Source organism: Acinetobacter sp. V116_7 (assembly GCF_056735735.1).
This window is the reverse complement of the sequence record NZ_JBWZIF010000014.1, coordinates 1-57,671: the sequence shown is the minus strand read 5'-3', so window position 1 is coordinate 57,671 and position 57,671 is coordinate 1. Positions and strand designations below refer to the sequence as shown.

The 57,671-nt window shown below is 38.4% G+C and carries 57 protein-coding genes and 2 tRNA genes (1 of these 59 running past the window's edge); 35 read left to right on the top strand and 24 right to left on the bottom strand.

The window, feature by feature from the left end; genetic code table 11:
- A protein-coding gene (locus AC1PJP_RS04870) for a ferredoxin--NADP reductase (RefSeq protein ID WP_005307052.1) crosses the window boundary here: on the bottom strand, positions 1-777 show its 5' portion. The gene continues 3 nt to the left of window position 1, outside the view; the window shows 777 of its 780 coding nt (coding positions 1-777); it begins with the start codon at positions 775-777; its stop codon lies beyond the left edge, outside the window.
- Positions 778-878: 101 nt separating this feature from the next.
- Here AC1PJP_RS04870 and tsaA point away from each other — a divergent pair, with 101 nt between their 5' ends.
- Positions 879-1,601 (top strand): tRNA (N6-threonylcarbamoyladenosine(37)-N6)-methyltransferase TrmO, encoded by a 723-nt coding sequence (gene tsaA, locus AC1PJP_RS04865; RefSeq protein ID WP_479766600.1) that lies wholly within the window; start codon positions 879-881, stop codon positions 1,599-1,601.
- An 18-nt stretch (positions 1,602-1,619) separates the two neighbouring features.
- On the opposite strand, the gene AC1PJP_RS04860 is transcribed toward tsaA, so the two are convergent.
- The gene (locus AC1PJP_RS04860; protein WP_479766599.1) at positions 1,620-2,891 is read right to left on the bottom strand and encodes an MgtC/SapB family protein; all 1,272 of its coding nucleotides are present in this window, start codon (positions 2,889-2,891) and stop codon (positions 1,620-1,622) included.
- A gap of 289 nt (positions 2,892-3,180) precedes the next feature.
- Between AC1PJP_RS04860 and tfpB the strand changes: the two genes are divergently transcribed.
- The 4 genes from tfpB (at position 3,181) to AC1PJP_RS04840 (ending at position 7,480) form a co-directional block, all read left to right on the top strand.
- Positions 3,181-4,938 carry a type IV pilus assembly ATPase TfpB gene (tfpB, locus tag AC1PJP_RS04855; protein ID WP_479766598.1) on the top strand — a complete coding sequence of 586 codons (1,758 nt, stop codon included), beginning with the start codon at positions 3,181-3,183 and terminating at the stop codon, positions 4,936-4,938.
- A 75-nt stretch (positions 4,939-5,013) separates the two neighbouring features.
- The gene (locus AC1PJP_RS04850) at positions 5,014-5,373 is read left to right on the top strand and encodes a NirD/YgiW/YdeI family stress tolerance protein (protein WP_005307042.1); all 360 of its coding nucleotides are present in this window, start codon (positions 5,014-5,016) and stop codon (positions 5,371-5,373) included.
- A 107-nt stretch (positions 5,374-5,480) separates the two neighbouring features.
- Positions 5,481-6,143 (top strand): response regulator transcription factor, encoded by a 663-nt coding sequence (locus AC1PJP_RS04845; protein ID WP_005307039.1) that lies wholly within the window; start codon positions 5,481-5,483, stop codon positions 6,141-6,143.
- Entirely contained in the window at positions 6,140-7,480 is a 1,341-nt protein-coding gene (locus AC1PJP_RS04840; protein ID WP_479766597.1) for an ATP-binding protein, read from the top strand. The genes AC1PJP_RS04845 and AC1PJP_RS04840 overlap by 4 nt, the downstream gene beginning before the upstream one ends.
- Positions 7,481-7,552: 72 nt before the next feature.
- Here the strand turns inward: AC1PJP_RS04840 and hemP are convergent, their stop codons facing one another.
- Entirely contained in the window at positions 7,553-7,723 is a 171-nt protein-coding gene (gene hemP / locus AC1PJP_RS04835; RefSeq protein WP_004643472.1) for a hemin uptake protein HemP, read from the bottom strand.
- A 136-nt stretch (positions 7,724-7,859) separates the two neighbouring features.
- Here hemP and AC1PJP_RS04830 point away from each other — a divergent pair, with 136 nt between their 5' ends.
- Positions 7,860-8,762 (top strand): NUDIX domain-containing protein, encoded by a 903-nt coding sequence (locus AC1PJP_RS04830; RefSeq protein WP_479766596.1) that lies wholly within the window; start codon positions 7,860-7,862, stop codon positions 8,760-8,762.
- A 22-nt stretch (positions 8,763-8,784) separates the two neighbouring features.
- Here the strand turns inward: AC1PJP_RS04830 and AC1PJP_RS04825 are convergent, their stop codons facing one another.
- Both AC1PJP_RS04825 and mrcB read right to left on the bottom strand, forming a co-directional pair.
- Positions 8,785-9,333, bottom strand: a complete 549-nt coding sequence (locus tag AC1PJP_RS04825; protein WP_479766595.1) for a tetratricopeptide repeat protein — start codon at positions 9,331-9,333, stop codon at positions 8,785-8,787.
- Between the two features lie 21 nt (positions 9,334-9,354).
- Entirely contained in the window at positions 9,355-11,751 is a 2,397-nt protein-coding gene (mrcB, locus tag AC1PJP_RS04820) for a penicillin-binding protein 1B (protein ID WP_479766594.1), read from the bottom strand.
- Positions 11,752-11,936: 185 nt separating this feature from the next.
- On the opposite strand from mrcB, the gene AC1PJP_RS04815 reads away from it, so the two are divergent.
- Positions 11,937-12,845 (top strand): NAD(+) kinase, encoded by a 909-nt coding sequence (locus tag AC1PJP_RS04815; RefSeq protein ID WP_004791221.1) that lies wholly within the window; start codon positions 11,937-11,939, stop codon positions 12,843-12,845.
- The gene (locus AC1PJP_RS04810) at positions 12,842-13,114 is read left to right on the top strand and encodes a YeaC family protein (protein ID WP_004791223.1); all 273 of its coding nucleotides are present in this window, start codon (positions 12,842-12,844) and stop codon (positions 13,112-13,114) included. Before AC1PJP_RS04815 ends, AC1PJP_RS04810 begins: the two co-directional genes overlap by 4 nt.
- Before the next feature lie 198 nt (positions 13,115-13,312).
- On the opposite strand, the gene AC1PJP_RS04805 is transcribed toward AC1PJP_RS04810, so the two are convergent.
- Positions 13,313-14,329, bottom strand: a complete 1,017-nt coding sequence (locus AC1PJP_RS04805; protein WP_479766593.1) for a glycosyl transferase family protein — start codon at positions 14,327-14,329, stop codon at positions 13,313-13,315.
- Between the two features lie 505 nt (positions 14,330-14,834).
- On the opposite strand from AC1PJP_RS04805, the gene AC1PJP_RS04800 reads away from it, so the two are divergent.
- Together AC1PJP_RS04800 and AC1PJP_RS04795 are read left to right on the top strand one after the other, a co-directional pair.
- The gene (locus AC1PJP_RS04800; RefSeq protein ID WP_005307027.1) at positions 14,835-16,193 is read left to right on the top strand and encodes a dicarboxylate/amino acid:cation symporter; all 1,359 of its coding nucleotides are present in this window, start codon (positions 14,835-14,837) and stop codon (positions 16,191-16,193) included.
- A gap of 163 nt (positions 16,194-16,356) precedes the next feature.
- Positions 16,357-17,502 (top strand): acyl-CoA dehydrogenase family protein, encoded by a 1,146-nt coding sequence (locus tag AC1PJP_RS04795; protein ID WP_004791229.1) that lies wholly within the window; start codon positions 16,357-16,359, stop codon positions 17,500-17,502.
- Positions 17,503-17,552: 50 nt separating this feature from the next.
- Here AC1PJP_RS04795 and AC1PJP_RS04790 read toward each other — a convergent pair whose 3' ends face one another.
- Positions 17,553-18,179, bottom strand: coding sequence for a hypothetical protein (locus tag AC1PJP_RS04790; protein ID WP_479766592.1), 627 nt, complete (start codon positions 18,177-18,179; stop codon positions 17,553-17,555).
- 108 nt (positions 18,180-18,287) lie between these two features.
- Entirely contained in the window at positions 18,288-19,232 is a 945-nt protein-coding gene (locus AC1PJP_RS04785) for an alpha/beta hydrolase (protein WP_049837096.1), read from the bottom strand.
- A gap of 184 nt (positions 19,233-19,416) precedes the next feature.
- Between AC1PJP_RS04785 and pheA the strand changes: the two genes are divergently transcribed.
- The 4 genes from pheA to AC1PJP_RS04765 all read left to right on the top strand — a co-directional run bounded on the left by pheA (position 19,417) and on the right by AC1PJP_RS04765 (position 25,022).
- On the top strand, positions 19,417-20,526 hold the full coding sequence (gene pheA, locus AC1PJP_RS04780) for a prephenate dehydratase (protein ID WP_003650703.1): 1,110 nt from the start codon (positions 19,417-19,419) through the stop codon (positions 20,524-20,526).
- A 107-nt stretch (positions 20,527-20,633) separates the two neighbouring features.
- Positions 20,634-22,880 carry a bifunctional prephenate dehydrogenase/3-phosphoshikimate 1-carboxyvinyltransferase gene (locus AC1PJP_RS04775; RefSeq protein WP_479766591.1) on the top strand — a complete coding sequence of 749 codons (2,247 nt, stop codon included), beginning with the start codon at positions 20,634-20,636 and terminating at the stop codon, positions 22,878-22,880.
- 127 nt (positions 22,881-23,007) lie between these two features.
- The gene (locus AC1PJP_RS04770) at positions 23,008-23,391 is read left to right on the top strand and encodes a hypothetical protein (RefSeq protein WP_005068294.1); all 384 of its coding nucleotides are present in this window, start codon (positions 23,008-23,010) and stop codon (positions 23,389-23,391) included.
- A gap of 170 nt (positions 23,392-23,561) precedes the next feature.
- Complete coding sequence (locus tag AC1PJP_RS04765; protein WP_479766590.1) at positions 23,562-25,022, top strand: aminoacyl-histidine dipeptidase; 1,461 nt, start codon at positions 23,562-23,564, stop codon at positions 25,020-25,022.
- A gap of 19 nt (positions 25,023-25,041) precedes the next feature.
- Here the strand turns inward: AC1PJP_RS04765 and rtcA are convergent, their stop codons facing one another.
- From rtcA to AC1PJP_RS04740, 5 genes are all read right to left on the bottom strand, one after another.
- Positions 25,042-26,103, bottom strand: a complete 1,062-nt coding sequence (rtcA, locus tag AC1PJP_RS04760; protein WP_416661928.1) for an RNA 3'-terminal phosphate cyclase — start codon at positions 26,101-26,103, stop codon at positions 25,042-25,044.
- A 259-nt stretch (positions 26,104-26,362) separates the two neighbouring features.
- The gene (locus AC1PJP_RS04755) at positions 26,363-26,821 is read right to left on the bottom strand and encodes a DIP1984 family protein (RefSeq protein ID WP_416661927.1); all 459 of its coding nucleotides are present in this window, start codon (positions 26,819-26,821) and stop codon (positions 26,363-26,365) included.
- A 12-nt stretch (positions 26,822-26,833) separates the two neighbouring features.
- The gene (locus AC1PJP_RS04750; protein WP_416661926.1) at positions 26,834-27,217 is read right to left on the bottom strand and encodes a DUF7684 family protein; all 384 of its coding nucleotides are present in this window, start codon (positions 27,215-27,217) and stop codon (positions 26,834-26,836) included.
- 2 nt (positions 27,218-27,219) lie between these two features.
- Positions 27,220-28,488 (bottom strand): RtcB family protein, encoded by a 1,269-nt coding sequence (locus AC1PJP_RS04745; RefSeq protein ID WP_416661925.1) that lies wholly within the window; start codon positions 28,486-28,488, stop codon positions 27,220-27,222.
- Positions 28,489-28,743: 255 nt separating this feature from the next.
- A complete protein-coding gene (locus tag AC1PJP_RS04740; RefSeq protein ID WP_013197243.1) occupies positions 28,744-29,718 on the bottom strand; it encodes a ribonuclease Z in 975 nt (324 codons plus the stop codon).
- Positions 29,719-29,785: 67 nt separating this feature from the next.
- Here AC1PJP_RS04740 and rtcR point away from each other — a divergent pair, with 67 nt between their 5' ends.
- The gene (gene rtcR / locus AC1PJP_RS04735; protein ID WP_416668716.1) at positions 29,786-31,384 is read left to right on the top strand and encodes an RNA repair transcriptional activator RtcR; all 1,599 of its coding nucleotides are present in this window, start codon (positions 29,786-29,788) and stop codon (positions 31,382-31,384) included.
- 58 nt (positions 31,385-31,442) lie between these two features.
- Here the strand turns inward: rtcR and AC1PJP_RS04730 are convergent, their stop codons facing one another.
- The gene (locus tag AC1PJP_RS04730; RefSeq protein WP_151821317.1) at positions 31,443-32,075 is read right to left on the bottom strand and encodes an alpha/beta hydrolase; all 633 of its coding nucleotides are present in this window, start codon (positions 32,073-32,075) and stop codon (positions 31,443-31,445) included.
- 125 nt (positions 32,076-32,200) lie between these two features.
- Here AC1PJP_RS04730 and yaaA point away from each other — a divergent pair, with 125 nt between their 5' ends.
- Positions 32,201-32,980: a peroxide stress protein YaaA gene (gene yaaA / locus AC1PJP_RS04725; RefSeq protein WP_005306994.1), complete on the top strand. Its 780-nt coding sequence runs from the start codon at positions 32,201-32,203 to the stop codon at positions 32,978-32,980.
- Between the two features lie 198 nt (positions 32,981-33,178).
- Here the strand turns inward: yaaA and AC1PJP_RS04720 are convergent, their stop codons facing one another.
- From AC1PJP_RS04720 to AC1PJP_RS04700, 5 genes are all read right to left on the bottom strand, one after another.
- The gene (locus tag AC1PJP_RS04720) at positions 33,179-33,964 is read right to left on the bottom strand and encodes a thiazole synthase (protein WP_001154366.1); all 786 of its coding nucleotides are present in this window, start codon (positions 33,962-33,964) and stop codon (positions 33,179-33,181) included.
- Positions 33,965-33,977: 13 nt separating this feature from the next.
- On the bottom strand, positions 33,978-34,175 hold the full coding sequence (gene thiS / locus AC1PJP_RS04715; RefSeq protein WP_004791249.1) for a sulfur carrier protein ThiS: 198 nt from the start codon (positions 34,173-34,175) through the stop codon (positions 33,978-33,980).
- Between the two features lie 13 nt (positions 34,176-34,188).
- Positions 34,189-34,554 (bottom strand): DUF423 domain-containing protein, encoded by a 366-nt coding sequence (locus AC1PJP_RS04710; RefSeq protein ID WP_004643452.1) that lies wholly within the window; start codon positions 34,552-34,554, stop codon positions 34,189-34,191.
- 112 nt (positions 34,555-34,666) lie between these two features.
- Positions 34,667-35,533: an RNA polymerase sigma factor RpoH gene (rpoH, locus tag AC1PJP_RS04705; RefSeq protein WP_004791254.1), complete on the bottom strand. Its 867-nt coding sequence runs from the start codon at positions 35,531-35,533 to the stop codon at positions 34,667-34,669.
- A gap of 133 nt (positions 35,534-35,666) precedes the next feature.
- Complete coding sequence (locus AC1PJP_RS04700; protein WP_004791256.1) at positions 35,667-35,912, bottom strand: sulfurtransferase TusA family protein; 246 nt, start codon at positions 35,910-35,912, stop codon at positions 35,667-35,669.
- 375 nt (positions 35,913-36,287) lie between these two features.
- On the opposite strand from AC1PJP_RS04700, the gene AC1PJP_RS04695 reads away from it, so the two are divergent.
- Together AC1PJP_RS04695 and rhlB are read left to right on the top strand one after the other, a co-directional pair.
- Positions 36,288-36,500, top strand: coding sequence for a cold-shock protein (locus tag AC1PJP_RS04695; protein ID WP_000126912.1), 213 nt, complete (start codon positions 36,288-36,290; stop codon positions 36,498-36,500).
- 103 nt (positions 36,501-36,603) lie between these two features.
- Positions 36,604-37,755: an ATP-dependent RNA helicase RhlB gene (gene rhlB / locus AC1PJP_RS04690; protein ID WP_004791258.1), complete on the top strand. Its 1,152-nt coding sequence runs from the start codon at positions 36,604-36,606 to the stop codon at positions 37,753-37,755.
- Between the two features lie 38 nt (positions 37,756-37,793).
- Here rhlB and AC1PJP_RS04685 read toward each other — a convergent pair whose 3' ends face one another.
- The gene (locus AC1PJP_RS04685; protein ID WP_003650739.1) at positions 37,794-38,174 is read right to left on the bottom strand and encodes a hypothetical protein; all 381 of its coding nucleotides are present in this window, start codon (positions 38,172-38,174) and stop codon (positions 37,794-37,796) included.
- A 209-nt stretch (positions 38,175-38,383) separates the two neighbouring features.
- Between AC1PJP_RS04685 and AC1PJP_RS04680 the strand changes: the two genes are divergently transcribed.
- The 12 genes from AC1PJP_RS04680 (at position 38,384) to AC1PJP_RS04625 (ending at position 50,742) form a co-directional block, all read left to right on the top strand.
- The gene (locus AC1PJP_RS04680) at positions 38,384-38,959 is read left to right on the top strand and encodes a nitroreductase family protein (protein ID WP_192454138.1); all 576 of its coding nucleotides are present in this window, start codon (positions 38,384-38,386) and stop codon (positions 38,957-38,959) included.
- A 34-nt stretch (positions 38,960-38,993) separates the two neighbouring features.
- Positions 38,994-40,067, top strand: coding sequence for an NAD(P)H-dependent glycerol-3-phosphate dehydrogenase (locus AC1PJP_RS04675; protein ID WP_005306983.1), 1,074 nt, complete (start codon positions 38,994-38,996; stop codon positions 40,065-40,067).
- Between the two features lie 56 nt (positions 40,068-40,123).
- Entirely contained in the window at positions 40,124-40,579 is a 456-nt protein-coding gene (locus AC1PJP_RS04670; RefSeq protein ID WP_004791265.1) for a SixA phosphatase family protein, read from the top strand.
- A gap of 23 nt (positions 40,580-40,602) precedes the next feature.
- Positions 40,603-41,742 (top strand): type II secretion system protein GspL, encoded by a 1,140-nt coding sequence (gene gspL / locus AC1PJP_RS04665; protein WP_479766589.1) that lies wholly within the window; start codon positions 40,603-40,605, stop codon positions 41,740-41,742.
- Entirely contained in the window at positions 41,742-42,221 is a 480-nt protein-coding gene (gene gspM / locus AC1PJP_RS04660) for a type II secretion system protein GspM (protein WP_479766588.1), read from the top strand. Before gspL ends, gspM begins: the two co-directional genes overlap by 1 nt.
- An 89-nt stretch (positions 42,222-42,310) precedes the next feature.
- The gene (locus AC1PJP_RS04655; protein ID WP_004791270.1) at positions 42,311-43,315 is read left to right on the top strand and encodes a quinone-dependent dihydroorotate dehydrogenase; all 1,005 of its coding nucleotides are present in this window, start codon (positions 42,311-42,313) and stop codon (positions 43,313-43,315) included.
- 6 nt (positions 43,316-43,321) lie between these two features.
- The gene (locus AC1PJP_RS04650; protein WP_013197252.1) at positions 43,322-43,909 is read left to right on the top strand and encodes a CvpA family protein; all 588 of its coding nucleotides are present in this window, start codon (positions 43,322-43,324) and stop codon (positions 43,907-43,909) included.
- A 25-nt stretch (positions 43,910-43,934) separates the two neighbouring features.
- Positions 43,935-45,476, top strand: coding sequence for an amidophosphoribosyltransferase (gene purF / locus AC1PJP_RS04645; RefSeq protein ID WP_005306965.1), 1,542 nt, complete (start codon positions 43,935-43,937; stop codon positions 45,474-45,476).
- A gap of 78 nt (positions 45,477-45,554) precedes the next feature.
- Entirely contained in the window at positions 45,555-47,444 is a 1,890-nt protein-coding gene (locus tag AC1PJP_RS04640) for a M48 family metalloprotease (protein ID WP_005306963.1), read from the top strand.
- A gap of 100 nt (positions 47,445-47,544) precedes the next feature.
- Complete coding sequence (locus AC1PJP_RS04635) at positions 47,545-48,195, top strand: hypothetical protein (protein WP_199942756.1); 651 nt, start codon at positions 47,545-47,547, stop codon at positions 48,193-48,195.
- A gap of 11 nt (positions 48,196-48,206) precedes the next feature.
- The gene (locus AC1PJP_RS04630) at positions 48,207-49,172 is read left to right on the top strand and encodes a 2-hydroxyacid dehydrogenase (RefSeq protein WP_479766587.1); all 966 of its coding nucleotides are present in this window, start codon (positions 48,207-48,209) and stop codon (positions 49,170-49,172) included.
- 142 nt (positions 49,173-49,314) lie between these two features.
- Complete coding sequence (locus AC1PJP_RS04625; RefSeq protein ID WP_111854335.1) at positions 49,315-50,742, top strand: M48 family metalloprotease; 1,428 nt, start codon at positions 49,315-49,317, stop codon at positions 50,740-50,742.
- A gap of 91 nt (positions 50,743-50,833) precedes the next feature.
- Here AC1PJP_RS04625 and AC1PJP_RS04620 read toward each other — a convergent pair whose 3' ends face one another.
- Positions 50,834-51,280, bottom strand: coding sequence for a GatB/YqeY domain-containing protein (locus AC1PJP_RS04620; RefSeq protein ID WP_004791284.1), 447 nt, complete (start codon positions 51,278-51,280; stop codon positions 50,834-50,836).
- 25 nt (positions 51,281-51,305) lie between these two features.
- A complete protein-coding gene (gene rpsU, locus AC1PJP_RS04615) occupies positions 51,306-51,521 on the bottom strand; it encodes a 30S ribosomal protein S21 (protein WP_001136722.1) in 216 nt (71 codons plus the stop codon).
- A gap of 145 nt (positions 51,522-51,666) precedes the next feature.
- Between rpsU and tsaD the strand changes: the two genes are divergently transcribed.
- Positions 51,667-52,677, top strand: a complete 1,011-nt coding sequence (gene tsaD / locus AC1PJP_RS04610; RefSeq protein ID WP_005306952.1) for a tRNA (adenosine(37)-N6)-threonylcarbamoyltransferase complex transferase subunit TsaD — start codon at positions 51,667-51,669, stop codon at positions 52,675-52,677.
- 2 nt (positions 52,678-52,679) lie between these two features.
- Here the strand turns inward: tsaD and AC1PJP_RS04605 are convergent, their stop codons facing one another.
- The gene (locus tag AC1PJP_RS04605) at positions 52,680-53,783 is read right to left on the bottom strand and encodes a DUF6670 family protein (RefSeq protein ID WP_479766586.1); all 1,104 of its coding nucleotides are present in this window, start codon (positions 53,781-53,783) and stop codon (positions 52,680-52,682) included.
- A 108-nt stretch (positions 53,784-53,891) separates the two neighbouring features.
- The gene (locus AC1PJP_RS04600) at positions 53,892-54,773 is read right to left on the bottom strand and encodes an ATP-binding protein (RefSeq protein WP_013197257.1); all 882 of its coding nucleotides are present in this window, start codon (positions 54,771-54,773) and stop codon (positions 53,892-53,894) included.
- A 178-nt stretch (positions 54,774-54,951) separates the two neighbouring features.
- On the opposite strand from AC1PJP_RS04600, the gene AC1PJP_RS04595 reads away from it, so the two are divergent.
- The 4 genes from AC1PJP_RS04595 to AC1PJP_RS04580 all read left to right on the top strand — a co-directional run bounded on the left by AC1PJP_RS04595 (position 54,952) and on the right by AC1PJP_RS04580 (position 57,567).
- Positions 54,952-56,460: a DUF3336 domain-containing protein gene (locus AC1PJP_RS04595; RefSeq protein WP_005306944.1), complete on the top strand. Its 1,509-nt coding sequence runs from the start codon at positions 54,952-54,954 to the stop codon at positions 56,458-56,460.
- On the top strand, positions 56,447-57,253 hold the full coding sequence (locus AC1PJP_RS04590; protein WP_479766585.1) for a protein kinase domain-containing protein: 807 nt from the start codon (positions 56,447-56,449) through the stop codon (positions 57,251-57,253). The genes AC1PJP_RS04595 and AC1PJP_RS04590 overlap by 14 nt, the downstream gene beginning before the upstream one ends.
- Positions 57,254-57,355: 102 nt before the next feature.
- Positions 57,356-57,440: transfer RNA gene (locus AC1PJP_RS04585), tRNA-Leu, on the top strand.
- Between the two features lie 53 nt (positions 57,441-57,493).
- A tRNA-Trp gene (locus tag AC1PJP_RS04580) sits at positions 57,494-57,567 on the top strand.
- Positions 57,568-57,671: the final 104 nt, after the last annotated feature.

The following is a 57,671-nucleotide window of genomic DNA, read 5'->3' as shown; positions in this document are numbered from 1 at the left end:
TTTTTCTACGAACGCACGTTCAATCACGTAGTCGCCCATTTCACCCATACGAGGTGATTCAACTAAACCGTGTTGGTCAAGTAACGCAGCAACGTCTTTTAAGAATGCAGGGCTACCGCAAAGCATTGCGCGGTCAGTTTCACGGTTAAAACGTGGTAAACCGATTTTTTCAAACAAAGCACCAGTTTCAATTGCAGTTGTTACACGGCCTTGAGTGTGGAAAGGTTCACGAGTTACTGTAGGGTAGTAAACAAGTTTGTCTTTAATACCTAACTCTTCAAAGAATTCATTTTTTGGAAGTTCATCCAAAATTAAATCTTGGTAAGCCAATTCAGAAATGTAGCGTGTACCATGAACAACAATTACTTTTTCAAAACGTTCGTAAGTTTCTGGGTCACGAATAATTGATAAGAATGGTGCAAGGCCAGTACCAGAAGATAATAGGTACAAGTTTTTACCCGGTAAAAGGTCATCATGAACCAAAGTACCTGTCGGTTTTTTAGAAATTAAGATTTCATCGCCAACTTGTACTTTTTGCAAAATTGAAGTTAAAGGACCATCTTGTACTTTAATTGAGAAAAATTCTAACTCTTCTTCGTAGTTTGCACTTGCAATCGAATACGCACGCATTAACGGTTTGCCATTCACTTCTAGTCCGATCATTACGAACTGACCATTTTTAAAACGTAAGCTAGTATCGCGTGTAGTTTTAAAACTGAAAAGTGTGTCATTCCAGTGGTGAACATGAGTAATGCGTTCGACGTTAAAAGCAGCCATTAAAGGTCTCGATCACGATTAAAAGAAAACAGATAGCTATTCTAATCTAATTTCATTCCCGATAAACTGAATATATTTAATTGTGTTTATAAGAAAAAGTGATGAACAATTCTGTCACCTTCCCAATAATTGGCCACATGTGTTCCCCATATCGCGAAAAATTTGGCATTCCACGCCAGCCTAATTTGGTAAATATTGAGTCTTATATTGATATGGTAGAACCTTATAATGACTTATTGGCATTTGAGGGAATTGAGCAGTTCAGTCATCTCTGGCTAGTTTGGCAGTTTCATGACAATAAAAATCAGGGTAGTGCTGATAAATTCCGTCCACAGGTTCGTCCACCACGTTTAGGCGGTAATGAAAAAATTGGGGTGTTTGCTACACGTAGCATGTATCGACCATCTCCAATTGGGCTTTCAGTTGTAAAACTCAATAAAGTGGAAAAAGCTGGTAGGTCTGTTCGAGTTTATATCACAGGAAGTGATTTATTAAATGGCACTCCAATTTTAGATATCAAACCTTATATTCAATATTCTGATGCAATTATTCATGCAGAAAGTGGTTATGCACATGCAGAACCTGAACGGAAGTCAGTCGTTTGGTCAGAAGCTGCGTTAACAGCGCAAAAATATTTTCTGCAAAATAATGAAATGAATTCACAGTACATTGATGAGCTTGAGCAAGTCTTATCTTTAGATCCTCGGCCTGCCTATCAAGAAGACGCTGAACGAATCTATAAAATGAAATTTTCAGACTTTGATATTCATTTCAAAGTCGATCAATTTATAGTTACGGTCATTGATGTGGTGAAGACTTCTTAACTTGCACAGTAGAAATCTTTAAAACCAATGGATGTTGAGCCAAAGTAAACTAATAAATATAGCCATATGAATGAGTTGGGCGGGAACGAAAGCGAGAGCATAGCGTAGCCCGCCCGAAATTGCCGAGTTCACACTTTTGGCAAGTGCATGAACTGCAAAGCCTCCTAAAAATGCAATTAATAAAGGCGTAATATGGGTGCTATCAGGTTCACCTTGCACAATGACTGCCGCAATAGCTGCATGTATTTCAAATAAAGATGCGAGTAGAGTACCTGCGATTAATCCAGCATCGCCTAAAGAGATACTTAAGCCATAAACACCTGCCTGAATGAGGGTGAGTGTGCCTGCAATAATAATGGCTTCTTTTAAGCTGAACATTCTTGAGTCGAGTTCGGGCGAAGTTGTACTGGGCTCTGCTTTACGTAATAAAATGAAAGCCCAAATTGCTAAAACTGCTAATGCAATAAGTGTAGGAAATATAATCAGCTTAAACCAAGCAAAGCTAATTCCAATCACAATAATTAAGGTTTGAATCAGTGTTGAAACACACGACATTAATGCAGCGCCTGCATTTGTAGTTGCATTGGCCCTGCCAGAGCGTACTTCTAAACCTAAACTGGCAATGGTCGCTGTACTGGAAACAAATCCCGAAGCTAAAGAAGAGAGTAATAAAGCGTTTTTAGATGAGAGTAACCGTTTTGCAATATGGGCGAGTGCTTGTACAAATAAGATCAAAGTGAGTAATTTTAAAATCACATGCGGATTTAAAACTGGACCCCAAAAGGGTTTATTGGGTACTAAAGGCAGTGCTATTAATAGTAAGGCAAGTAGAAAAATACCATCACGCAATTCTGATTCAGTAATCCACTGACTGGCAATGCCATGCATAGATTGTTTTGCCAATAAAATAATGGTCAAGATTACGGCGAGTCCAGCGGCCAATGATATATTCCAAATACAAAGTGCCCCAATAAAGTAAGTCATAATAAAGGCAAGTTCGGTGGTCACACCGGGGTCATTAGGCTGATTTTTAAGAGATACAATACTAATTGCCCCAATGAGAAGGGCTCCTACAATTCCAATTTCAGTGCCGAATAAAAAACAGATAGCGCCTAATAATGAACTAATTGCAAAAGAACGAAATCCGGCAAAAGTTTTGTATTCATGTTTAAGCTTACTTCGTTCACGTTCTAAACCAATTAATAAGCCACAACCGAGCGCCGCAGCAATAACGGTAATGAATTCTTCAAATGAAGTTGTTTGTAATGACATTGTCATTGGAAGCTCCATGTTACTTCCTCTTTGGTTTATTGTTCTAAGTAGTTTTGAATCGTTTTAAAAATCATATATTCACGTTCAGTTTATGCTTTTTATTATAGTGAGCATAGGGTCTTTTTTAGACAAAGCCACAGATACAGTATTTTTATAAATATGAACTATGACGCAAAAAAATATTAAGTTGAGAATTGGTTTAATTATTTGAAGTTAAAGAATATTTAAAAGTCGGGTTTAGCAATTTTCTGGTGAGTTAAATCAAAAAAATCTCTGCTATATTATAAAAATATATTGGGGATAACGCATGAATGCACATGTACAAATAGATACGTATTGGTGTCTAGAACAATTATTACAAGAAGGTCGTATTACAGAACGAGATAAATTACTGGTACAGTCAAGCCACCGTCAAAAAGACCAATTAAAGTGGCACCCATTACAGTGGATTGCGCATTTTAATTTAAAAGATCAGCAGTACACACACGCTCATTTAAGTTTAAACCGCTTGTGTTTATGGTTTGCAGATCGGGTTCAACTTCCTTTATTTGTGATAGATCCTTTAAAGGCAGATGTTAGTGCTTTAACGCAAGTAATGTCACAAGAGTTTGCTATTCGCAATCATATTTTAGCTGTGGAAATTCATGCTGATCGAATCGTGATTGGAACAGATCAACCATTTCAAACAGATTGGCTAAACAATTTAGAGCGAAGTCTAGCGCCTAAAAAAATTGAGCGGGTATTACTTAACCCTGAACAGTTGCAACGCTATTTGCGTGAATATTATCAGGTCAGTCGTGCGGTAAACTCCGCTCAAAAAGATGCAGCTCATGAACGTGACACTAAAAATGTTGAAGCGCTTTTGCAGCTTGGCGATAGTCAGAACCCAGATGCGAATGATCAGCATATTGTGAAATTGGTTGACTGGATTTTACAATTTGCATTTGAGCAGAGTGCCAGTGATATTCACATGGAACCGCGTAAAGACAATGGTAAAGTCAGGTTCCGTATTGATGGTGTGTTACACACCATTTATAACATGCCATCAAATACGCTGACTGCCGTAATTTCCCGAATTAAAATTTTAGGGCGTTTAAATGTAGCGGAAAAACGTAAACCGCAAGATGGTCGATTAAAAACACGGACACCTAAAGGTCAAGAAACAGAACTCCGTTTATCAACCCTACCCACAGCGTTTGGTGAGAAACTGGTCATGCGTATTTTTGATCCAGATGTGTTGGTACGTTCTTTTCATCAACTTGGTTTTGAAGAGAGTTTATTACAACAGTGGCAGCAATTAACAAAAAATAGCCATGGGATTATTTTAGTCACTGGCCCCACAGGTTCAGGTAAAACCACAACGTTATATTCATCTTTAAAGCAGCTTGCAACTGATCAGGTCAATGTCTGTACCATTGAAGACCCGATTGAAATGTTAGAGCCTAGTTTTAACCAAATGCAGGTCAATAACGCAATTGAATTAGGCTTTGCAGATGGTGTTCGAGCACTTATGCGTCAAGACCCAGACATTATAATGATTGGGGAAATTCGTGATCAAGATACCGCGAATATGGCCATTCAGGCGGCACTCACAGGTCACTTGGTGTTATCAACTTTACACACCAATGACGCGCCGTCCAGTTTGACTCGCTTGCATGATTTAGGTGTGCAGCCATTTTTAACAGCAGCAACTATTTTAGGTGTATTGGCACAGCGTTTAGTGCGACAACTTTGTCCGCACTGCAAACAGCAAACCTATATTAATGAGGATGAATGGCAACATTTAACATTTGACTACATTATGGACATGCCAGAAAAAGTTTATCAGGCAGTTGGGTGTGAACAATGTCGTCATACAGGCTATAAAGGGCGAGTTGGTATTTATGAATTTATGCCAGTCAGTCTTGAGCTTAAGCATCTTATTAGTAGCCATATGACCTTAAATGATTTGAGAACGCAAACTAAAAAAGAAGGTATAGAACCCTTAAGAATTGCGGGCGCTCGTAAGGTCATTGATGGTCTTACAACATTAGAAGAGGTATTGCGGGTTGTGCCATTAAATTAACTTTTTCTTAAGATTCACCTCATCTATGCCTGTTGTACTTACGCTATTCCAAGATGTGGTTAAAAAGGTGATCTTATGAAAATGCTTAAAGCGATACTAATGACTACGGGTCTAACTGTTACTGGTGTAGCTATGGCAAATACACCTGTGAATCAGGCAGCAATTGCTCCAGCAACGCTAACAACAGTTAAGCATGCATTAACGGCAAAAGATAATACACCAGTCAAATTACATGGGCAGGTTGTAAAATCTTTAGGCGATGAAAAATATCAATTTCGTGACAAGACGGGTAGCATTACAGTGGATGTAGATGATGAGCTTTGGCAGGGTCGTCCTATTTCAGCAAATACAAATGTCACTCTAATTGGTGAAGTAGACATCGACTATAAACCTTTAAAACGTGTAGAAATTGAGGTCGATCAAGTTCAGTTCTAATTCATTGATCTCTGAATCTACTACTTTTAGCCGCATTTAAATGATGCGGCTTTGCTTTTTTTATAAAGGCTTGGCAAGATTAAAACAGCATATAACAGGAAAAATAGATGAGAATTTTGCTTGCAGAAGATGATCGCTCTCAAGCTGAAAGTATTCAATCATGGTTAGAGTTAGATGGTTATCAGGTCGATTGGGTGGAAAGAGGTGATTATGCCCTTACGGCAATTGAGCAGCATGACTATGACTGTATTTTACTTGATCGGGGACTGCCGCAATTAGCGGGTGAGAAAGTTCTAACAACGATCCGTTATAAACAAAAAAATGTTCCTGTTATTTTTATTACCGCACGTGACAGCATTCATGATCGAGTAGAAGGACTAGATTTAGGCGCAAATGATTATTTGGTTAAGCCTTTTAGTTTAGAAGAACTCTCTGCCCGAATTCGCGCTCAATTGCGTAAACAAACTTTAAGTCAGCAATCGATTTTAACGTGGGGTGATTTGCAACTTGATACACAAGCGAAAGTTGTATTAAGTGCTGGCAAGTCTATCGATTTAACGGCAAAAGAATTCCAAATATTGCGTAAGCTGATGGTTCATCCAGAACATATTATTACCCGTGATCAATTAGAAGAAGCACTCTATGCATGGGGTGAGGAAATTGAAAGTAACGCCATCGAAGTATTTATTTATCAGCTTCGAAAAAAAATCGGAAGTAGCTGCATTAAAACCATACGGGGGCTAGGTTACCGTATGGGAGATTTAAAATGAAAACGAATCGCTCCTCTTTGCAGTCACAACTGGTTAAAACCACCATGTGGAGTAGTGTGGTGGTGGGCTTGGTGGCTTTAAGCTTACTTACCATATTTTCTGTTTATCACAACATGTCAGTTCAAGACGAAATCATGGATGAAATTTCAGATACTTTGCTGGTTTCTGACCTTTCTAAACATTCTATGAAACAGTTTGATCAGCTTAGTGATGAATTTGATATTCAGTATGAGTTATTAAGCTCTGGGCAATTACTTACTCATTCTCATAGTTATCAACATGAACTTTTTGAACAAGGAAAGTTATCTGAAGGTTTTTCATATTTTTGGTTTGATGGTCAATTATGGCGTAGTTTGGCTGCACAACAAGAAGACTCTCAACTAGAAGTTGAAGTCTTTCAGCCAATGAGTACACGTATTGAAGAAGTACTCAAAGCACTTGCAGGCTATAGCGGTCTTATGGTGTTGTTCTGGTTGTTGCAATGGGTCATTGTAAGTTGGCGTACGGAGCAACAATTGGCTGCGCTAAACTTACTTTCTATACGTATTGCCCAAAAAACAGCTTCAAATTTAGAACCAATTCAAGACCCAGATGTCATTACCGAAATTCAACCTGTGATTGATGCTTTAAACCAATTACTTGCAAGATTGCAAAGAGCATTAGTGGCTGAGCAACGTTTTACAGCAGATGCTTCCCATGAGCTACGTTCTCCGTTGTCTGCCATACAAATGCGTCTTCAAGTTTTACAGCGTAAATATCAACATGTTCCAGAACTTCATCAGGACTTTGAGCGCATACAAGAAGACGTTTCAAGAAGTACAAAAGTACTTGAAAACTTACTGCTTCTGGCTCGCTTGGAACCCAATGAAGCAGAGCAGCCACAACTTCCTAAAACAGTTATCGATTTAAATTACTTATTGGCTAGAGTCATTGAAACTGTAACTTTAGATGCGAATGCTAAACAGATGTTGATAGAGACAAATACCTTATCGACTGAAACTAAAACCTTTGCGAATGAAGAATTACTGTTTATTGCTTTTAGAAATTTATTTGATAATGCCATTCGTTATAGTCCGAATTTAGGTTCTATTCATGTTGATATTAGTCAGGACGAACAGCAAATTAAGGTCGCTATAGAAGATACAGGAAATGGTGTAGATGATGAGGTATTGCAACGTTTAGGGCAGCGTTTTTTTCGAGTATTGGGTACTCAGCAGCAAGGTTCAGGATTGGGAATTTCAATTACACGAAAAATTATTGAATTGCATAATGGTGAATTGCGTTTTATGCATGCTGAACAGGGTGGTTTGAGGGTAGAAGTTAATCTTCCATTATAAAAAATAGCATGGTTACCCATGCTATCCATTTTTTGTTTTCCCACGAATATTATTGAAACGCGAGTGTATTTTTTATTTAGTTAAAATTAGACGATTGTTGCGAGTGAGGCGTAAACGATATTCCTCGCCAGCATGCATAATGCGGATTTCACGGCCTAATGCAAAGAGGTTGTTAGAATGTAACATTGGTAAGGCATGAGCTGTTTCATTGTTACGAGTAAATAAGCTAAAAGGTGCGTTCATTTGTTGTGCTCCGTGGTATGTTCTTGAACGATTTAAATGATAATCATTATCGAATAGATCTGTCAATGAGATTTTTAAGATTTTATAAAATGATAAAATTTGCTTACACTTGAGAAAAGTTTTAGAGAGTAAAAAAATGCCCAAACCAATCGTCGATGTCGCTATAGCAATCTTGATCCATCGTGGAAAAATACTAGTTGGATGGCGCGAAGAGCAGCAGCATCAAGGTGGAAAGCATGAGTTTCCAGGGGGGAAAGTTGAGCAAGGTGAAACACCCGAAGAAGCCTGTCGCCGTGAAATCTATGAAGAAGTGGGGATTGGTTTAAAAGATTGGCATCAATTTGATTATATTCATCATGAATATGACGACATTATTGTCAATTTACATTTATTCCATAGTTATGTGCCTGATGAACTATTAACTCTTATTCATCAACCATGGGCATGGTACACACGTGAACAATTACTACACTTAAACTTTCCAAAAGCGAATAAAGACATCATAAAAAGATTGTATTGGCCGCATTTTATTAAAATTAGTCCTACGCTGACACCAGTCGAAAATGAAGACACTTTAGTGTATTGGCGTAGTGAAAAAGATAGTTTTGATCAGGCAGATCTAGAAAAATTAGCTCTCTTAGAAACTAATCAGCTTTCAAAATTAATCGTGAATGTTGATGTTTGGCACAAGCTAAAACCTGAGTTAAAAAATCATATAAAAACAGTGCATCTTAAGCAATCCCAATTAATGAGTTTGCATAAAGGCGACTTGGAAGTGGGAGTGCGTTTTATTGCTGCTTGCCACGATGCGGTTTCTTTACAGCATGCTCAGCAAATTGGCTGTGATGCTGTTTTTGTAAGTCCTGTCAAAGTAACAGAGACCCATCCAGATGCGACCGCATTAGGGTGGGATCGTTTAACTGACTTGATTGAGAAATGCCAGATTCCCGTATTGGCTTTGGGAGGCATGAGTCCTGATGATTTAGTCACAGCACAGCAACACGGTGCGTATGGCTTGGCGGGTATTCGTAATTTTTAATAAGACATAAAAGCATTAAAAGCTAGAGCGCTTTTAATGCTTGTTGTGCTTCTTGAACAGTTTTTGGGTTATTACGTTGTTGCCCAGCTTTTAAAATAGTTAGCCAAAGCTGTTTTTTCATTGCTTGGCTCTGAGCAAAGCTTAAACCACGTCGTGCTAAAGACTCAGCATTAGAATATTGCTGTTTATGATTTGCAGTAAGTGCAAGAAATAAATAAGTCTCAGCTGCTTGCGGTGCTAAACGCTGTGCCTGAAGTGCATAGCGTTCAGCCTCTGACCATTGCTGGTTTTTATAAGCCTGCTGTGTTTTTTGCATTAAAACTTTAAATGCAGGTAACTGGCTGCCATCATCACTAAAATGTTGAGGCTTTTTCTGTTGAGGAACGATCACCTGTAAATTTTTGCGTTGAATTTCCGGATGATCATAAGGTGTAATTTTTACACCCGATTGAGTTTCCGTCTTTTTGACTGGAGGAGTAGGTGTTTTCTCTTTGGAGTCAGAATGATCAGGCAAAGTTGTACAGCCGACCATAAGAATAGCACCAATATAAAAAACACCTTTCTTCAACATATCCTAATTTCCTATTTACGCTTAGTTGTTATAACTACCACTTGAAATCACGTGTGAGTTATTTGACAGATCTTGTTGCATCTGACTTTCACTTTCACGAATATAACTGTCGGTATTATCATCCTGAGAGTCAGGCGTTGTGTTATCACTTTGTGGCGTATATGTTGGATCAACTTGATAATAAGGTGCTCCACATGGCGTAGCACGGTGCGGAACCGTATGTGTTAGCATCGGAATATACATAGCACCATCACAAGCCTGAGCAGATAAATCACCCGTTGCACGATCAATCCACTGCCACTGTACAGTGTCTGGTTGACGTATATTCACAGGAGTTTGACGTAACTGTTTCATCACGTTAGTCCATACTGGCAATGCACCAGATGAACCAGTTAACCCTGTTACTTTATTGTCATCTAAACCTAACCATACTACAGCGACATGGTTACCCGAATAACCAGCAAACCATGAGTCACGTGTATCGTTAGTCGTACCTGATTTACCCGCCAATTTTAAAGCTGGAGATAAGCTGCTATAGGCTGAACGACCAGTACCCGAAGACATGACCTGTTGTAAACCATAGTTCATGATGTAGCCAACAGCCGGATCAATCGTTTGTTGAACATTCAGGCCATAACGGTCAAGTAAACGACCATTCGCATCTACCACAGATCGAATTGCACGAGTTGGATATTTAAAGCCGCCTGTAGCGAAGTTCTCATAGATTCCGAGTACTTCCATTGGTGACATATTGACTGCCCCAAGGAAAATAGAAGGGTAGGCAGGAATCGTTGATTCAACACCAAACTTTCTTAGATTATTGGTAAATGTTGATAAACCAAACTCTTGACCTAAACGTACAGCAGAAAGGTTGTATGAGTTTGCTAATGCTTCGCTCAGACTTACTACACCATGTCCACCACCACTATAGTTTTTAGGTGTCCAGCTTTTACCGCCGTCTACAGGAACACTGATTGGAGCATCTTCAATTTGGCTTGCCCAGTTATAACGTCCAGATTCAATCGCACTTAAATAAATCACAGGTTTCAATAAAGAACCGACTTGGCGTTTTGCATCTAAAGCACGGTTAAAACCAGTAAAGTCTTGTGTAGAGCCAACTGCTGCAACGAGTTCACCATTTTCAGGATGGGCAATTAGTACAGCACCTTGTAGGTTTTTCAAACGTGCTGGGTTGCTGTTGGCTAAGCGTTCTACTGAAGCTTTAAACGCGTTTTGAACTTGAGTTTGAGTAATTGGGTCTAAGGTCGTAAAAATACGTAAGCCCTGATTGGTTAAATCACTTTCTTGATATTCTGTACGCAACTGACGACGCACAATATCTAAAAAGTCTGGGAACTTTGCAGGACCTAAACTTGGTTTACTTAACACATTTAAAGGACGTGCAATTTCATCTTCATATTCGGCTTGAGTTAAATAACCCATCACACGCATGTTATTTAACACAGTGTCGCGACGTTTTTTTGCACCTTCAGGGTTTTTCCAAGGATTATATAAAGAAGGGCCTTGTACCAAACCTACTAGATAAGCTTGTTGTGCAACGCTAAGTTCACGTAATGGTAAACCAAAATAAAATTGTGAAGCCAAACCATAGCCATTAATTGAGTAGCTACCGTTTTGGCCAAGATTTACTTCATTTAAATAGGCTTCTAAAATTTCATCTTTGCTGTAATGTAGTTCGATCAGTAAAGCCATTAAAGCTTCATTAACTTTACGTTTTAGTGTGCGCTCAGGTGTGAGATAGAAGTTTTTAACTAATTGTTGAGTCAGGGTTGAGCCACCTTGACGCTTTCCACCCGTGATATTACTCACTAGTGCACGAGCCGTACCGCGAATTGAAATACCATGATGATGATAAAAATTGCGGTCTTCTGTAGAAATTAAAGCTTCAATGAGTGGTTTAGGGACATTATTCAGTTTAATGAGTACGCGGTCTTCATTGTGTTGAGGATAAATTCCTCCAATGAGTAACGGTTCTAAGCGTGCAACGCCAGTTGAAGAGGGTTTAGTACTTCGAACTTCAACAACTTGATCATTTGCAAAACTTAACTCTAAGACTTGTTCAGGTTCAACACTGTCGCCGTAGTCAAAACCACGTGTGTGAATATACATGTTGCTGCCTTGAGCAACATAACTTCCAGACTTGTCATAATTACTTGAAGTTTTGTAACCCAGTAGCTTCAATTCTTGAGTGAAATTTGCTTGGGAAATAGGTGCGTTGTTATAAATTTCCAGAGGTCGTGCAAACACTTTGGCAGGAATATCCCACCGTTGTCCTTCAAATTTTTCACGGATAATATTATCTAAACGAATCAGATAGATACTAAGAGCAATAAAAGCACCAATGACCAAAATGGAAAAGATTAGTGCAAAGAAACCGATACCACGTTCAAACTTCATAAAAATGAGATAAAACCCTAACAATGCCTGTAATGATGCGATAGCTTGTCATCAATTTGCAATGATAAAACTGTGAATAATTGGAAAACTTAGATTGAATTTTACAGCATCTTGTAGTTATGTTTTTTTAAATTAATCAGGTTAATGTTATTATAGGCAAGTATCGCAGCGGAGCTTACTCATTCGTGCAAATTTCACATAAGTCCTTCAGAAACGTCGGGTTAATCGGTCGACCAGATAAATCATCAGTTGTAGAAACACTATGTTTAATTCATGATCATTTATTGAACCTAGGTTTAAACCCCATTTTTGATCAGGAAACTGCTGAATTAGTGCCTTATGATCATGCACAGGTAGTAAGCCGTCATTTATTAGGTGAAGTTGCTGATTTAGTTATTGTAGTTGGCGGGGACGGTTCTTTACTGCATGCAGCAAGAGCTTTAGTTCGTTACAACACGCCTGTTATTGGTATCAACCGCGGGCGGTTAGGTTTTTTAACTGATATCAAACCTTCAGAAGCCATTTTCAAGCTTGACCAAGTACTTCAAGGGCATTTCCAACTTGATCGTCGTTTCTTGCTTGAAATGGAAGTACGAACAAATGGCGAAGTCATTTATGATGCCATTGCTTTAAATGATGTCGTTTTGCATTCGGGTAAGTCGGTCCACATGATTGACTTTGAACTCAACATTGATGGCCAATATGTTTATCGCCAGCATAGTGACGGTTTAATTGTTTCGACTCCAACTGGATCAACGGCTTATGCATTGTCAGGTGGTGGACCAATTTTACACCCAAGTATGGACGCTATTGCATTAGTTCCAATGCATCCGCATACATTGTCATCACGTCCTATCGTAGTCGGTGGACAAAGCGAAATTAAGATTGTTATTCGCGAAAATCGGGTATTACCGATGGTGAGTGCAGATGGTCAACATAGCATATCGCTCAATGTTGGAGATAGTTTACACATCCGCAAACATCCATTTAAACTAAGTTTATTGCATCCACCAGGTTATGATTTTTATATGGCCTGCCGTACCAAACTTGGTTGGAACCAAGATTTTGAATCTTTCCAAAGAGATGAATCATGAATATTGAACAAATGCTATCTATTTTAAACCCTGAAATTGTAGAGCGTTTAAAAACAGCAGTAGAAATTGGTAAATGGCCAAATGGTGTTGTTTTAACAAAAGAGCAGCGTGAAACTTGTATGCAAGCTGTAATTGCTTGGGAGTTAAAAAACTTACCAGAAGAGCAGCGTAGTGGTTATATTGACCGCGGTACGAAAGAAGAAGGTGAGGTTTGTGAAGATGATCACCACAAACATGAGCCAGAATTTAAACCAATTCGTTTTGTTTAAAACAGCATTTTAGAATAAAAGAATAAATCGTATTAGCATTTGCTATCGCGTCGGCGACATGGATGTCGCCTGTTGAGCAACAGTACAAGAACGTACTGTTTGCTCAACGAAAGATTTTTGTTACTTTTCATCTTTGAAAAGTAAGTATTGCCTATATGTAACCATATCGAAAAGACATAACCTATAAGGCTGTATGAACTAAATTTTATCTTTTAGCCCTGAATTTCTTGTTTCCCACAATACTTTTGCTTTCTGCATTGCCTCTTCAAAACTAGCAACAACGCCCATGGTATATAGCGCAATTCCCATTGTTTCTGTTACTGCCATTTCACCGTATTCATGGTGCTGTTGACCTAACCATACTGCTTTAAAAGTTGCTAAGTCTAACTCTTCTTCAGTTGGACTACGTTCAGGCGTGAGTTTTGGTAATTCGTGTTCATAAAGCTCACCATCTTTAATGCCACAAATGAGTGTTTTTGCATCTGGATTGCGCTCAAATTCACCGCCTTCACCTTTAATCACAGCACTATTTTGATAGCCTAAGCGCAGTGCACTATGTTGATGAGAGGTTCTATACGCTGGATGGAAGATAGCTTGTAAGGTGGCTTTAGCATTAAAAGGATTAATTAAACGGGCTAAAGTATGAATAGGTGAGCGTAGACCCATTACATTTCTTAAAGAAATCAGTTCACTTAAAACTGGTGAAATCACATCTAGTGGTAAGTAGGCAAAATTTTGCTCTGCTAGTTGCGTGCGAACTTCTTGTTCAGAGTGACAAATTTGATAACCCAGATATTCTAAAACTTGCTCGGTATAGACGCGGTTAAGCGTGTGGCCTGATGCACCATGCATAACGATCTTATAGCCATGTTGGGAAAGCGTAAGAGCTGCTAACAAAAACCATGGGTAATGTTTACGTTTACCCGCATAAGATGACCAGTCTAAATCAACGTCTAAAGGTTGAAAATTGAGTTGATCTCTAGTGGCTTGAACAAATCCCGCGAGTTCATCAATAGATTCTTCTTTAACACGAAGTAGCATTAAAAAAGCACCTAACTGAACATCAAGCACTTCACCTTTTAAAATCATGCTAAATGCTTGATAAGCTTCTTCATAGCTTAAAGAGCGTGAACCACTTTTTCCCTTACCTAAAATACGGACATATTGAGCGAATGGGTGTTCAGCATCTTTATAGATATTACGTTTAGTATTCATCGTGGTTCAAAAACAATAAAAATGATGGGATGTAGGCAGCTCAAAATGAAATGTCCACAAGTATTTAATCAATATGACATAAAAAACTGTCGAAAAAATATCAAAAGTGTTTCTTATACTAAAGTCTTAAGGCTGCATGAGTGTTTTTTGCGCGTATTAGCTAAAAATTTAACCGAATCATTATTTAATTCGAGTACACTTTCTCGTGCTTTTTTGAGCATTCATATCATAATTTTCTGTGATTCTCCTATATCTTCAGCTTTTTATTGAAAAAGTAAGAGGTTATTTCTAACTACTCAAAGTGGTTAGAAACTTCAGGTATTCTCCTGTTTTAGAAAACAACTTTTTTTGTTTTCATTGAGGTAGTAGGAAGGTTTTTTGTTTACAAAGAACCGTTTCCCTTTTGCGGTGTTCATGTGAAAGGTTAGGGCTGTGTATTCGTAAAGAATAGACGTTTCATTTTGGTATTTCCAACGGACTTGGAAATATAGATTGAAGTAAAGTTATGGCTAAAAAACCGATTTATAAATCACTTTATTTTCAGGTGATTATTGCGATTATTGCGGGTGTTTTGGTAGGGCATTTTTCCCCAAGCTCAACGCAAATTGTCAATGGTGTTGAACAGCATATCCCAGGTTTAGGTGAGAAACTCAAGCCATTAGGTGATGCCTTTATTCGTTTGATCAAGATGATCATCGCTCCAGTTATTTTCTGTACCGTGGTCAGCGGTATTGCTGGCATGGAAAGCATGAAGTCAGTCGGAAAAACTGGCGGCGTCGCGTTGTTATACTTTGAAGTTGTTTCAACAATTGCACTTCTGATTGGCCTTGTTGTAATTAACATTGCTAAACCGGGTGTAGGGATGAATATTGACCCTACAACTCTAGACACCTCGGGTATTCAAAAATACGTCAGTTCTGGTGAGTCACAATCTACCATTGATTTCTTAATGCACATCATTCCAGATACGGTTGTTGGCGCATTTGCAAATGGTGAAATCTTACAAGTCCTTCTTTTTGCAATTCTCTTTGGTTTTGCTTTACATAAGTTAGGTGATGCAGGACGTCCAGTTTTAAAATTTATTGATCAAGTTGCACATGTGTTCTTTAACATTGTGAACATGATTATGAAACTGGCTCCGATTGGTGCATTCGGTGCAATGGCATTCACCATTGGTAAATATGGCGTTGGTTCACTTGTACAATTAGGGCAATTAATTCTCTGCTTCTATGTTACGTGTCTACTCTTTATCTTCTTGATTTTGGGTACAATCAGCCGTATGAGTGGATTCAGTATCCTCAAAATGATTCGCATGATTCGTGAAGAGTTATTAATTGTACTTGGTACATCTTCTTCTGAATCTGTTTTACCTCGCATGTTGCGTAAACTCGAAATTGCAGGTTGTGAAAAGTCTGTAGTTGGTTTGGTTATTCCAACAGGTTATTCATTTAACCTAGATGGAACGTCAATTTATTTGACTATGGCAGCAATCTTTATTGCTCAGGCAACGAATACTCAGCTTGATATTCAACATCAGATTACTTTGCTATTAGTACTCTTAATCTCATCTAAGGGTGCGGCGGGTGTAACAGGCTCTGGTTTTATTGTTATGGCGGCAACTTTGTCTGCTGTTGGACATATTCCAGTTGCAGGTTTGGCATTGATTTTAGGTATTGACCGTTTCATGTCAGAAGCACGTGCTTTAACTAACCTCGTTGGTAACTCTTTAGCGACAATTGTTGTTGCGAAATGGGTCGGTGCTTTAGATAAAGATAAGCTTAATGATGCTTTAAATAATCCAGATGAAGTCGACAGAAAAATGATGGAACCAAAAAGTCCTCAAGTCGCTGAAGGTCTAGATTAATTCAAAGAAACCTATATAAAAAAGGAAGCTAAAGCTTCCTTTTTTATTGGCTGACTGAAAAGTACAGTTTTAATGAGCAGCTATGCCATGACAGTTGCTAAAAAAATGATTAGCATGCACAGCAATGAGATTCGATAAAACAATAAAGCTGAAGGAAAATATTATGTTGGCATACGATGCAGATTTAGAATTATTCCGTGATAATTTTAAACGTTTTATGAGTGAGCATATTGCGCCTCACTACGACCAATGGGAACGCGAAGGAATCATGCCTCGTTCAGTTTGGAATCAACTGGGTGAAAATGGCTATTTATGTGTTGATGTTCCAGAAGAATATGGTGGTTATGGGGTTCCAACTTACTATTCATTAATGTTAGTTGAAGAATCTGCACGTGCTGGTTTTTGTGCATTATCAACAGCTATTTCTTGCCACTCTGAAATTGCTGCGCCGTATATTTTACATATTGGGACAGAAGAGCAAAAACAATATTGGTTACCGAAAATGGTAACAGGTGAAGTTGTTGGTGCAATTGGTATGACTGAACCTGGAGCAGGCTCGGATTTACAATCAATGCGTACTAGTGCCATTTTGCAAGACGATCACTATTTATTAAATGGTTCAAAAACATTTATTTCAAATGGACAGCATGCGGATCTTGTTGTGCTTGCAGTAAAAACTGATCCTCAAGCACGTGCAAAAGGTGTGTCATTATTATTGGCAGATACACATCTGGAAGGGTTTAAAAAAGGCACAAATTTAGACAAAATCGGCCTGCATTCTCAAGACACATCTGAGCTGTTTTTTGACAATGTGAAAGTACCTAAAAACCAATTACTTGGTCAAGCTGGGCAAGGTTTTGCTTATTTAATGCAAGAGTTACCTCGTGAACGTACTGCAATTGCATCTACTGCAATTGGGGCAATTCGCGGTGCGATTGATTTGGCAACAGCTTATGTAAAAGAGCGTCAAGCATTTGGTCAACCTATTTCACAGTTCCAAAATACACGTTTTGTTTTAGCACAAGCAAAAATTGATGAGCTTGCTACAGCAGCTTTTTATGAAAGAAACGTTGCCTTATATCAAGAAGGCAAACTAGATGTAGAAACAGCTGCAGCATTGAAAAGTTTTAGTAGCGATATGCAAATGAAGGTTGCAGACAACTTACTCCAGCTTTTTGGTGGGTATGGTTATATGACTGAATATCCAATTTCACGTTTCTTTGTAGATGCCCGTATCCAACGTATTTACGGTGGTACAAATGAAATTATGAAAGAAATCGTAGCCCGTGGATTAATTGGCAAAGCCTAATTAAGCAGAGAAAAAACAGCCTGTCTTAGAACAGGCTGTTTTGTTTTTAACTATTTAGTCTTCTGTTGAATGACAGGATAGTCTTGTTGTTTCGGTAATTGCTGTAATGCATGATTCATCTTTCTTAAAAACTCATCTGCTTCATCTTGATGAAATGAATCTTCGGTGTATTCACTACGTTCTTGAAAGACGACACCACAACCAGTTATTTTCATATTTTCAGGATTAAATGACCAGTCATTTGGATTCTTTAAGTTAATGTTTAAATCACTTTCACAACTTTTCCATAAACGTAAAAACTCATTTGATAATTCTGCTTTAAATCCTCGTGCTGGATAGACCGAGAAGCCTTTCATTTCGGGATTAGAAAACTGTATAAACATGTCTACTGGCATACCGCCCCAAATGATTGCTGTATTTTCGGATAATGCAATGCCTGATAAATTTTTCTCTTTTAAAGCATGTGATTGCTCAAATTTCTGTCTGAAATTTTGGGACTGATAGGTGAGCTTGGTTTTAGGTGGGATTGGAATACCACGAACTTGATTACTGACAGTTGTCATATAGTACGGAGAATTATCCCTACCATTGCATCCTGCGATTAAGGGGCAACCGCCACAAGCCGTTAAACTAAAACTTGTAAGACCCAGTAAGCCTAAAACAATAATTTTATTCATTCTATTTTACTGTTGTTATGACATATTGGGTCAGTATAACCAATCTATGCTTTAAGAGGTCTATCTTTAAGAACAACGAAATAATCATCTTTAAATGTAATTATGTTTTTACTTGGCTGGCTGCTGTGATGGCCCATCAAATAAAGATTTACAGCTTTCTAGGTCTTTGCACGAAGCAAACATAAGTGCTTTGGGTAGACTTGCATACAAATTTGTAATGTGTTGTTCAGCAGGGTTATAAAAATGCCAATAAGTAAATTGATCTGAACGTTTATTTTCCAGAGCTTTAAAGAAATCTGTTTCGTTAAATTTATTATCAAGTTGAGTGCGAGGCCCGCCTTGTTCATGTGTACCGACCGTGGTCAAAAGCATCGGAGAGTTGCTTTGTTTTTGACTTTGCCAATGATTTAACTGTTGGAATAACATGCCTTGGTCAAACCAAAGAGAAGGGCTGGCAGCAAAGTAACGCTGAAACGCATCTGGCTTTTGAAAAAAATGATAAAGAACCAATAAGCCGCCAAAAGAATGTCCATATAGGCTCTGTTGTTGACTATTAACTGGAAACTGTTTTGCAATTTCTGGTTTGAGTTCATCATTTAAAAAGTTGATGAATTTGTCAGCACCACCATATTTATATTTACCTTGTGCCTGAAATTCAGCAGAAGGTTTTGGTGTGTAATCATAAGCACGTTTTTGCACATCAAAAGTTTTTTGCTGCGGATAGCCAACCGCGACGATCATGAGCGGGTCTAGGCCTAATTTTGCTGAACCTGCACCAATTGACTGGGCAATATTGGCAGCACTTGGGAATGTTGCATTGCCATCTAATATATAAAGTACTGGATAACCATGTTGGGGTGGGGCAACGGGTGGTTTATAAATTTGAATAAGATAATCATGGCCTGTATTTTTAGATTTAATTTGAAATTGTGCCTGATTATTTTGAAAAACGATTTTTGATTGATTTTGTGTAGAAGTTTGAGCCAAAACAGAGCTGCTTATTAATGAACTCAAAAGGAAACAACAAGGTAAAAAGAAAAATGATTTATGCATAATGGGGAATAATAAAATTTATTACACAAATGATAAATGAAAATCATTATCAAATAAAGCAATTCAAGGAATGTGTGCAAAAAGGTTAATGAAAAAAGCTCTTACAGCGATATTGCCTAACAAATCAAAGCAGACTATTGTTATACTCTCGTTCAAAAGATGATTTTACTGAGGCTGCATTCTAATGATCAACGATGATCAAAACAAAACGACTTCTCTTAGTTTAGAACAAATTCGCGAAGATATTGATAGCGTGGATCAACAGATTCAAGAATTATTAAATCGACGCGCAAGCCTTGCTGAAGCTGTTGCGAAAGCTAAATTTGCTTCCGAAGAGAATCCTTTGTTTTATCGTCCTGAACGTGAAGCGCAGGTCTTACGTAAAGTTATGGAGCGTAACCAAGGTCCTTTGTCTGATGTAACCATGGCACGTTTGTTCCGTGAAATTATGTCTGCTTGCCTTGCTTTAGAAGCGCCGCAAAGTATTGCATTTTTAGGGCCAGAAGGTACTTTTACTCAATCTGCTGTGCTTAAGCATTTTGGTAAAGATGCGGTTGTACGCCCACTTCCAACGATTGATGAAGTTTTTCGTGAAGTGGAAGCAGGTAGTGCGCATTACGGTGTAGTTCCAGTTGAGAACTCATCTGAAGGTGTTGTAAACCATACCTTAGATTGCTTTAAAACATCGAATTTAAATGTGATTGGTGAAGTTGAATTACGTATTCATCATCAATTTCTTGTTTCTGAAAATACACGTAAAGATAGTATTAAGCAGATTTATGCTCATCAGCAAACTTTGGCACAATGTCGCCAGTGGTTAGACGCGCATTATCCTGGTGTTGAACGTGTTGCTTTAAACTCAAATGCAGAAGCTGCCCGCCGTATTCGCAACGAATGGCATTCAGCAGCGATTGCATCTGATATTGCAGCAGGCATGTATAACCTTGAAATCTTACATAGCAATATTGAAGATAATCCGGAAAATACAACTCGTTTCTTGGTGATTGGCCGTGAAAAAATTCCACAAAGCGGCAACGATAAAACATCGTTATTGATTTCAGCACATGACCGTGCGGGTGCTTTATTAGAAATTTTAGCGCCATTTGCAAAACATAATATTAGCTTAACAAGTATTGAAACTCGTCCAGCATTACCTGAAAAGTGGGCATATGTATTCTTTATCGATTTAGAAGGTCATATCGAACAAGAGAATGTTGCTGCTGCGATTAATGATATTCGCCCAATGGTGAAAGAGATTCGTATTTTAGGTTCTTATCCTGCCGCTGTTCTGTAATCACTTATGTTGGAATAATGACATGCATCAAGATAAGCATGTCATTATGCTTAAAAACAAATTGCTCAATGGTTTAAATATCTTTGAGCAAAAGCAAAGTTGAAGTTATGTCACAACCCCTATTTAAAAAAGTTGCATTTATTGGTTTAGGACTCATCGGGTCGAGTTTAGCTCGTGTTATTGTTGCAGAAAAGTTGGCCACAACTATTGTGGCATCTACACGCTCACATAAAACTTTAGAAGATGCAAAATCACTTGGCTTAATACAAGAAGGATTTTCTGATCCTGTTGAAGCCGTGAAAGGGGCAGATTTAGTCGTTTTAGCCTTGCCAGTGCGCGCTACGCAAAAAGTGCTTGAGCAGATTAAACCTTATTTGTCAGAAACCACAATTGTAACTGATGTGGGGAGTACAAAAGGTAATGTCGTTGATGCAGCAAAAGCTGTATTTGGTGAAGATTTACCAGCAGGTTTTGTACCGGGACACCCTATCGCGGGTAGTGAACACACGGGTGTTCATGCAGGTAAGGTTGATCTATTTGCAAATCACAAAGTAATTTTAACGCCGTTACCAACCAGTGCAGAATGGGCTGTTGATAAATTAATTCAACTTTGGTCAGCTGCCAAAGCTGAAGTCATTTGTATGGATGTTGCTAAGCATGATGAAGTGCTGGCGCATACGAGTCATCTACCACATTTAATGGCATTTAATCTGGTCGAGCAACTTGCAAATCGTGAAGATAATCTTGATATTTTCCGCTATGCAGCAGGTGGTTTTCGTGACTTTTCAAGGATTGCGGCTAGTGATCCTCAAATGTGGCATGACATTTTCTTTGCCAATAAAACAGCAATATTAAATGCTGTAGATGGCTTCGAAAAGCAACTTACCGTACTTAGAAAATTGATTGAAAACGAAGATTCTCATGCATTAATGGGTTTACTCGGCCATGCTCAGGCAGCACGTCAGCATTTCAATCATATGTTAGCCAAAAAACCTTTAATGGAGAAAAATAAGGTGACACAGCAATTCAGTATCTTACCGGGAAATAAGGCATTTAAAGGTAAATTTACCGTACCGGGTGACAAATCTGTGTCACATCGCTCCATTATGTTTGGTGCTATTGCCGAAGGCACGACTCATGTCACTGGTTTCCTTGAGGGTGAAGATGCTTTGGCAACTTTGCAAGCTTTCCGTGATATGGGTGTAAGCATTGAAGGCCCTAAAAATGGTGAAGTGACCATTCATGGCGTGGGCATGCATGGCTTAAAAGCGCCAGCAAGTGCATTGTATATGGGTAACTCTGGTACAAGCATGCGTTTGCTTTCAGGCATGTTATCTGCACAAAAGTTTGATTCAGTGATGACAGGTGATGCTTCACTTTCTAAACGTCCAATGGAGCGTATTGCTAAGCCATTACGTTTAATGGGTGCACAAATTCAGACTACCGGTGAGAAAGGTACACCACCTGTCAGCATTACGGGTAGCCAGCAATTAAAAGGCATTCAATACGATTTACCTATGGCATCTGCTCAAGTGAAGTCGGGTATTTTACTTGCTGGTTTGTGGGCTGAAGGTGAAACTTCAGTTACAGAACCAGAGCCAACTCGTGACCATACAGAGCGCATGCTTCGTGCATTTGGCTATGATGTTAAAACCGAAGGCAACAAAATTTCTCTTGTTGGTGGCGGAAAATTAGTAGGTACTGATATTCAGGTTCCATCTGATATTTCATCGGCTGCTTTCTTTATGGTGGGTGCTGCAATTACTGAGGGTTCTGATGTTATTCTGGAAGCTGTAGGAATTAACCCAACACGTACTGGCGTAATTGAAATTTTAAAACAGATGGGTGCTGACCTAACTGTTGAAAATGAACGTATTGCTGGTGGTGAGCCGATTGCTGATATTCATATTAAGGGTTCACGCACGCTTAAAGGCATTCACATGCCTGAAGACCAAGTACCTTTAGCAATTGATGAATTCCCAGCTTTATTTATTGCAGCAGCTTGTGCGGAAGGCCAGACCGTATTAACTGGGGCAGCAGAGCTTCGCGTGAAAGAGTCTGACCGCATTCAAGTGATGGCAGATGGCTTAAAAATCATGGGTATTGACTGCACACCAACTGAAGATGGAATCATTATCGAAGGTAAGGGTAAGTCAGGTGATTGGTCACCAATCTTTGCTGGTGGTGAAATCGAATCACATCATGACCACCGTATTGCTATGAGTTTTAGTATGGCAGGTCTTCGTAATTCTGGTCCGATTACCATTCAGGGTACTGAAACTGTGGCGACAAGTTTCCCAACTTTCACTGAGTTGGCGAATCGTGCAGGCTTAACAATCGAAGTTAGCCAATAACTTTTGACCTAACACATTTTATAATTGCTAACACAATAGCAACGGCAGCAGCGGGCTAAAGGCTTGGCTGCTGTTTGTTTATTGCTTATGCTAAGCGCAGATAATGATAAAAGTGTTAGGACAAAGGATGAAAAAATTACAATTTATTGCCAGTTGCCCACAACATGGGGTGCTTGATCATCCACCAAATGAATGCCATATCACTCAAGAATATGTAGCGGCTTTACTGTTTAAACAATTGGGGCATTATGGCTTTGATGCACAGCACATTGTGCATGAGCATGAAAAGGTAGAAGTCAGTATCGATAATCATCTTTTACCTTTGTCGATTACTTGTCAGAAAACAGACCATGAAGGGCATTTGATGTGTGAAATCTCTGCCAATCCTGATGAAGAACAAGACTGGTTTGAGAAAATCGAAACACAAAGCATTATTCGTCAGCTTGCACAGGCAGTTGAAAATAGTTTGAAAGCTGATCATAGCTTTTCAGCATTTGAATGGAAAAACTAAGCAGGCGACTGTTAAGACTTATTCATGAAGTACGGCTTTTTAGAAAAGTCGTACTATCTCTTTAGATTAAATATAAAAATACAAAATCTTTCCTGAAACTCCTACCTATCTTTAATGCATTGTGTATATTGAAATTATTAAGATATTTACATAATTAGAGTGTGGTTTTCATGACACAAGTTAATATTGCAGCGTTATCTCCTCAAGTGGTTTGGCAGCATTTTCAAACACTTTGCACTATTCCCCGTCCTTCAAAGCATGAACAGCAGCTTCGTGAATTTTTACAAAACTGGGCTGAAAGTCGGAATTTAGAAACATACGTAGATGAAGTCGGTAATTTAATTATCCGTAAGAATGCGACTGCGGGTAAAGAACATGTGTCTGGAGTCATTCTGCAAGGCCATTTAGATATGGTCACACAAGCCAACACTGGCACAGTACACGACTTCTTTAAAGACCCGATTCGCCCGGTTCTTGAAGATGGCTGGTTAATTGCTAAAGACACTACCTTAGGTGCAGACAATGGCATCGGGGTAGCTTTAGCCTTGGCAGTTTTAGACTCAAATGATATTGCTCATGGACCAATTGAAGTTCTTTTAACTGTTGATGAAGAAGCAGGTATGAGTGGTGCACGGCTTTTACAGGCAGGTGTGCTAAAAGGAAAATGGTTATTTAATATTGATACAGAAGAGTGGGGCGAGTTATATCTCGGCTGTGCTGGCAGTATTGATGTTGAAGTTGAGCAACCACTTACTTATGAACCAATTCCTGAAAATCTGAATATTGTAAATATTCAGGTGGCTGGCCTTAAAGGTGGTCACTCTGGTGTAGATATTCATTTAGGACGTGGTAATGCCAACGTTATTCTGGCCCGCTTTTTAAATCAGCATTTAGCAAAGCTTGGTGGACACCTTGTTGAATTTACAGGTGGTACGGCCCGTAATGCTTTACCTCGAGAAGCAGTGGCAACCATTGCAATTTCATCCAGCCAATTACCGGAACTAGAAAAATTACTCACTGAATATCAAACGACATGGAAAAACCAATTACAGGGTATTGATGACAATCTGCAATTAACTATTCAGCCCAATAGTGCTGAAGTGACGGAAGTGATTGCTCAACAGCAGCAAAATGAATGGTTACAAGCCTTAGCAACAAGTCCATATGGTGTTGCAAGTATGAGTCAAGCTTTACCAGATGTAGTTGAGACTTCAAATAATATTGGGGTTGTAAAACTAAATCGGGAGGGCGGAAAAGCTGTCTTAATGGTTCGCTCAATGGTGAACCAAGAAGCTCAAGACTTTGCAGAAAAAATTCAGGCACATTTTAGTCAATTTAATATTAGCTCTACACTCACGCCGTTGGTTTCGGGGTGGACGCCAAACCCAGATTCAGCGGCTTTAAAGTGCTTACAGCAAGCCTATCAAAAGGCATTTAACATTGAACCAAATCTAAAAGTAATTCATGCAGGCTTAGAGTGTGGGATTATTGCCGAGCATTATCCAGATTTACAGATGGTTTCGTTTGGACCAGATATTCAAGGGGCGCATGCGCCAGGCGAGCGAGTCAAAGTAGATACCGTAGAAAAATGCTGGAAGTTGTTGGTGACAGCTTTGGCATCTGTAGAGTAATTTTTTAGGTTTAAGAAGCTCAGTCATGAGCTTCTTGAACTTTAACCTTTACATGAAAATGATCTGGATTTAACTCGACAAATTCGATTTCACAATCAATAAATTTTTCAATCATGGCTGCTTGAGTACGAGTGTGTTCGCTAATACATTGTGCGGTGAATTCACCACCTTGACCTAAAGCTAAAGGTAGAAGCAATTGATCTGCCAAATACTCATCTACAACAGCCTGCGAAGATAAATATAGCTTTACATCTTTTGCTAAGTGATCAGCTATTTGCTCCGCACTTTTGCGCATTTCACCTAAAGCTGTAAAAAGTTGAGTGTGATATTGATGAGCAACTTTCACATACATTGTATTACCTTGGCTAATTCCATTTAAATGAAATTGCTGCTGAGAGCTTAAGTTTAGTTTTTTACTTAATGTGGTTAATTCACGTTGTGCTATCTGTGCTTCTTCTGAAAGATTTAATACAGCTGCAAAAGCTTCATTACCTTGCAAAGCACCACGGTCTAATAAATTTAAGCTGTTTCGATCTTGCCATGGCTGAACGGTAATTTGAATTTCACCTGCACCAATTGGAAAAAAGCCAGCTTTATTTAATCTAAAATCGACGTTAATTCCAATCTTCGCTAGAGCAGGTAAAAAGCAGTGTTCAATAAAATCTGCTGTTGGTGCAAGTGGGTTATGCGTACCGCCTGAAATGGTGAGTTCGGTAGCTTCATTTTGTAATAACAAAACAGGTAGAAGCGTTTGTAAAACCAGTGTTGTACTACCCGCAGAACCAATTTGAAATTGATATTTACCACTTTGAACATGCTGAGGTGCGAAATATAAACGTTGGCTATGTAATTCAGCACCTTCCACATAGGCTTGGCTAATTTGTTGAGATGCCTGTACACAGACCAAATGCTGGCGCATTAAACCTGGTTTTTTACGTCCTGCACGTATATTAATTAATTCAAAGGGCTGACCTGTAATCATTGAGAGGGCAAGGGCGGTTCTTAAAATCTGTCCACCGCCTTCACCTTGTGAGCCATCAATTTGAATGGCTTTTGGCATATTTGCCAAAACTGTATTCACTTCTATTTTCCTTATTTTCTAATTTAATGAACATACTGTCAGTACATGGTAATGCGAAGTAACGCGTAACTTTGCTTTTGACAAAGGTTTACTAGGTGCATAGTGCTGAGCCTGATAAGTGAATATCGATGCACGGCTCACATGCTGCCATAGCCGCCTGAATTATTTTCAATCCCTCAGATCGGAGTAACGCAGGATCTTGTACTCGCCCAGTATGTCCAAACTTTGATTGTGAAAATGATTTCACAAAATCTATTGTTTAATCGATTAGATCAATTTGCCAATTAGCAGCCTGAATTTTAACGTTTAAGTCACGGAGTTTCGCACTGATATCATCCGCCTGCTTTTGTAAGCTAGAAACAGGAATGACTTTCTTCCACTTAATTTCACGTGAGCTATAACGATCAGGTTCTCGATGTGTATTGTCAATCGCATCTATTAAAATCTTATGCTGTTCAGCATAACTATCGCGCAAGCTTAATAGGGACAACAATACTTTGCCATCTTCCAGTTTTGCTTGTGCATTGGTCAAATGAATACGACAAATCAATTGATTGCTTTCCTGAGTTAAAGCGAATACTTGTTTGATGAGCTCATTTGGATCTTCACTAGGTTCATCACCTTCTTGTACCAATACATTGGCATTAATTCGTTGTTTTAACGAAGCAAGCTTTTTTTGTTGATCGCTTCGAAGTAAAAGTGCTTCTGCGAGTTTCATTTTATTTACCTTTTATTCAATATGTACAATCACTAAGTTTGAAATATCTTCTAATTGCATAGTAGTTTTTGCACATTCAGTAATGTCTTCTAAAGTTTCATCTTCATGCCAAGTTGTCATAAAGCAATGATCGGCTGGTGGTTGATAGTTGTAAAAAACTAGATATGTTTCGTCTAGAACATCATGCCAAACAGAACACTCATACCCTGTAACCATTGCTTGAATACAGTGTTTTGAATAGACAATCTGCTCACAAATCCAATTACGCCATTCAGACAGAGTTTGATTAGTCTTTACAACCAAGATGATGGAATAAGGATATCTAGGCAGAATCAGATGCTTTTCTTCATTTGCCCTGATTCTATAACTTCGAATATCTAAACTATCTTTTCCCATGATTAACCCTTAACACACACCACTTGTCGTAAGGTATATACCACTTCAACCAAATCGCTTTGAGCTTTCATTACATCTTCAATTGGTTTATATGCCGATGGAATTTCATCAATAACAGCAGCATCTTTACGGCATTCCACACCTTCAGTTTGTGCAATCTGATCTTCAACAGTAAAACGTCGTTTTGCTTCAGTACGGCTCATAACACGGCCTGCACCATGCGAACATGAACAGAAAGATTCCTGATTTCCAAGCCCACGGACAATAAACGACTTCGCTCCCATTGAACCTGGAATAATTCCGTATTCACCTAGGCGCGCACGGACTGCACCTTTACGGGTGACCATTACTTCTTCACCGTAATGTTCTTCCTTTTCCACATAGTTATGGTGACAGTTCACTGCTTCCAAACGTGCCTGAAAAGGCTTTGGTACAATAGTCGCCAAGGCTTTAATCGCAGATTGCATCATGATTTCTCGGTTCTTCATTGCAAAGCGTTGAGCCCAACCTACAGCAAACCAGTAATCATCAAAGTGTTCAGTTCCTTCTACTAGGTATGCTAAATCTTTATTTGGCAAATTAATGAAATGCTTCTGCATGTCTTTACGGGCAAGTTCGATAAAATGATTACCGATAGCATTTCCTACACCACGAGAACCTGAGTGCAACATAATCCAAACATGATCATGCTCATCTAAACAGATTTCGACAAAGTGGTTTCCAGTACCTAAAGTCCCCAAGTGCTTACGGTTGTTAGTGTTTTTTAAGCGTGGATGTTTTGCACAAATGTATTCAAAATCTGCAACAAGATCGATCCAAGCTTGATCTACCATTTCTGGTGGAGTTTCCCATGAACCACGATCACGTCCGCGCTTAGTCATTCCATGTGGAATTAAACGTTCAAGCTCAGTACGTAGAGCATGTAAGTTATCTGGTAAATCTGAAGCATTTAAGCTTGTACGGGTTGCCATCATTCCGCAACCAATATCTACACCCACAGCAGCAGGAATAATTGCCCCTTTAGTTGGAATTACGCTACCAATAGTTGCTCCTAAACCGAAGTGTACATCTGGCATCACAGCCATCCATTTATAAATAAAAGGCATTTGGGCAGTTTGCAATAATTGTTGTTTTGAGTTGTCATCAACAAGCACGCCTTTAGTCCACATTTTGACTGGCATACTTTTTTCATTTTGCAGAACTTGATAAGAACGTTCTTGCTGCTTTTGTTCAAACTGAGCTTGTTGGTTAATTTCTTCAATGACAGACATTTTCTTTTCCTTTCAAAGCCTGCCTGCCAAGCGTTTGCAGGCAGGTGTTATTCACAAGATCCCAATGATGTTGTGTGCTTTGTACTGTTGCACTGAGTGTGCCAACTTTTTTAAAAAGTATTTAATTTAAGTATAAATTGTTGAAAAAAATAAATAAAAATAATTTTATTTTCTATCGGATGAATTTTGTTGGCGGTTTCTAATATTAAAAATATATATAAAAATATATTTAACTATCTTTTTGGATATACTTAATTAATTGGTTTTACGGTTTTTATCTACTTTTAAAAGCTGTCCAGCTTCATTTAAAGTAAACTCATCAAAATCATTGGCTAAATAAAAATGACCTTTATAAAACTGGCGAACTTCTTCAGTAATAGCTTGCTGTCCAGCTCTATCTTGATGTCGGGGGCTAAAGTGCGTCAGAATTAAATTACTTAAAGATTGCTGTTCTGCAAATTCAGCCACCATTTTTGCTGAGCTATGCATAGGACCTTTGCCGACTTTATCTAAAACTGTTTGCAAGTAAGTCGATTCGTGAATGAGGAGTTGAGCATCTTTGCAAGCATCAGCTAATAGTTCAGGTTGGTCATTATCACCACCTATAATTGCATGAACTTGTTGATTTTGTATTTTGATAAAGTCTTGAGCTTTTAAAGTTTGTCCCTCAAATTCAACATTGTAGCCTCGTTTTAAATGGCCCCACATATCACCTTGAGGTACGCCAAGCTGAGTTAAGGTTTGGATATCTAACTTCTTCTGAATCGATTTGATGTAAATGCTAAAAGCAAAACTTGGAACACGATGACTTAGTGGGTGTGCTTGAACAATGAATTCATCAGTGATCTGTTGTGGCTTTATTACTTCATTTACATCAATAAATTGCAGTGAGTAAGATAAGTGTAAGTCAGTAAGCTGGGCAGTGATTTCAAACCATTGCTGAATTTCTTTCGGTGCAATCACGATTAAGGGTTTGCTACGGGCATTCATGCCTGCACTTGCCAATAAACCAACTAAACCATAACAATGGTCGCCGTGAATGTGTGTAATACAAATGGCAACTAAGTTCTGTAGAGAAAGTCTGGCTTGTTGAACGCGGTGCTGTGTACCTTCGCCGGCATCAATTAAAATCCAGTCCTTATTTTTGCTGTTACGAACTGCTAATCCTGAAACATTACGTGTTAAGGTCGGTACACCCGAAGATGTACCTAAAAAAGTAAAATGAAGCATATTCTTGGAATTTTTTGGTCAAATGCGTATTGTATATTATAGACACTTATAAAATTTTATAGAAATTATGGCGGATGCAAAGAAAACAGTTGTTATTGGCTTTGTCGGTTCTACACTTGATCAGGGGAGAAAGCCAGATCGATGGCAACGTTGGCGTCCTACGATTAGCCTGTTAATGCATGAAGATTTGCTTGTAGATGAATTGGTATTGTTACATGATCGACAACATCATAATTTAGTTAAATCTATAGCAGCAGACGCAAAAGAAATTTCTCCACAAACTCAGGTTTCTGGACATAAGGTGAGTATTAGAGACCCTTGGGATTTTGCTGAAGTTTATGGTGCACTTTATGATTTTGTAAAAACCTATCCGTTTGATGTCGAAAAAAATAACTATTTATTGCATATCACAACGGGAACACATGTTGCCCAAATTTGTTGGTATTTATTGGTAGATGCACATTATTTACCTGCTCAACTTATCCAAAGTTCACCTAATCAGCAAAAGACCTCAGAAGGTGAATATAGAATTATTGATCTGGATTTGTCTCGATACGATGTTTTAAAACAGCGATTCGATGATGAACAAAAACAAAATTGGCAACAACTTAAAGCAAATATTTCTACTCATAATAAAGCGTTTAATCAGCTTATTGAGGAAGTTGAATTAGTTGCAACCCGCTCTAGTGCACCTATTTTAATTATGGGTGCAACAGGTGTTGGTAAGTCTCATTTGGCAAAACAGATTTTTCAATTAAAGAAAGATAAATTTCAATTAAGCGGTCGTTTTATCGATGTTAACTGTGCAACCTTACGTGGTGATAGTGCTATGTCGACCTTATTTGGTCACATAAAAGGTGCATTTACAGGAGCAGCTGCATCTCGTGCTGGTTTATTAAAAAGTGCTGACCAAGGCATTTTATTTTTAGATGAAATCGGTGAATTGGGACTTGATGAGCAAGCTATGCTGCTAAAAGCACTAGAGGATAAAAGCTTTTTTCCTGTTGGGAGTGATAAGGAAATTCAGGCCGATTTTCAACTAATAGCTGGTACTAACCGTGATTTGCGTAATGAGGTTCAAGCTGGCCGTTTTCGTGAAGATTTATGGGCTCGTTTGAATACGTGGACGTTCTTCTTACCAAATTTAAAAGACCGTGTAGAAGATATTGCACCCAATATTGATTTTGAGCTACAGCGTTTTGCTGCAATTCATCAAAGACAATTACGTTTTCAACGTGATGCTTTAGAAACATATTTAAAGTTTGCTAAATCAGTAGATGCATCATGGCAAGGAAATTTTAGAGATTTAGCAGCGAGCGTAACTCGTTTGGCAACTTTATCTCATGGTGAGTTAATTCGTCGTGAAGCTGTAGAAAAAGAAATTCAACGCCTAAAGCAACTTTGGATTACTCAGGATGAATCTTACAATGGTAAAAATACAGATATTTTGTTGAACTATTTGAGTCCTGAGCAGCTAGAACAGATAGATGAATTTGATCAGATTCAATTACGAGGTGTGCTCATAGTCTGTGAAAATTCAAAATCAATGGCAGAGGCGGGAAGACAACTCTTTTCAGTATCTCGTCAACAACGTAATACAACGAACGATAGCGACCGAGTGAAAAAATATTTGGCCCGTTTTGGATTAAGTTGGAATAATTTTTAGCAGTTACAGTGCTCATAAGTGATGGACATTGACTCAATCTATGCCCATCACATACACTTTATTTCATGATAATAAAGCGTGTAATGATTTGACGAAGCTGTTTTAAATAACCTGTAAAGAAGTGATTAGCGCCCGGTAAAATCGTAATCGGATGCTTTTGGGGTTTTGCCCATGCAATTGCATCTGAAAGTAAGGTGATGTCATCTTGCTCACCATGGATGAGTAGGATATCACCTTGAATTTCAGGGGTTTTATAGTGGCGTAAACCTACTACAGTAGCCGTTGGTAAACCGCATAAAATTAACTGTATAGGTCGTAATTCAGGATTAAGCTGGGCAAAGCATTTTGCTAGAACATGTGAGCCGAAGCTGAAACCACCTGCATAAAATGGTAGGCCTTCATGAAGCTTACGAACATGTTCAATGACAGCTAAGATATCTTCAGTTTCACCATGGCCTTCATCATGAACGCCTTCACTGCCACCTAGGCCGCGGAAACTTGGGCGGTAAACAATGCAACCATATTCATTAAAGATTTGGGTTAAAAGGGCAGGGACTTTATGTTGAGGGGTTCCACCTTGCAATGGGTGCGGATGACAAACAACCGCAAAGCCTTTGATTTCACCTTCAGGGTGGTCAACGAAAAGTTCAATTTTACCTACTGGACCCTGGATGAAAGTTTGCTCAGACATATAAGAACCGCTAAATAACAATACGTGATGCTATTTTACCGATAGTCGTCATTGAAAACACGAGTTAGCATTAAAAAATATCTACTGTTATAGTTGGTATTAAGAATAATTTTTTCAGGTTATGTATGCTTGCTTTAATTTCTCCTGCAAAAACTTTGGATTATGAAACAGCGTTACCTACAGATGAGTTTACTCAGCCTCGCTTGTTAGAACACTCAGCACAATTAATTGATGTTAGCCGTAAACTTTCTGCTTCGGAAATTGCGAGTTTAATGAGTGTTAGTGAAAAAATTGCCACATTAAATGTAGACCGATTTAGAGATTGGAAGCCCGAATTTGATTTTTCAAATGCTCGTCAGGCAATTTATGCATTTAAAGGTGATGTCTATACGGGTTTAGATGCGTACCATTTAAAAGATAAAGATATTGATTTTGCACAGCAGCATTTGCGTATGCTCTCTGGTCTATATGGTTTGTTACGTCCTTTAGATTTAATGATGCCTTATCGTCTTGAGATGGGCACTAAATTAAAAAATACGCGTGGTCATAATTTGTATGAGTTCTGGGGTGAAATTATCACAAACCAGATTAATGAAGATTTGGCAGCAATAAATTCTGAATTACTTGTAAACTTAGCTTCAGATGAGTATTACAAATCGGTCAATGAAAAGAAAATTAAGGCTGAAATTGTTAAGCCTGTTTTTCTTGATCAGAAAAATGGTAAATATAAAGTCATTAGTTTCTATGCGAAAAAAGCACGTGGTTTAATGGCTCGTTTTATGATTGAAAACCAATTAAATAAAGCTGAGGATATTAAAGCGTTCAACACCGATGGATACTACTTTGATGTTGAGAGTTCATCAGCAAAAGAGTTGGTATTTAAGCGCGATGAGCAAGTGGCTTAGCCTTACTAAAGTTAAACTCTCGTAAGCGGTAACTATCGTGAGGTGGCATGGATGCCACCGTTTCGCTGTATTACATGGATGTAATATCAGCGAAACAAAAGATTTTTGTTACTTTTCATCTTTGAAAAGTAAAATGCCTATACAAGTTGCACTAAAGTTACAACGGTAATTAAAGGCTGTGTTCTTGCAAGAAATAGATTATTTAAAGAAATAACCTGTTTCTGGTGAGCTTGCATTTGCCATACGTTTACGTGGCATACGACCTGCTAAAAATGCTTCACGTCCAGCTTCAACAGCTTTCTTCATTGCAGAAGCCATCAAAATAGGGTTTTGAGCAGCTGCAATTGCTGTATTCATCAGCACACCATCACAACCAAGTTCCATAGCAATAGCTGCATCACTTGCTGTACCAACACCTGCATCTACCAAAACTGGTACTTTTGCATTTTCTTTAATAATTGAAATAGTGTGCGGGTTTAAAATACCTAAACCTGAACCAATTAGACTACCTAAAGGCATAATCGCGACACAGCCCATACTTTCAAGTTCTTGCGCAATGATCGGGTCATCAGAGGTATAGACCATAATCTCAAAACCGTCATCAATCAAAGTTCGAGCTGCTTTTAAAGTCTCGGTTACATTTGGATATAAGGTTTTTTCGTCGCCTAGAACTTCAAGTTTTACTAGGTTATGACCATCGAGTAGCTCACGCGCTAGCATACAAGTACGAACTGCGCTATCAGCATCAAAACAACCTGCGGTATTTGGCAAAATTGTATATTTTTCTGGTGGAATGACAGACAGTAAATTCGGTTGATCTGGATTTTGTCCAATATTCACACGGCGGATTGCGACAGTTACGATTTCTGCACCACTGGCTTGAATAGCTAAATCCGTTTCATTTAAGTCTTTATATTTGCCAGTTCCTACCAATAAACGAGATTGAAAAGAACGTGAACCAATAATGAGAGGGGTGTCTTGCATGGATAACTCCGACTTAGCCGCCGCCAACAGCGTGAATAATTTCGATACGGTCATGTTGAGCAATAGTGATTTGCTCTAATTTGCTTTTAGAAACGATTTGCTGATTGTGTTCGACAGCAAAGCGTTTTCCTTCAAGTGCCATTTCCTGAATAAGTTGCAACAGGTTTTGACAAGGCGTGTCCGTTAATTCGCCATTTAAATAAATTTGCATGATCACATTCCAATTATTTTGCGTATTTGAGGGCATTCCAAGCCAAAACGAGCCATCCAGCTATCATAAATGCTCCACCAATTGGGGTAATTGCCCCTAAAATTCTCGGTAATCCAAGTGCCATGATATAGAGTGAACCACAGAAAAATAAAATACCAATCTGAATCAATATGAATGGCAACTTAATAGGGAACGTCAGGATGACTTTGCTTAAAATACCAAGTGCTAGTAAGCCTAAAGCATGGTAGAAAAAGTAGTCGGTTGCAGTATGCCACCAAACAAGTTGCTCTGGACTCGCGTGAGCTTTAAGACCATGTGCTCCAAAAGCACCCAACATGACTGCAAAGGCAAGATTAAGGGCTGAAATGGCAATCCACATAACAAAAAACGCAAATGAATAATGAAAGGCAACGTTATCATAGATTGGGTTGGCTAAACATAGCCAGATAAAACAAAAGGGCTAAACGCCCTTTTATTTTTAAACTTATTTTTTAGCTTGCAGACATAGCAATTTTAATTTTTTCCATTGCATTCTTTTCAAGCTGGCGAATACGCTCTGCTGATACATTATATTCGGCTGCTAACTCGTGGAGAGTAGACTTGTCATCATCTAACCAACGACGTTGTAAAATATTACGCGAACGATCATCTAACTGATCCATTGCATCATGTAAAGCAGATGTACTTTGCTCTTCCCAGTCTTCATTTTCAACTAAACGAGCTGGATCATAGCGATTATCTTCAAGATATAATGCCGGTGCAGTATGCGGAGTGTCATCGTCGTCGTCGCCTTGAGCTTCGAAAGCAGCATCATAAGCGGTTAAACGACCTTCCATCTCCAGAACTTGTTCTGCAGTAACATTTAAGTCATTCGCAATCGATTGAGCTTCTTCGAGCGTTAATTTTTTACTCGATTTTTTTAAACTACGTAAATTGAAAAATAATTTACGTTGTGCTTTGGTCGTTGCAATTTTGACAATACGCCAGTTACGAATAACGTATTCGTGAATTTCTGCTTTAATCCAGTGGACGGCAAAAGATACAAGACGCACGCCCATATTTGGGTCGAAACGCTTCACGGCTTTCATTAAGCCTAAATTACCTTCTTGAATAAGGTCGCCTTGTGGTAGGCCATAACCTGCATAGCTGCGCGCAATGTGAACGACGAAACGTAAATGCGACATTACCAGCATTTTTGCGGCATCAAGATCTTGGTCATAATAATAACGTTCAGCAAGTTCTTTTTCTTGCTCGGCCGTTAAAATAGGAATCTGATTGACAGTACTGATATATGCACCAAGGTTTACACCGGGCGCAGACAATGACAGGGGCATCAATTGATTGCTGCTGTCACTCATGATTTCTCCTTGTAGGATCGGATGGGATAACCAATAAATTCATCTTAATTTGAATCAGCTTCATAATTAAGGAAAATTGGGTAGAGAAATGTAAAATTTTATGCAATTTCTAATCTTTTAGTTTATCAAAGAATCATTGAGTTTCAATTAAATAGTGAAATTCTCTTTCAGATATATGTGTTGTCTGACACATAAAATGATGTAAACCACAGTAACGAGTTACATCTATTTCACTATGAGGGTCAGAAGATTTTAATAAGAATAGCTGTTTACCTGATACTTTTTTGAGTTCGCGTTTTAGCATTAATAAAGGCATTGGACAGGGTTGGCCCAAAGCATTAATTTCAATGGGTGCTGTAGTAGAAGAAGTGTTGGTCATTCATCATCAAAACAACTAAAAAAATTATTCTAACAAATTTTTTTATAAATGCTGCACATTTTATAAAAGAAGAAACAAGCAATTACCTATAAAAAATATTGTAATAAGCTGTTTAAAAAAACGACTAAAAATACGGGGAATAATTGAAAAAAATTCTATTAATTGTCATAAACCCGTGGTAAGCTCGAACCGTTTTAAGATTTACCACACACTTAAATTGGTTTAAAAATCTTATAACAAATGGATGTAACCGGAAATTGTTGATAGTTTTACAGAATGATTACAAGCTTTAAGATTATAAATATTTTAAACACTTGTTTGCTCTGCTGTTTGCAACACCGGAAGGTCCTTTTTTCAACATCTGAGGATTGACTTATGACAGCTCGCGAACAAGGCGTAGTAAAGTGGTTTAACGACACTAAAGGTTTTGGCTTTATTCAACGTAACGGTGGTGATGACGTATTTGTTCATTTCCGCGCAATCGTTGGTGACGGTCACCGTTCTTTACGTGACGGCCAACGCGTAGAATTTAGTGTAGTACAAGGTCAAAAAGGTTTTCAAGCTGAAAACGTTCAGCCTTTAGACTAATTCATCTTTTTGATGAATCATGGACGCTCCAATTTTTGAATTGGGGCGTTTTTGTTTATAATGATCTTCTCATTAGAGAGATTGTTTGTTAGAGCACGTATTTATGACATCTGGTTTTGAAACCTTGAATTTACATCCGCAACTTAAAAAGGCGATTGATGCTTTAGGGTTTAAGCAAATGACCCCGATTCAGCAAAAGGTTTTAAAATATACGTTGGGCGGGCATGATGCGATTGGGAGAGCGCAAACAGGAACAGGTAAAACTGCTGCTTTCCTTATTAGTGTAATTAATGACTTGTTACATAACCCAATTCAAGAGCAGCGTTTTCGTGGTGAGCCACGTGCTTTGATTTTGGCGCCTACGCGTGAATTGGCATTGCAAATCGAAAGCGATGCAAAGTTACTCACAAAATTTTCAGATTTACACATCGTGACACTGTTGGGTGGCGTAGATTTCGATAAGCAAAAGAAACAGTTGGATGCTAATTTTGTCGACATCATCGTTGCCACTCCTGGGCGTCTAATTGATTTTGTAGAACAAAAAGAAGTTTGGCTCGATCAAATTGAATTTTTAGTCATCGATGAAGCTGACCGCTTATTGGACATGGGTTTTATTCCTTCTGTAAAACGTATTGTGCGTTATTCCCCACGTAAGGAACAACGCCAAACGCTCATGTTCTCGGCTACTTTTAGTTATGATGTACTTAATTTGGCAAGACAATGGTTGTTTGAACCAATCACTGTTGAGATTGAGCCTGAGCAAAAAACTAACAACGATGTTGAGCAGCGCGTTTATGTAGTTGCTAAACAAGATAAATATCGTTTGCTACAAGATATTTTACGTGAAGAGCCTATCGATAAAGTTATGATTTTTGCGAATCGACGTGATCAAGTACGCCGTCTTTATGATCATTTAAAGAGAGATGGATATCGGGTCGGTATGCTTTCAGGTGAAATTGCTCAAGATAAACGTTTAAAAATGTTAGAGCAGTTTAAGCAAGGTAAAAATAACGTCATGATCGCAACTGATGTTGCAGGCCGTGGTATTCATGTTGATGGCGTATCTCATGTGATCAACTATACTTTACCTGAGCAATCAGATGATTATGTACATCGCATTGGACGTACAGGTCGTGCTGGCTCACAAGGTGTAAGTATTAGTTTCTTATCTGAAGATGATGCTTTTTACTTGCCGGAAATTGAAAAAGCAATTGGTAAGAAATTGCCATTAACCCGTCTAGACGGTTATTGCTAATAAAAAAATCCCAATCAGTTGATTGGGATTTTTTTTGATTAATTAATTTTACAATAGAAGGTAAGGGTTGTTTGATAATCATCATCTTTTGCAAGTGATGCATTTTTGCCAGTTAAGGTGCCAATTACACCAGCCGCTGCTTCAACCATTTGGCCTGTTTTCTCGCTTACAACATCTTTTAATACACCGTTGTATGTTGTTTTTTCATCTACCACAACAGGGCTGGTGCTTTTTGAACAAGTTTTTTGAGCGGCAGTAATCGCATTATTTTTTGCAATTAGATTCGTTTTACCAATACCTGTGACTTCAAATTGATTATTTTCTTTTTGAACTGCCAAAGTGTTCTTAGGCGTAGTGGCACAAGCACCTAGCAATAAAACAACACTACTCAACGCACTCGCTAAAATTATTTTTTTCATGTTTCACCTAATATCGCTAATCGTCAAAAGATCTCCCTATTTGAACACAAGTTTTCTAATTGATTTTGAAGACGTTGTATAAGTTTTGATGTTTTGTCTTAAAAAAATGTCAAAGCACGAACTCGTTATTTTTATGTTCTAGATACAATGGTGGATTATCTGTAGATTATGCTAATCTATTTTGAATTTTTTGAGTTAGATCAATATTAATGACGGATTCAGCAATACAGATAATTCATCAGAATATTCACCAACGTCAATCTATTGGTCAATTGATTGAGCCTGCTCCAAATGCAGATCAATTAGAGTTGGCTTTTCAAGCTGCGTTAACTGCTCCTGACCACCATAGACTGAAACCAACACGTTTTGTCGTTGTCGAGGCTGAACAACGTGGTGCTTTTGGTGAAGTTTTAGCAAAAGCTTTGGCTGATTTAGGTGAAACCGACTCAGCACAGCTTGAGCGAGTGAAGCAACATCCTTTCCGCGCACCTTTACTCATTTTAGCGCTGACACAATTGCAAGATCATCCTAAGGTTCCACATTTTGAACAGATTTTAAGTACTGGGGCTGCCGTACAAAACCTTTTATTGTCTTTACAAGTTCAAGGTTTTTCTACCATGTGGCGTAGTGGTGCTGTTGTCGAATCAAACTGGTTAAAACAGTATTTAGGATTGCAACCGCATGATTTAATCTCAGGTATCATTTATGTGGGTACGGCAGCTAAAGCGATTGCACCGCGTGCAGATATTGAAAGTAAAGAATTCGTAAAAGTTTGGCAGGCATAAAAGTCTGTAGAAGTAAGAAATAGGATAATAAAGCATGACTGAATTTAAGTTTACAGATTTAGTGGAACCTGTTGCGGTCGATAAAAAAACAGCATTACGTATTACTGTTTTAGGTGGAGGCAGTTTTGGTACGGCAATGGCGAATTTAGCTGCACGTAATGGCTGCGACACCATGATCTGGATTCGTGATGCTGATACAGCTGAAGAAATCAATAAAACCCATATTAATAAACGTTATTTGCCAGACTTTGTTTTAGAGTCCTCATTACGTGCTGTGTCTGACCTTGAACAAGCAGTATGTGATCGAGATATTATTTTAGTGGCTATTCCTAGCCATTCATTTCGTGATGTCTTAAAACAAATTGCTCCTTTTATTACTGCACAAGCGATTGTCTCTCTAACCAAGGGTGTCGAGGCTAAAACTTTTAGCTTTATGAGCGATATTATTCGTGAAGAGTTGCCAGAAGTTCCTTATGGGGTATTGTCTGGACCAAACCTTGCTAAAGAGATTATGGCGGGAATGCCATCTGGTACTGTTATTGCCAGTGATTCTGAACTCGTTCGTTATGCTGTACAGCACGCTCTGCATAGTGCGTTATTCCGAGTTTTTGGTAGTGATGATGTACATGGTGTTGAACTGGGTGGAGCACTTAAAAATATTTACGCCGTTGCAATGGGAATTGGTGCAGCTTACAAAATTGGTGAGAACACCAAGAGTATGATTTTAACGCGTGCTTTGGCTGAGATGAGCCGTTTCGCGGTAAAGCAGGGTGCAAATCCACTTACTTTCTTAGGTTTATCTGGTGTGGGTGATTTATTTGCAACCTGTAATAGTCCATTAAGCCGTAATTATCAAATTGGTTATGCTTTGGGTTCAGGTAAAACACTTGACCAAGCGAGTAAAGAATTGGGGCAAACCGCTGAAGGAATTAATACGATTGTTCAGGTGCGCGGTAAAGCAGAAGAACTAGACGTATATATGCCAATTACCAATGCTTTATATGAAGTTATCTTTGAGGGGGCGCCTCCTTTAAATATTGCCTTATCTCTTATGAAAAATGGGCACCGTAGTGATGTTGAGTTTGTTTTACCTCATCATGAAGTCTGAAGAAGAAATGTCATAAATTACGGTTATAATGCAAGAATTATTAACAAGGAATATTTATGCAACTGACATTAGTTCGTCATGGGGAAGCTGCTCCTCCAGTAAATGGTAATGATACTAAACGTCCACTTACTGCTCGTGGGCATGCTCAAGCTGAACAAACAGCAACATTTTTAAAAGATATTGTTAAGCCAGATATTTTCGTAGTGAGTCCATTATTGCGTGCTCAAGAAACATTAGCGCATATTCAAACTTACTTTAAAGATGTTCCCGTGCTGTTATGCGATAAAATTAAACCAGACGATAATGCGAAAGAAGCGGTTGAGTGGTTGTCTCAGGTTCCGTATGAGTCAATTGTAGTTGTGTGTCATATGAATGTAGTAGGGCATATTGCTGAACTACTGACTCATGAAAACTTTAATCCATTTGCACTTGCCGAAGCTCGAATTTATGATCAGGCTGTGATTGCTACTGGTTTATCAACACAAAAAAATAGTTTTGTACCCACAATATAATTAAAAAGGTCATTTAGCCCATTATGCTGTATTTATGGATGCCTGAAACCAATGGAATATGGCATTGGTCTAACGGAGAAAACTGGTTGCAGGCAGCAAGTCTTGATCAATTAATACAAGATCTGCAACTACATCAAGGAAAAGAAGCTGTCATCTTTTTCCCTAGTCGCCATGCTCAGGTACTCCAGCAGCACATGGCAAAGTCTCATTACAAGCAACTCGGGGCAGATGGTGTTAAATATTTGCTTGAAGAATTTGTGACTTTGCCGATTGATCATATGAAAGTGGTTCATCATTTCCATGCTGATCAATTGACCGTATTGGGAGTGGCAAAAACAACAGTAGAAACATGGCAACATGCAATGGCTTTGCTGCCTATTAAACTCGTTGCTTTATTGCCAGACTTTTTAATTTTACCGGAACCTCAAGACCAGCAAGCGGTCTTATGTAATATTGACCAGAAATTACTTGTGCGTGAAAGTAAATGGATTGGTAATTCGCTAGATGATCTGGGATTGTTTTTAGAGTTCCAGCCAGTTGAAACACACTATCAATATAGTGGTTTGACATCAGAGCAATTAGAAAGCTTGATGGCAGCATCAAGTGCTGAGCAGCGTTCAGAATTTATTTATCAATTTCAGGCTTTAGATAAACCTAAACAGCATCCTTTTAATGTTTTACCTAAAGCTAAAGGGCAAGAGCAAACTGTTTCGGGTTATTGGAAAGCATGTGCTGCTGTTATTTTAGCAATTATAGTGGTTCAGTTTAGCTATGACCTGTTGCGCTGGGTAAAGTTAAAAAGTGTGGCTAATCAAACCGCTGAGCAGACGATTGAGCAATATAAATATTGGTTTGGTTCTTCTAGTCGTGTGAATGAGCAGAACATAAAAAGCCAATTTGAAAGTCATTTACGCATGAGTAAGCAAGGTGATACACAAGCACTTTCTTTATTGAGTCGTGTTGGGCCTATTTTAATGCAAAGACAAATTTTAGCTCAGCAGTTAAATTATGATGCGTCAATATTAACAATGGCATTAAAAGCAAAGTCGGCAGATGATTTGCAAGCTTTAACTCAGCAACTTAACCAGCAGGGATTCAAAGCAGAGCTCGGTAATGTTCAAGCCGATGGTGGTGGGGCAATCGGGGTGGTGAAAATACAATAATGAAAATGATAACTCAATTGCAAAACCGCTTTGATCAGTGGGTTGAACAGATCGTTCAATATTTGGATCGCTTAACTGTACGTGAACGTATTATGGTGGTCTTTACTACAATCTTTGTCGTCGTGGCTTTTGTAGGAGCTTCACTTTGGAAAATGCATTCTTTGGCAGAGCAGCAACAGCAACGATTAAATGATTTAAAAGATTTGATGGTATGGATGCAGAGCAATGCGGTTACCATGAAACCCGCAAATGAACTTGAGTTGGGTCAATCAGAAAAAATACAACGTGTAGCTCAGCAACAAGGCTTAACGGTCACTTCTCAACAAAATGGTGAGCAGTTACAAATTATTGTTACTCATCAGAATTATGCAATTTTAGCGAACTTTTTAACCCAACTTGCACAAATGGGCTTAAGTATTCAAAAAATGGAAATGGTTTCAAGTGACGGACAGATTAAATTAACAGCGACGGTTCAATAACATATTAAAATATGGTGTTCTTAAGCATGGTGTTTTGTGCTGCCTGTGCCTATAATATGCCTACCTAAAATCAGTAGATTGTGATTGGTATGTTATATTCACTTGCTCGCCCGATGTTGTTTAGTTTAGCACCAGAGCGTGCCCATGAATTAACATTATCTATGCTTGATAAAGCACATAAGTTCGGCCTGCTACGCCAAAGCGTAGAGTCAAAACCAACAACCTGTATGGGAATTGAATTTCCAAATCCGGTAGGTTTGGCGGCTGGACTTGATAAGAATGGTGCACATATTGATTCTTTAGCTGGACTGGGTTTCGGTTTTATTGAAATTGGAACAATTACACCGCGTCCTCAGTCGGGTAATCCACAGCCACGATTGTTCCGTATTCCTGAAGCTAAAGCCATTATTAACCGCATGGGTTTTAATAATGATGGTGTTGATAAGCTTGTTGAGAATGTCAAAGCTTCAAAATTTAAAGGAATTCTAGGCATTAATATTGGTAAGAATGCAGATACGCCTGTAGAAAAGGCTGTAGATGATTACCTAATTTGCCTTGAGAAAGTTTATAACTACGCCTCTTATATTACTGTTAATATTTCATCTCCAAATACTAAAAACTTAAGAAGTTTACAAAGTGGCGATGCATTAACTGAATTATTGCAAACATTAAAAGAAAGGCAACTTGAGCTTGCCGAGCAATATAACCATTATGTTCCTTTGGTTTTAAAAGTTGCACCTGATTTAACAGCTGAAGATGTTGAGTTTATTGCAGCACAATTATTGCAATTTAAGATTGATGGTTTAATCGTTACCAATACGACTTTATCTAGAGACGGTGTAGAAAACCTTCCTAATGGTAATGAATCGGGCGGATTATCAGGTGCGCCTGTTTTTGAAAAAAGTACCGAATGCTTACGTTTGTTTGCCCAAACGTTAAAAGGGCAAATCCCGTTGATTGGCGTGGGTGGAATTTTGTCGGGTGAACAAGCAGCAGTCAAACAGCAAGCTGGAGCAACATTAGTACAAATCTATAGCGGATTGATTTACACCGGTCCTATATTAGTAAAACAATGTGTTGCAGCCATGACTTAAGTGAATATGAACACAATTGATATCATTATTCTGATACTTTTGCTCATTGGGGGGCTAAACGGTTTGCGACAAGGATTTATCAAAGCCTTTGCGAACTTGGTAGGATGGATCATTGCATTAATTATGGGTGCAAAATATGCTGTCCTTCTTGCGCCATCCATGTCTGGTTTGAGTCATGATCCGGTTGTTCAAAAAATTGCAGCTTTTGCATTTATAGCACTGATGATCATTGTTTTAACATGGATCGTCACTGCATTTTTAAATGGCCTCTTGAAAAGTCTGAAATTGGGGCCATTAAATCGTTTAGCAGGTGGTGCTTTTGGTTCCTTAAAGGGCTTGTTGGTTGTGTTGATTACAATGCAAGGCGTTGGGCCTTGGGTTGAGAGTTCACCAAGCTGGAAACAGTCCGTACTTATACAATTTTTACTGCCTTATGCACCTTTAGCGACTGAATTGTCTAAAGATGCTGCAAGTGAGGCATTTCATCAAATAACATCTGGAGGTAGTGCATCAAGCACCCCTTCAAAACCAATGGACGAATCGGAAGATTTAGAAAACCGATCCGACCATTCGACAAAGAATCCTTTTTATTAATTCCTAGCTTGTCTGCGAGGTTGCTATGTGTGGAGTTGTTGGTATAGCCGGTAAATCGCCAGTGAACCAAATGTTGTTTGATGCTTTAACGATGTTGCAACATCGTGGGCAAGATGCAGCTGGAATAGTAACCTGCCATGAAGGCCGTCTTTTCCTTCGTAAGGATAACGGTATGGTGCGTGATGTTTTTCATACTCGTCATATGAGAGCATTACTTGGTAATTATGGTATTGGCCATGTACGTTACCCAACTGCTGGTTCTGCTAGCAGTGCTGAAGCACAACCATTTTATGTGAACTCACCTTACGGTATTACGCTTGCACATAATGGTAACTTAACCAATGCCGAAGATATTCATGATGACCTGTTTAAAACAGATTTACGTCATATGAATACAGATTCTGACTCAGAAGTTCTTTTGAACGTATTCGCGCATGAGTTGCAAAAGAACGGTACTTTAAATCCTACACCAGATGATATCTTTCACACAGTTTCTCGTGTACACGAGCGCTGTCTAGGTGCATATGGCGTAGTGGCAATGATTACTGGTCATGGTTTGGTTGGTTTCCGTGATCCAAACGGTATTCGTCCACTGATTTATGGTTCACGTATGACTGAAAAAGGCGAGATGGAATACATCATCGCTTCTGAATCAGTTGCTATTACAGCACTTGGTTTCAAAATTGAGCGTGATATTGAACCGGGTGAAGCAATTTTCATCAATTCAGATGGTGAATTATTCTCAAGACAATGTGCAGCTAATCCAAAATACCGTCCATGTATTTTTGAATATGTTTATTTTGCACGTCCTGATGCCATTATTGACGGAATTTCAGTTTATAAAGCTCGTTTAAAAATGGGTGAAAAACTTGCCCATAAAATTTTACGTGACTGGGGTGAGGACCACGATATTGATGTGGTTATTCCAATTCCAGATACGAGCCGTACTTCAGCATTAGAACTTGCAAATATTCTAGGTGTGAAGTTCCGTGAAGGTTTTATGAAAAACCGTTATATCGGTCGTACCTTCATTATGCCAGGTCAGCAACAACGAAAAAAATCAGTACGCCAGAAATTAAACCCTGTAGAACTTGAGTTTAAAGGTAAAAATGTTTTACTGGTTGATGACTCAATTGTACGTGGTACAACCTGTAACGAAATTATCCAGATGGCACGTGATTCTGGTGCAAAAAAAGTATACTTTGCGTCAGCAGCACCAAAAGTGATGTATCCAAACGTTTATGGTATTGATATGCCTGCTAAAGCTGAGCTTATTGCTTCAGAACGCAGTGTAGAAGAAATCCAGGAAATTATTGGTGCTGATCGTTTAGTTTTCCAAGAATTGGAAGACTTGAAAAATGCTGTACGTACTAGCAAAGTACCCGATCTAACTGAGTTTGATTGTTCTGTGTTTGATGGCGTTTATGTAACAGGTGATATTGATGGTGCTTATCTAAATAATTTGGAGCAGAAGCGTAATGATTCTGCTAAAAAGAAAAAAGATGGCTACATTGATGTGAATGTTGACGCTGCTTCTGTAGATTTAACAGGCATTAAAGAAGAATAGAAATAGCTGAAAAAAGCGGGTGTTTCCCGCTTTTTTCTTTTATGATGAAAACTAACAATGTAATTGGGAATATTTACATTGAAAGAAGTAAGCCACTATCTAATCGAAAATAAGAATATGGCATGGTCCATCACTATGTGTTTGGTTGCTGTGCTGCTTACTATTTTTATCTTAAATTTAATTTTAGGTTTACTCGTCCATTTTTTTGATTATAGCCAGCCCATCTGGTGGCACACCTTAAGCCCTTATTTTGTCGCACTATTACTTTTTATTATGGTTTGGTCGGTAGTTACTGAACTTTATATCTTGCGTAAAGGTGGACATTCTTTAGCAAAACAACTGAAAGCGCGTCGTTTAGTAAAAGAAGAAAGTACGCCAGAAGAGCTTGAAGCATTAAAAATTACTGAATATTTGGCGCAAAATTTTTCGCTTAAAGTTCCAACCTTATATGTTTTACCTGATGAAGTAGGCGTAAATGCGCTTACCGCAGGTTTTCACCCTAAAGATATTGTGATCATTTTGACATGGGGAGCTTTGCAAAATCTGGATAAACTTGAACTATATGGTTTGTTGGGTCATGAGTTTAATCAGATTTTGTCAGGTGAGGCTGTTGAAAATACTAAATTAAAGATTTTATATAGTGGATTAACGACATTTAGTCAGTGGGGCAGTAAATTAGCGAAACAAGGTTTTAAACGCTACAGTCCAGGTTATAAACATAAATTTGAAACAGTCTTTGTTGCAGTGGGTGGTGTTATTTGGCTAGCTGGAAGCCTAGGCGTATTAATTACCCGATTTATTAAATATTTAACTTTGAGTGGACGCACATTTCGTAATGACCAAAAAACGGTACGATTATTAAAAAATAGTGCTAATACTCAGACTTTGTTGCGTATTTATGTCCACCATTCTGGCTCACAAATCCATAGTGCCTATTCTGAATCAATCGCGCATATGTGTTTTGCTAACTCACTGAGTCCGCAAAGTTGGATGAATATTCACCCAAGTATTCGTGAGCGTATTTACGAGTTAAATCCGACTTTGCTACAAGATTTACAATTAGAAAATTTAAAAAAGCTTCGCAATCGTCCGTTATTCAGTTTATTTCATTTTTTAGAAGAATCTGAAAAAGAAATTTATGTTCCATGGTCATCTCCACAGCCTTTGCCTTTATTAAGGTTGTCACCCATTAGTTTTGCATTAAATGATGCCATTAAGCCTCTTAGTAGTGATGTGCGTCGTAATAAAAAGCGTCCTGAGCTCATTCAGCGCGCACTACAAACTGCTACGGGTTCACGTGAGGTAATGGTTGCTATTTTGATGATTCGCCAATATCGAGAATTTATCCCAAAAGATGCACCAGTTAGCCATGCCATTATTGATGCCTTATTAAATCTTGATGGGCGTATCCATATTCAGATATTTCATGATGCTTGTAAAAACATTGGGCATATGCCGGCAAGTATTGCGCGGCAATTTCTAACAAAACTAGCGCTTATTATTCAAGAAGATGGTGAGATTGGTCTGCTAGATGCACTTTTGCTGGAGCGGGTTAAATATGAATTGAATTTAATGCCGTTACATTTGCCAACAGCATTTGAAGAAGTAAAACCTCAAATTGTTCGTTTAATTGATGCCTTGCTTCATGTTCAGCAAATTAATAGTCCAAATCAGTTGGAAGTACGTGAACGTATTTTACGTTCGTTACTTAATCCAGATGAAATGTATGTCTATGATGAGATTTCAGACGAGCCTTTAGATTTGGCTGAAATTTTAAATGACATTGCAGGTTTATTATTGCGTGACCGTCTTAGTATTCTTGCGATCGCAGAAATGTGTTTGTGGAGTGATCGTATTATCACACAAGACGAACTAGATGTACTTGAATTACTTTATTGGCGATTTGGCTTTGAGACAGAAGAAATTGTTGAGCAAATGCAAAAAAGAAATAGTGTGATGATTATTTAAAAGACATCTACGATTATAAAAACAGCTGAACGAAATAAAACACTGAAAAAAAAACTCAAGCCCGTTAGAATGTAGCTTAAGCAGAGGTATTGATTCAAACATGATTGGGCAGCAAAGAAATATATTGGCGACTTTAGGGATTGATGTATGGATTCCTAAGACACAAGTGTGCCAAAAAAATAATGCTCAAAGCCTTTGGCGAGATCATGTTGTAGAAGAGCCAGAACCGATCATACTACCCTCTGTAGAACCCATAGTTCTTGAGCAGCAGCCAGCAAAGCCAAAAATTAACGATATTCCAAAAATTGAACCTGAAATTGTGGCGCCAGTTTCAATGCAGGCTCAACCTGTTATAGAGCCTCGTAATGAAGTGCAAGCACCTGCCATTAAGATTGCATCATTTGAGTTGCAGGCTTTTTCTCTTGAAAAATGTGTTATTTTTTTAGATGTTACAAATTTAGCTGAAGAAGAAAAACAGCTTTGGAATAACATACAAAAAGCGAAAATAGGGCAGTATGCTGAACTAAAATGGCCTTTTCCTTTAGCTGCGTATCAAGATCAGCGGGGAGCTGGTTCATATATACAAGGCTTCTTGGATGCTGTTGCAGCAGATAAAAAGATCTTATGTCTTGGTGAATGTTCTTATATTCAGCATGCCAATATCATCCATTTGGCAAGTTTAAAAGAAATGCTGGAGAAACCACTCCTTAAAAAAAGGTTATGGAAATTAATGCAAGATAACAACGAGTAGTAGGGATTTACATGAAAAAAGTTGTAGTTTTTAGCCAAATTGATGAAGAAATTTTGTCTCGATTACAACAGGATTATCATGTTGTGGTTCTTAACCCAAAATTGGGTGATATTAATGAACAAATACGACAACACGTTGTCGATGCTGATGGGATGATTGGTGCAGGACGGGTACTGAATGAAAATAACCTTGCACCTGCCCAAAAGCTAAAAATTATTTCATCTGTAACAGTGGGTTATGACAATTATGATGTGGCTTATTTAAACCAAAGAAAAATCTGGTTAGCAAATACACCCCATGTTTTAACTGAAACGACAGCTGATCTTGCTTTTACATTATTACTAAGTGCTGCTAGAAAAGTACCTTTCCTTGATCATTGGACTAAACAAGGTGAATGGAAAAGAACGGTGGGGCCTCAGCAGTTTGGCTTGGATGTTTTTGGGAAGACATTAGGTATTATTGGACTTGGTAATATTGGGGCTGCAATTGCACGTCGTGGTTTTTATGGATTTAACATGAATATTGTTTACCATAATCGTCGTGAAAAGCCTGAATTAGCTGAGCCATTAAATGCAGAATATCTTGGTCTGGATCAATTGCTACAGCAGTCTGATTTTGTAGTAACTGCAGTTGATTTAAATAATGAATCGAAAGCCTTAATGGGCAAAGCGCAGTTTGAGCTTATGCAAAAGCACGCTATTTTTATTAATATTGCCCGTGGTTCAGTAGTTGATGAGCAAGCTTTAATTGAAGCTTTACAGCAAAATCAGATCTTTGCTGCTGGCTTAGATGTGTATGAAAAAGAACCTTTACAAGATTCGGGACTTTTTAAATTACCGAATGTAGTGACTTTACCTCATGTGGGATCGGCTACTGCTGAAACCCGTAAAAAAATGGCAAATCTTGCCTATAGAAATTTGGTTGAAGCTTTAGAAGGTAAAACACCTAGATATTTGGTAAACCAAAACTTTATATAAGTGATTAATAACACTTCATTGCAAAACTAGTCGATTTCGAGTGATATAGTAAAAGTCTATTGATTGAAAACCAATTTTTGTGGTTTACATCAATAGGCTTTTTTTATGGTTTAATTTTAATAGAGAAAAACTTTTGAGATTTTTGCCAGTTATTTTAAGTGCGACTTTTATAGCAAATGCTTCGTATGCACAGTCTTTCGACCCTCAGCCATCTGCGAATCAGGTGGAAATTCCAAATATTGGAAGTGGAATAGGCTTGCTTGATCAACAAAAAGAAAAATTTATTGGTGAAAAAGTTTTCCGTGAAGTTCATAAACAAATGCCCGTTATCCAAGATATCTGGCTCGAAGACCAATTTTTTCAAGTATTTTCAAGTATTTTAAGTGAGACTCAACTTGGTCAGCCTATTGGTCTAGTTGTTATTAAAGATCCACAAATCAATGCATTTGCTGTTCCGGGTGGTCTATTTGCGCTTAATACAGGCCTTATTGCTTCAGCTCGCAATATTGATGAAATTGCTGGGGTGATGGCGCATGAAATTGCACACGTATCCCAAAGACATTTTAGTCGTTCAGAGGAAGCCTTTAAGGGCCAAACGTTATTAAGTTTAGCTGGGCTTTTAGCTGGTGTTGCCATAGCTGCACAGGGTGGTGGAGATGCTGGAGCAGCAGTAATGTTAGGAACGCAGGCTGCATTAATGGATAGCCAGTTAACATATAGTCGAAATCAGGAGCGTGAAGCTGACCGTATTGGCATGCAATATATGTATGCAGCGGGTTATAACCCGCAAAGTATGGCAGACTATTTTGAAACAATGCATCGTGCAACTAGTCGGGTAAGTTTTTTACCAGATTTCTGGCTGACCCATCCATTAACGACTGAGCGCATGAGTGAAGCTCGTCTTCGTGCAAACCAGATGCCTAAAGTCAAAAATCGCATATATGATGCTGATTTTGAAATTTTAAAATGGTACACAATGGTAGTTTCAAATCAGGCTACCGAAAACCAACTACAGAGTTTAGCCTCACAAAAAAATATTGCGGGTCTTATTGCTTTGGCAGCTTTTTATGTAAAACAAGGTGATTATGCACAGGCGCAGTCTACTTTAGATCAAGTCAAATCTAGTGGAAAACCTCTTGTTACACTTTTGCAGACCGATATTTATCTGGGGCAAAACAAGTTGGATCAAGCCTATACTTCAATTGCTTCTACACAAATGACTATGCCTGAAAATAGGGCTTTCAGTTATAAGTTGGCTGAAGTGTTGCTGCGCCAAGGAAAATTTTCACAGGTTCAAACTCTTGTTCAACGGTTTATCAATAAAAATCCAAGAGATATCCAAGGTTGGCAATTTTTGCAGCAGGCTGCTAATTTGGACAAGACAGGACCGTTGAGAGCAGTCAATGTTTTACGCTATCGAGCAGAAGCTGAATATTGGTCGGGGAGTGAAGAGAATGCGATTAAATCGATGTTGCATGCTCAGCGATTAGCAAAAGACAATCAAGCAATGTCGGCTAGAATAGACAGTAGATTGAAACAAATGCAAGATGAACGAAGAATGAAAATTTGAAAATATATCTTTCAAAAATTTCAAATATATAAACACGCCCAAACTAAAAGGAGCTTTGGTTTGAGGGAATATAAAATTTTAAGAGAAGAGATTAAGCTAATTTAGCTTTAATTTTTGCTGAAACTACAGAAGGATCGGCACGCCCGGCTATGATCGGACGTAGAGAATTCATCACCTTACCCATATCTTTCATGCTAGTTGCTTCTTGAGCAGAAATCGTTTGCTCAATGAGAGAATCAAGCTCTTCCTCAGTCATAGCTTCTGGTAGAAACTGAGATAAAATCTCAGCTTCGGCTTGTTCTTTACTAGCTAAATCATCACGACCAGCACCTTCAAAGGCTTTGATCGATTCTTTACGTTGTTTAATTTGCTTTTCAATGACCGCAAGAACCTGAGCGTCGCCAAGCTCTATGCGCTCATCGACTTCGATTTGCTTAATTGCTGCTTGTAGACTACGCAAAACCGTCACTGTTGCCATATCTTTGGCACGCATAGAAGTTTTTAATGCATCAGTAATTTGGTTTTTTAAAGTAGTCATAATTCAGCAGTCAATCACAAATTAATTAGTAAAGGCGAGTAGTACGTACAGATTCGCGAGCCAATTTCTTTTGGTAGCGTTTAACTGCAGCAGCTTTTTTGCGCTTACGTTCTTGAGTTGGTTTTTCGTAGAATTCACGTTTACGAACGTCAGCTAAAACACCAGCTTTTTCGCATGAACGTTTGAAACGACGGATAGCTACGTCAACTGGTTCGCCTTCTTTCAACTTAACTTGTGGCATGTAAAATCCTCTAGATTATGGATAAGATCAAGCACACTATTGTGCCGGATCACAAGTGAAGGTCAGTATTTTACTCATTTACAACTCATATCACAAGTCTATAATAGCGATTGCAATATTTTGACTCATATAAAAGGCAGTTTTGATGATTGTTTTAGGCTTGGAAACTTCTTGTGATGAAACAGGGTTGGCACTTTATGATAGCGAACTCGGCTTGCGGGGACAGGTTCTTTATAGCCAAATTAAACTTCATGCCGAATATGGTGGAGTAGTACCTGAACTTGCTTCTCGAGACCATGTTCGAAAATTAATTCCTTTAATGAATCAATTGCTTGAGCAAAGTGGTGTAACAAAACAAGAGATTGATGCTGTTGCTTATACACGTGGTCCTGGGTTAATGGGGGCTTTAATGACAGGGGCTTTATTTGGAAGAACTTTAGCTTTTTCTTTAAATAAACCTGCCATTGGTGTTCACCATATGGAAGGGCATATGTTGGCACCTTTACTCTCAAGTCAACCGCCTGAATTTCCATTTGTTGCTTTATTGGTTTCAGGTGGGCATACACAATTAATGGCAGCTCACGGTATTGGTCAATATGAACTTTTGGGTGAATCTATTGATGATGCAGCTGGCGAAGCCTTTGATAAAGTTGCAAAAATGATGAGTTTACCATACCCGGGTGGTCCTAATATTGCGAAATTGGCTTTAAGTGGTAATCCATTAGCGTTTGAATTTCCACGACCAATGCTTCACCAAGGTCTAGATTTTTCTTTTAGTGGTTTAAAAACAGCGGTTTCTGTGCAATTGAAAAAATTGAATGGTGAAAACAGAGATGCTGACATTGCTGCGTCATTCCAAGAAGCAATTGTAGATACCTTGGTAAAAAAATCAGTAAAAGCCTTAAAGCAAACTGGACTTAAGCGTCTAGTTATTGCAGGTGGAGTAAGCGCTAATTTACGATTACGTGAACAGTTGGAAACTTCATTAGCTAAAATTAAGGCACAAGTTTATTACGCAGAACCTGCTCTTTGTACTGATAATGGGGCAATGATTGCTTTTGCAGGTTATCAACGCTTAAAAGCAGGCCAACATGATGGTTTAGCTGTAACCACAACACCACGTTGGCCAATGACTGAGTTATCTATTCCTGAGTAAAACTATTCATCTTCAAAGGCTTGTTGGTTTTCAATATCTATATATTCGATATAACCACGGCCTTGAACTTCATTACCGAAATAATTACCGGTAAATATATAGCTACTTGCATAACCTCGCCCATGACCATAGCGGAGTGGGCAGTCAATTTCTGCCTGAATATTTAAAATAATTTGTTTAGCTTCATTTCTAGCAATCCACGAAAAGAATTTAGGAAGTCGCATCTTTTGTCCAGTCGGTGAGATGTAATCATCAACTTGGTGAGAAATAATATCAAAACTGACATCTGTATAAACTTCTGCGGGTCGATCAAGATACCTAATATGCAAAGTATAAGCCGCTGTCTGACCTGCAATATCTGCTTTGGTAAGAAGAAGTTGAGTGGTCTCATTTAAATTGATAATTTGATAAGTAAAAAAATCAAGCGGCAGTTTATAAGCATCAGGAATAAGTTTATTTGCGATGGAATGAGCCCCAACAGCTCGAGCATATTCATAAGTGCAGAGCCCCTCACTTTCAATACGTTCTGCTTGATAGGTTAAGAAACCTTTAAACTTTGCCAACAAACTAAAATGATCATAAATCGGTGTTTTGATAAACCATGAAACATGTGAGGTAACATCAATATCAAAGTCGAAATCAAGACCCTCGTAGTGTCCATTAATATGAATTTTTGGGAATTTTCCTTGAATTGAAATTTCCTGTCCTAGTTCGATTAAGCTTCCATCTTCATTAATTTTTGTATCTTCAGGAATGATATAAGCCTTAAGCAAAGCTTTCTCTACTGCTGCGGTACTTGAAAAGAAAGTCGCTGTTTTTCGAGGGTTTCCGTGAATTATGTCATCATGATCAAATGCAAGAGCACTAGGTGTGCCTAATAAAATCATAATATTTAAATAGCGATGCGGCTCTGGCAAAAGTGGGAAAAAGATGCCGTAATGAGTCCAGCTATAATATTTTTCATCGACTCGGGGCTGGATAATATGAGACTGAGAAAAAGGAAGAGTTGAGTATTTTTCTGCTTTATCTATAACACTTTGCGCGAGCAATAAGCTTTGACCTAAAAGTTTGCTGCCTATAGAAATTTTGGGCAATTGTTTTTTCATATATAAACCTAAATGAGGATAGGACTATCTTTGTTTTAGGTTATGAAAAACAACTATCAAAACTAAGCGGTTTTCAGGCCAAAGCTAAGGCTTTGCGGGACATTTTGTTTAATTGTTAGACAACTCTTTTAATCCATTTAAACCAATCCAGTGTTTAGAAAACTGATAAGCAGCACGTCCTGAACGTTGACCACGCATTTGACACCAACGCAAACTTTCAGCGCGAACTTCATCGTTAAAAACCATGTTTGCTTTATGAATGTAATGCTCCACAATTTCTAAATATAAATTCTGGTCCATTGGGTAAAAAGATAACCACAAACCAAAACGATCTGACAAAGAGATCTTTTCTTCAATCGCTTCTTGTGGGTGTAACTCAGTATATTGTGGTACATCGACCTTGGTTACAGGCGTATTCTCATGCATGAATTCTGGTAACAAATGACGGCGGTTACTGGTTGCATAAATAATAAAATTACTTGAACCAGACTGTAATGAACCATCCAATACACTTTTTAAACTACGGTAATTTTCATCTTCAGCATTGAAAGCTAAGTCATCACAATACACGATGTATTTTTCAGGTCGGTTTTGAATGAGTTTCTGAACTTTAGGTAAATCTGCTAAGTCATCACGCTCAATTTCAATTAAACGCAATCCTTGCGGGGCATACTCAGTCAATAAAGCACGCACAATAGATGACTTTCCTGTACCGCGAGAGCCAGTTAAAAGCACATCATTTGCGGGTAGACCATTTAAAAACTGCAAAGTATTTTGAATGATTTTCTCTTTCTGACGTTCAATGCCTTTTAGGTCATCCAGATAAATATTTTTGGGTGTATAGATGGCTTTAAGTTGCTGATTTTCCCATCTAAAAGCAGGTGCATTAAAATCTGTTTCTTGTTTAGGTTCAGGTAAGACCTGCTGTAACTGATTTAATACAAGTGATAATGTTTGAACTAAATTATCTGGTAAATCAATGGTAGCCATGGTAAGTCAATCATGTTAAACAGTAATTTACTAGGATACTAACACCGAAATTAACAGGCTGACAAAAAAGTTATTGTCTATACAGTTTATCGGTTTTGCAATTGATTGAAATCTTCAGACCGCGCATAGTGTTGTTATGTCTATTCAGTAAAATCATCTGTGAAGATGAGGACGAAATATGTTTGAAAAAATACGCAGTGATATGAATCCGCATCAGGCCTACCGTATCAAAAAATTACAACGTCAGTTAGACATGGCTGAATCTTATGAAGAGTGGAAGTCTTTTGCATTAAAACTAGATGAAGAAACAGGGGTGCAAGAGTGGAAATTTGATAATAGTTCGCCTTACTTCGATGCAGAACTCATTTCTTATAGATACACTTTACTGAAAAGATATCGCCAGCAACATCGAACGCTAGATCTTATTTATTTACTCAAAGAAGGTCTAACCTACGATATTGCAAATATTGGTCACCCTATGCTGTTTGCTGCAACGCATGTGGGAACAAAAAAGTTAATTGAAGATTATATTGAAGAAGTTAGCCAAAGCTTGGCCTATATTGCTTCAAGTGAATGCATTACTTTCCAACGAAAAGAAAAAATTGAGTTTTTTGAAAATTGTGAAAAAGCATATGGACAACCAGCCCTTATGTTCTCAGGTGGAGCAACTTTAGGTCTTTTTCATACTGGGGTATGTAAGGCGTTAATTGAACAAGATTTAATGCCTAAAGTGTTGTCTGGCTCAAGTGCAGGGGCAATTATGACGGGTATGCTCGGAACTTCTGCCAGTGAGGATGTTCAAAATTTATTAAATGGAGAACAATTCTTTAGTGATGCTTTTCATTTTAGAAAACTTCGTGAACTCATTAAAGGAAATGGTGGAATTGCCGATGTGCACTATTTGAAAAAGTTCCTTGTTGAAAATCTGGGTGATCTCACGTTTGAAGAGGCTTTCAAAAAATCAGGTTTAAACATTAATGTGGCAGTTGCACCGTATGATGCAACAGAAAACCCGCGCATCATGAATGCGATTATGACGCCTAATGTTTTAGTGTGGAGTGCTGTGTTGGCTTCATGTGCTGTACCTGTGTTATTTCCACCCGTGCGTTTAACCAGCAAACGTTATGACGGTGAACACACGCCTTACATGGCAAACACAAAGTGGGTAGATGGCAGTGTAAGAAATGATTTTCCGCAAGAAAGAATGGCCCGACTTTATAATTTAAATTATACCATTGCCAGTCAGGTGAACCCACATATTGTTCCATTTATGCAAAATGATGCAGACCGCTTTCGTAAAGATGTTTTAAGTTGGCCTGAACGGATTTTAAGACGTCAAGGTAAAGTGTTATCCATGGGACTTATGGACTTTACACGTCAAAGACTTGGTTCTATTTCTCCGATTAGGCGATTACTTGATCATGGCTATGGGGTAATGGGGCAGCGTTATTATGGTGATGTGAATATCATTGCTAAATATGGCTTGAGTCACTATACCTATACTTTGCAAAACCCACGACCACATTTGTTTAAACGCTTACAGCGAGAAGGGGAACGTGCGACTTGGCCAAAAATTTCTTCGATTGAAACCCATGCTCGGATTGGCAAGACGATTCAACATTGTTTAGAAGTTTTGCGTTTTGAAGAAAAGCAACAACAGCCAGAGTCTTACTATGCTGAAGCATGATTTTGCTTCGCATACACAAAACTTAAAAAGTGTGACAAAACCTGCGAGTGCCGCTTTAGGGCGGTACCTATGGACATGTAGCATAGATAACAAAGACTATTGGTTAAAATATCATTTACCTGAAACAGATGTTCAAAGTGAGCAAGATTTCATTCATGAACAATTTTTTTACGAAGAAATTACTCGTAAGAAACCTGCGTGGCTTTTACCTCATAACTTAATCGAAGTTAGTACCATTCCTCAATTAAACCATTCTTTAGGTAAAGTTTTAATTTTACCCAATACTGATTTGTGGTTTGGTTCATTGTCTCATGAAGCAGATTTAACTGATGTATATCATAAGATTTGGTCCGCACTAGATAAGCTCGCAGAACTCCATAGATTTGGCTGGATTCATGGAGATATTAAGAAAGAACATTTTCGAAAGTTTGAGCAAAATGCTTATTTGATTGATTTTGAGAAAGCCCGACTTATATCAAGCTCGGAGTTAAGAATGGATGCTACACCACGATATATGGCTCCAGAGCTGTTTAGAGGCGCTTCTAAGGATATACAAAGCGATTTATACGCATTTGGTATCGTTCTATATGAATGGTTAACCCAAACTCGCTTAGAAGCAGGGAGTTACTATGAGTGGGCAGTATTGCATTGCCAAAATTTAACCATTCAATTACCGACACAACTTATGATTTTTTATCCATTACTTTCGGGTTTATTGCAAAAACAACAAAAAAATAGGTTTGCAAACGTGTTTGAAGCGATGAATTGTTTAAAAGCACATTCAAACTTATAAAAATCATTGATCTAGTATCTGTATACAATTTACACGGTCAGTTTTTTTTAGAAAAAAAACACTTGTCACTGTTAGATCTTATCGCTAATATACACAGCCATCGGGGGCGTGGCGAAATTGGTAGACGCACTGGATTTAGGTTCCAGCGCCGCAAGGTGTAAGAGTTCGAGTCTCTTCGCCCCCACCACTTTAAGTTAAAACTTAAAGTTAATGTAGGTGTTACGTCATCTATGTTTTGGAAGAGGATTGGTGTAATGGTAGCATGACGGTCTCCAAAACCGTTCGTCAAGGTTCGAGTCCTTGATCCTCTGCCACATTTATTTTAAATAAATGTCCCAGATGGGGGCGTGGCGAAATTGGTAGACGCACTGGATTTAGGTTCCAGCGCCGCAAGGTGTAAGAGTTCGAGTCTCTTCGC

Coding starts and splice junctions, on each gene's coding strand:
- tsaA (WP_479766600.1), top strand. CDS start 879: ATGAACAATTCTGTCACCTTCCCAATAATTGGCCACATGTGTTCCCCA.
- AC1PJP_RS04860 (WP_479766599.1), bottom strand. CDS start 2,891: ATGGAGCTTCCAATGACAATGTCATTACAAACAACTTCATTTGAAGAA.
- tfpB (WP_479766598.1), top strand. CDS start 3,181: ATGAATGCACATGTACAAATAGATACGTATTGGTGTCTAGAACAATTA.
- AC1PJP_RS04850 (WP_005307042.1), top strand. CDS start 5,014: ATGAAAATGCTTAAAGCGATACTAATGACTACGGGTCTAACTGTTACT.
- AC1PJP_RS04845 (WP_005307039.1), top strand. CDS start 5,481: ATGAGAATTTTGCTTGCAGAAGATGATCGCTCTCAAGCTGAAAGTATT.
- AC1PJP_RS04840 (WP_479766597.1), top strand. CDS start 6,140: ATGAAAACGAATCGCTCCTCTTTGCAGTCACAACTGGTTAAAACCACC.
- hemP (WP_004643472.1), bottom strand. CDS start 7,723: ATGAACGCACCTTTTAGCTTATTTACTCGTAACAATGAAACAGCTCAT.
- AC1PJP_RS04830 (WP_479766596.1), top strand. CDS start 7,860: ATGCCCAAACCAATCGTCGATGTCGCTATAGCAATCTTGATCCATCGT.
- AC1PJP_RS04825 (WP_479766595.1), bottom strand. CDS start 9,333: ATGTTGAAGAAAGGTGTTTTTTATATTGGTGCTATTCTTATGGTCGGC.
- mrcB (WP_479766594.1), bottom strand. CDS start 11,751: ATGAAGTTTGAACGTGGTATCGGTTTCTTTGCACTAATCTTTTCCATT.
- AC1PJP_RS04810 (WP_004791223.1), top strand. CDS start 12,842: ATGAATATTGAACAAATGCTATCTATTTTAAACCCTGAAATTGTAGAG.
- AC1PJP_RS04805 (WP_479766593.1), bottom strand. CDS start 14,329: ATGAATACTAAACGTAATATCTATAAAGATGCTGAACACCCATTCGCT.
- AC1PJP_RS04800 (WP_005307027.1), top strand. CDS start 14,835: ATGGCTAAAAAACCGATTTATAAATCACTTTATTTTCAGGTGATTATT.
- AC1PJP_RS04795 (WP_004791229.1), top strand. CDS start 16,357: ATGTTGGCATACGATGCAGATTTAGAATTATTCCGTGATAATTTTAAA.
- AC1PJP_RS04790 (WP_479766592.1), bottom strand. CDS start 18,179: ATGAATAAAATTATTGTTTTAGGCTTACTGGGTCTTACAAGTTTTAGT.
- AC1PJP_RS04785 (WP_049837096.1), bottom strand. CDS start 19,232: ATGCATAAATCATTTTTCTTTTTACCTTGTTGTTTCCTTTTGAGTTCA.
- pheA (WP_003650703.1), top strand. CDS start 19,417: ATGATCAACGATGATCAAAACAAAACGACTTCTCTTAGTTTAGAACAA.
- AC1PJP_RS04775 (WP_479766591.1), top strand. CDS start 20,634: ATGTCACAACCCCTATTTAAAAAAGTTGCATTTATTGGTTTAGGACTC.
- AC1PJP_RS04770 (WP_005068294.1), top strand. CDS start 23,008: ATGAAAAAATTACAATTTATTGCCAGTTGCCCACAACATGGGGTGCTT.
- AC1PJP_RS04765 (WP_479766590.1), top strand. CDS start 23,562: ATGACACAAGTTAATATTGCAGCGTTATCTCCTCAAGTGGTTTGGCAG.
- AC1PJP_RS04755 (WP_416661927.1), bottom strand. CDS start 26,821: ATGAAACTCGCAGAAGCACTTTTACTTCGAAGCGATCAACAAAAAAAG.
- AC1PJP_RS04750 (WP_416661926.1), bottom strand. CDS start 27,217: ATGGGAAAAGATAGTTTAGATATTCGAAGTTATAGAATCAGGGCAAAT.
- AC1PJP_RS04745 (WP_416661925.1), bottom strand. CDS start 28,488: ATGTCTGTCATTGAAGAAATTAACCAACAAGCTCAGTTTGAACAAAAG.
- AC1PJP_RS04740 (WP_013197243.1), bottom strand. CDS start 29,718: ATGCTTCATTTTACTTTTTTAGGTACATCTTCGGGTGTACCGACCTTA.
- rtcR (WP_416668716.1), top strand. CDS start 29,786: ATGGCGGATGCAAAGAAAACAGTTGTTATTGGCTTTGTCGGTTCTACA.
- AC1PJP_RS04730 (WP_151821317.1), bottom strand. CDS start 32,075: ATGTCTGAGCAAACTTTCATCCAGGGTCCAGTAGGTAAAATTGAACTT.
- yaaA (WP_005306994.1), top strand. CDS start 32,201: ATGCTTGCTTTAATTTCTCCTGCAAAAACTTTGGATTATGAAACAGCG.
- AC1PJP_RS04720 (WP_001154366.1), bottom strand. CDS start 33,964: ATGCAAGACACCCCTCTCATTATTGGTTCACGTTCTTTTCAATCTCGT.
- thiS (WP_004791249.1), bottom strand. CDS start 34,175: ATGCAAATTTATTTAAATGGCGAATTAACGGACACGCCTTGTCAAAAC.
- AC1PJP_RS04710 (WP_004643452.1), bottom strand. CDS start 34,554: ATGTGGATTGCCATTTCAGCCCTTAATCTTGCCTTTGCAGTCATGTTG.
- rpoH (WP_004791254.1), bottom strand. CDS start 35,533: ATGAGTGACAGCAGCAATCAATTGATGCCCCTGTCATTGTCTGCGCCC.
- AC1PJP_RS04700 (WP_004791256.1), bottom strand. CDS start 35,912: ATGACCAACACTTCTTCTACTACAGCACCCATTGAAATTAATGCTTTG.
- AC1PJP_RS04695 (WP_000126912.1), top strand. CDS start 36,288: ATGACAGCTCGCGAACAAGGCGTAGTAAAGTGGTTTAACGACACTAAA.
- rhlB (WP_004791258.1), top strand. CDS start 36,604: ATGACATCTGGTTTTGAAACCTTGAATTTACATCCGCAACTTAAAAAG.
- AC1PJP_RS04685 (WP_003650739.1), bottom strand. CDS start 38,174: ATGAAAAAAATAATTTTAGCGAGTGCGTTGAGTAGTGTTGTTTTATTG.
- AC1PJP_RS04680 (WP_192454138.1), top strand. CDS start 38,384: ATGACGGATTCAGCAATACAGATAATTCATCAGAATATTCACCAACGT.
- AC1PJP_RS04675 (WP_005306983.1), top strand. CDS start 38,994: ATGACTGAATTTAAGTTTACAGATTTAGTGGAACCTGTTGCGGTCGAT.
- AC1PJP_RS04670 (WP_004791265.1), top strand. CDS start 40,124: ATGCAACTGACATTAGTTCGTCATGGGGAAGCTGCTCCTCCAGTAAAT.
- gspL (WP_479766589.1), top strand. CDS start 40,603: ATGCTGTATTTATGGATGCCTGAAACCAATGGAATATGGCATTGGTCT.
- gspM (WP_479766588.1), top strand. CDS start 41,742: ATGAAAATGATAACTCAATTGCAAAACCGCTTTGATCAGTGGGTTGAA.
- AC1PJP_RS04655 (WP_004791270.1), top strand. CDS start 42,311: ATGTTATATTCACTTGCTCGCCCGATGTTGTTTAGTTTAGCACCAGAG.
- AC1PJP_RS04650 (WP_013197252.1), top strand. CDS start 43,322: ATGAACACAATTGATATCATTATTCTGATACTTTTGCTCATTGGGGGG.
- purF (WP_005306965.1), top strand. CDS start 43,935: ATGTGTGGAGTTGTTGGTATAGCCGGTAAATCGCCAGTGAACCAAATG.
- AC1PJP_RS04635 (WP_199942756.1), top strand. CDS start 47,545: ATGATTGGGCAGCAAAGAAATATATTGGCGACTTTAGGGATTGATGTA.
- AC1PJP_RS04630 (WP_479766587.1), top strand. CDS start 48,207: ATGAAAAAAGTTGTAGTTTTTAGCCAAATTGATGAAGAAATTTTGTCT.
- AC1PJP_RS04620 (WP_004791284.1), bottom strand. CDS start 51,280: ATGACTACTTTAAAAAACCAAATTACTGATGCATTAAAAACTTCTATG.
- rpsU (WP_001136722.1), bottom strand. CDS start 51,521: ATGCCACAAGTTAAGTTGAAAGAAGGCGAACCAGTTGACGTAGCTATC.
- tsaD (WP_005306952.1), top strand. CDS start 51,667: ATGATTGTTTTAGGCTTGGAAACTTCTTGTGATGAAACAGGGTTGGCA.
- AC1PJP_RS04605 (WP_479766586.1), bottom strand. CDS start 53,783: ATGAAAAAACAATTGCCCAAAATTTCTATAGGCAGCAAACTTTTAGGT.
- AC1PJP_RS04600 (WP_013197257.1), bottom strand. CDS start 54,773: ATGGCTACCATTGATTTACCAGATAATTTAGTTCAAACATTATCACTT.
- AC1PJP_RS04595 (WP_005306944.1), top strand. CDS start 54,952: ATGTTTGAAAAAATACGCAGTGATATGAATCCGCATCAGGCCTACCGT.
- AC1PJP_RS04590 (WP_479766585.1), top strand. CDS start 56,447: ATGCTGAAGCATGATTTTGCTTCGCATACACAAAACTTAAAAAGTGTG.